We start from the raw sequence: 57,671 nt of genomic DNA, 5'->3' as shown, positions 1-57,671 counted from the left end.
TACACTAAATTATCTAATTTTATTTCAGAATAATAAAATTATATAATAAATTCATTACAACATAGTTGACATATGAATATTTCATTTAGTAACATATTCATGTGATTATATAGTTATAAAGGTAAGGTACCATTATGTTTTATGTAGAAAAAATAGAGATGTTGCCTAATAGAGATGATAGTAACTTGTTTACTGATATTAAGAGTCTTTACATTGATTTTGGAAAAGGTCTTTTTAGTTATAAAAAAGAAATTATTTATGATTATTTAGATAAAGCACCAAATTCAATTAAAGTTCCAATTGGTAAACGACCTTTCTTGATTCCTTTTTTAGACAAAGAGAAAAACAAACATGTTTTAGCTTTTGATTTTGATTCAAAAGATGATATGTTAATTAAACTACCAAGAGTTATGATTAATAATTTACATGAAAATGTATATAATTATGTAAATTAAATAATTATTATAACTGCTAATTTCCTTTTAAAATTCTTATTTAGAAATTAGTTGTTATGAGCTTTTATATTGAACTAATTGTAATAACTTTTAAGAAAAATCCCTAAATTGAATAATATCAAAATAGGGATTTTTTATATTCTTCTTATAAAGTTTCAACAAACCAATCTACAGTTTTGTCTCTTAATTCATAATATTTAGTTAAATCACCAGTAAAGATTAAATAAGTATGATCTGCACCTTCAATTGGAATCAATTTACTCATTTCATTAGTACTTAATTTTTGAACTTTTTCACTATCAGAGAAAGGGACTGTATTATCTTCGGTACCATGGAAAGATCCAATTGGAGCTTTAATCTTTGATGCATATTCTAAAACATCCATATTATCTGCTTGATCAATCCATTCTTTTGATAAAGGTAAAGGATCTCTCCAACCAAACTCCATTTGTGTTTGACCCGTTTTATCAGCTTCAGCTCTCATTTCTTCACTAGCCATATCTCCAATAATTAATGCACCAGCCCAAGTTGCAACACTTTTATAAGTATCATTACCACTTGCAGCTAATAAAACATCAGTACCGCCTTGTGACCAACCTAATAAACCTATTCTTGAAGCATCAATTTCATCCATTTCACCTAAATAGTCAGCAACAGCTTGTGTTTCTCTAATAGCTTCTTCATTAGTATATAATAAATAAGAAGCTTTACTGTCTCCACTACCTGGGAAATCAAAACGGTATGAAGCTATCCCTTCTTCAGCTAACTTAGGAGCTAACATTTTATAACCATCACCTGCTTCATCTTTATTACTACCTGTACCATGTTCCATAATTACTACAGCAACAGGGGATTCACCTTTTGGTAAAGTTAAAATACCTGGAATTTGAATACCATCAGATTCAATTACAACTACTTCTTCAGTAATAGTTTCTCTAGGTTCAATATTAACTTTTGTACTCATACAACCACTCATTAACAATAAAATAATACTTGTTAAAATTAGAATATTCTTTTTCATAAATTACTCTCCTATATTCAACTTAGAATATTTAGAATTAAAATTCAATATGATTTTTTCATACAATTTTATCTTTATTTTTGTATGTTTTCTATCAACATATTATTGTTAACAACCATATTACCTTCATTTTTTTTATAATAAATAATTCTTGCAAAATAACAAACTTGTGATATAATAATTTTTGGGAACGTTCCCAAAACTAAAAAAGGAAATGGTTTTATTTATGTATTCTATTTTAGATGTTGCAAAATTAGCTAATGTATCAAAAAGTACAGTAAGTAGAGTTTTAAGTGGTAACTCTTATGGAGTCAGTGCTAAAACAAAAGAAAAAGTTGAGAAAGCTGCAAAAGAATTAGGATATGTAAAAAACTCAATTGCATCATCTCTTAGAACTAATCAAACAAAAACAATTATATTAATTATTCCTGATATAACAAATAATTTCTGGGCTGAGGTAGCAAGAGGTGCACAAGATTATCTTGAGAAAAAAGGTTACAGCCTTATATTAGTAAATACAGATTGGGAAGAAGACAACTATACTAAATATTTAGATTTAGCATTAACAAAAGGAGTTGATGGTATACTAATCAATACATATTCTTCATCAATAAACAGACTAAAAGATATTAAAATACCAATAGTATTACTTGGAAATGCATATCTTCACTCCCCTTACACAAGAGTTGGTTCCAACACTCTAGAAGGAATAAGAGAAGCTTTAGAATATTTATATGAAAATGGTCACAGAAAAATTGGTATAGTAGCTTCTCACACTGATACAAAACAATCAAAGAAAATAGAAAATAGACTATCAGTATATAATCAATTTTTAGAATCTAAAAACATTGAATTTAATGACAATTATTATTTCTCTGTAGAATACAGCATGAAAGGAGGAATCTCTTTAGCTACCTCCATATCTATAATGGACAATCCACCTACTGCAATACTAGCTGGTAATGATTTAATCGCTATTGGATTAATAAATGAAAGTAGAAAATTAGATATAAAAATACCTGAGGATTTATCAATAATTGGAGTTGATGATATTCCAATTTCATCTATTGTATACCCAAAACTAACTACTATAGCAAAGCCAAAGCGTGAAATTGGAGAAAAAGCTGCAGAAGCTATTATTAACGTAATTAATGGCAAAAATGTAAATAATAACTATAAACTACCCGTTAATCTAATTATTAGAGAAACAGTAGAAAATATAAATAAATAATATTTGGAAGAAACATGAAAAACTCGATTAAAATACTATCCCCTTGTGGAATCCTGGGATATGGCTTTCCAACTGAATCCTTTGAAGAAGGATTAAAAATGGGACCAGATGCAATAATAGTAGACGCAGGGTCAACAGATGCTGGACCACATAAATTAGGTGCAAATGTTGCAATAGTTAGTAAAACTGCATGTAAAAAAGATTTATCAAGACTAATTAATGGTGCTAAAAAACTAAACATACCCTTAATTGTTGGCTCAAGTGGAGGTAGTGGTGCAATTTCTCATGTTAATTGGACACTAAATATTGTTGATGAAATAATTAGAGAAAATAAATTATATAAAATGAAACAAGCTGTTATCTATGCTGATATAGATAAAAATTTAATCAAAGATAATATAAAAAACAATAAAGTTGAGCCTTTAGGAAGTAATATTAAACCTTTAGATAATGATACATTAGTTAATACCAATGGCGTTGTTGCTCAAATGGGTGTAGAACCAATTATTAAAGCTATAGAAACGGGAGCTCAAATAATTATATGTGGTCGAGCCTACGATCCTGCAATATTTGCAGCTTTTGGAATTTCTAAAGGATTTGACCCCGCTCTTTCTTATCATTTAGGTAAAATATTAGAATGTGGCGCACTATGCTGCGACCCTGGAACTACAAAAGATTGTATGATGGGAGAACTACATAAAGATTATTTCGATATTTTTGCCCCCAATAAGAAAAGAAAATGCTCTCCTACAAGCGTAGCCGCTCACACTTTTTATGAAAAAGATCACCCTTACTTATTACATGGACCTGGAATTATACAAGATTTAAGTGAATGTGAATTTATCAAAATAGATGATAACAGAGTTAGAGTAAAAGGTAGCAAATTAACTAAAACAGATATCTATAAAATTAAATTAGAAGGTGCTAGAAAAGTAGCATATAGGACTTTTGTAATAGCCGGAGTAAGAGATCCTTTATTAATTAAACAAATAGAAGAAGTAGAAGAATTAGTAAAAGAAAGTGTTATTACACAATACAGTGAAGTAGATAATGATAGTTATAAAATAGAATTTTACAATTATGGTAAAAACGGTGTTATGGGAGATTTAGAGACTAATAATTCAAATTCTCATGAATTAGGCGTTATGTTTGAAGTAGTTGCAAAAACTCAAGATTTAGCATCTGCTATTTGTGCATCTCTTAGATCAACCTTTATGCACTATGGTTATATAGGAAGAAAATCTACTGCAGGGAATCTAGCTTTTCCTTTTGCACCTAGTGATGTTGAATTTGGTCCAGTATTTGAATTTTCAGTATATCATCTAATGAGTGTAAATGATCCATCTTCCTTATTCCCAATTGAAATAAGGAGAACAAAATAATGAGTATATATCTAAAAGACTTAGCAAAAGTATTAAGAAGTAAGAATAGTGGACCTTTTCAAATTACTATAGATGTTTTATTTGATAATTATAAAAATTATGAAAAAGTTAAAAATACTAATATTTTTACAAAAAGCTATATTTCAAAACTCTATAATTTAGATGAAGAAGAAATTATAGATATTATTTTTTTCGATAGAGCAATGGGAATAAAAATAACAATGAATAGAAAGATTTCAAGTGGGACGTGTTTTGATAGAGATGTATATGGCGCTCAACAACATGCTCCCCTACTCGATATAATAATCCCTTAAGGTTAAAGATATGAAAGATATTAATAAAAAAATTAAGAGAGAAAAATTACTAAAACAGTTAAAAAGTGAAAGAGTATTATATCTAATGCTTTTTCCAACTATATTATTTTTCATTATATTTAGAGTCTTCCCTATATTTAATATGAGGCTTGCCTTTTACAAATACAGTTCAAGATCAGCTTGGACATTTGTAGGACTAAAATATTTTAAAATGATATTTTCATCACCTGATTTTATCCAAATTATAAAAAACACTTTAACAATCAGTTTTATGAAATATATATTGCTATTCCCAGCTTTTCCTATATTTGCAATTCTATTAAATGAATTAAGATCTAGAAGAACAAGAAAAGCAGTTCAAATCATTTCATATTTACCACACTTTCTATCATGGATTGTAATAGCAGGAGTTTGGATTTCAATGCTATCTGTTGATGGTAGCGTTAACCAAATTTTACACAAATTTGGTTTAGGCGAATCAATTGATTTTATGACAAGTAGAGCTTGGATTAAATGGGTATTATATTTCTGTGAAGGATGGAGGTCTCTTGGTTGGGATTCTATAATTTATTTTACAGCAATAATTGCAATTAACCCTTCCCTTTATGAAGCTGCACAAATAGATGGTGCATCAAGATGGCAAATGATTAAATCAATTATTTTACCAGCCCTTGTTGTTCCTATGGTAACAATGTTTATATTAAATCTAGGTTTCTTCTTAAATGCTGGATTTGACCAAGTTCTAAACTTTTCAAATGATGCTGTATTATCATCAATAGATATCTTAGATACTTATATCTATAGAATAGGTATTCAATCAGGACAATATTCAATTGCAACAGCTGTTAGCTTAATTAAAGGTGTAGTCGGAGTATTCTTAGTTCTATTTACTCATTTCACTTCTAAAAAACTAACTGGTAAAGGAGTTTGGTAAGATGAAAGTATACAAAAAGATAACAATCCCACAAATAATATTGACTATTCTTCTAGTATTAGTTGCACTTACTATGATTATTCCTTTATTAAACATATTAGCTATATCTTTATCTTCACCTGAGGCTTCAGCTTCAATGAGTGGACTTAGAATAGTACCTAAAGATTTTGATACAATAAATTATAGAATAGTCTTTAATCACCCTGTTCTAATTAGATCTGTATTTAACTCCATATTTATAACAGTAATAGGTACAATTATAAATATTTCATTAACTAGCTTAGCTGCTTATGCTCTAACTAGAGAACATTTAACATTAAAAAAACCAATAATGGTCTTTTTAATTATTATGATGTTATTTGATCCTGGTCTAGTTCCTGAATACTTAGTTGTTCAGTCCTTAGGACTTATGGGGTCAAGATGGTCCGTAATATTGATAACAAGTGTTAATGTTTATTACTTAGTAATTATGATGAGATATTTTGAAAATGTTCCAAAAGATATAATTGAAGCTGGAAAATTAGATGGCTTAAACCATGTAAATATGCTAACTAAAATAATAGCTCCTTTATCTTCTGCAGGAATTGCAACAATTACTATGTTCTACTCTGTTGTAAGATGGAATGAATACTTCAAAGCTAGTATATATATCCTTAATCAAAAAGATACGGTATTACAAGTTATTTTAAGGCAATTTGTAGTTCTCGGAGATACAGTAACATTAATAGGTCAACAAAATGTCTTTAACTATAATGATTTGGCTAAAGTTGATTATAGTGCACTAAAAGCTGCAACAATAGTTGTTGCAATCATCCCTATATTAGTAATTTATCCAGTAGTGCTTAAATATTACACTAAAGATGCACTTGCTGGTTCAATAAAAGAATAAAACAATAAACGGAGGTAGTTTTATGAAAAAAAGATTAATTATTGCTCTTATGATATCAGCAATAACAATGAATTTTGCTTTTGCAAGTGGTGCAAAAGAAGATACTCAAAGTGAAGCAGAAAACATTTATGGTACTAAAGAGAATCCTGTAACTGTTACTTATTTATGTAAAGATGTAAATCCTGATGATGCTGGTAATGCTGAAATGATTGAAGCAATTGAAGAAGGATTAGCTAAAGAAGGTAAATATATAAACCTTGAAATTTTAAATGCTCCATCAGGTTCATACAAAACTGTAGTACCTATTGCATTTAGAACTGGACAAATTGATCCTGATTTAGTTTATTTCCAAGGTGGTGATTTACCAATTGCACAAGAAGGTCTTTTAGAAGATTTAACACCATATATTGCTTCATCAGAAAATATTAAAGATATTATGGATCCTCATAATACTGAAAGAATGAAAAATTATCCTTATCTATTATGGTTAGCTCCACCTAGAGTTAGTGTACCTGTAGTAAGAGAAGACTGGTTTAATCAATTATCAACTTCTAAATCATTAATTGAAAATCCAACACCTGAAAATTACTACAACTTCCTTAAAGAAATGAAAGATACAGGACTATGTCCTTGGCCACTAACAACAGATGGAACTATTTTAAAACTCAATTCTGTATTTAATCATGCTTTCGGAGTAAATTCAACCATTACTAAAGAAAATGGTGTTTGGGTTTATTCAAAAGCAACTGAATCTGAAAAAAATAAACTAGCTTATTATGCAAAACTTTATAAAGATGGTTTACTAGATAAAAACTATATAACTAAACAATGGGATACTAAAGAAAAAGCTTTCTATGATGGGGACTCAGGCATGATTTGTGGAACATCTGGTGCTGTTATAAATATCTATAATAATAAAATGGTTCAAACAAACGGAGAAAACACAAAACTAGTTGTTCTTCCACCTGCAACTGGTGTAGATCAATCTTATATCAGTGTTGATGTAACAAAGGAAAGTCGCGGCTTTGCAATCAATGTAGATTCTCCTGTTAAAGATGCTGCTTTTGCAGTACTAGACTACATGGCAAGTGAAGAAGGTAGAGCAATTGATAAATTAGGAATTGAAGGTATGCATCATGTAACTAAAGCTGATGGCACTATCGAATTAACTGATAACTTTTCTCAATGGTGGGCTCGTTTCTGGGATACATTAAACGGATTAAATACTTCTGAAGTTAGTGGAGCTGTTATGAGTGAAGCTGGCATTACATCTCTAGATATGATGAGTGATTATTATGCAGCAGATACTAATGTGATTTTACCAGATGAACTATTACCATTAAAAGATGCTATGGATAAATTATATACAGAATATTCAACAGCTATTATCCGTGGTGAAAAGAGTATAGATAGTTTTGATGAATTCGTTGAAAAATGGAATGCAGCAGGTGGAACTAAAATTAGTGAATATCTTGCTACTGTATTAGACTAAAATTTAATAATTATTAATTCTTCTCTATCTTTACTAAAAAAAGATAGAGATAAGAATTATAAGAGGAAATATGAAATTTAATTTAGAAGAATTAATTGATAAAACCTATGCGGGGTTCTTAGCTATGAATATTGGTATTCGTCTTGGTGCCCCAGTAGAGCCAACAGTTTGGACATCAGATAGAATTCAAAGAGCTTATGGGACAATTACTGATTATGTTAAAAACTTTAAGAACTTTGCAGCTGATGATGATGTAAATGGACCAGTTTATTTTCTTAGATCTCTTGATGATAGTGATTATAGAAAGGGACTTACAAAAGAGGCTGTTGGTCAAGCTTGGTTAAACTACGCTAGAGAAGAAATTGGTATGTTTTGGTGGGGTGGATACGGTGTTTCAACAGAACACACTGCATATCTAAACCTAAAAAATGGAATTTCCCCTAATAAAAGTGGAAGTATCGAAGTCAACGGTAAAACAAGAGCTGAGCAAATAGGTGGTCAAATCTTTATAGATACTTGGGGATTTATTTGGCCTGGTAATCCTAAAAAAGCAAGCGAATATGCTAAAATAGCTGCAAGCATTTCTCATGACGGAGAAGGTTTAAATGGTGCTGCTTTTATAGCAGCATGTATTGCTGAAGCTTATAATACTAGTGATATTAAAGAAATTATAAACGAAGGCTTAAAATACATTCCAAAAACTAGTATATATGCAAAGGTTGTTAATTCCGTAATTAAATTTCATAAAACCAAAAGTGATAATTGGAGAGATTGTTTATTATATCTACAAGAGAATTGGGGTTATGATAAATATAAAGGCGTATGCCATATAATACCTAATGCAGGTGTTTGCATAATGGCTATGCTCTATGCAAAAGATGTAAATGAAGCTTTAGAAATTGCTACAATGGCAGGTTGGGATACTGACTGTAATGCCGGAAATGTAGGATCAATCTTAGGTGTAAGTAATGGCCTAGATAAAATAAGAGAAAACTATAGAAAACCTATAAATGATTTTATAGTTTTAAGCGGAATAAGTGGATATTTAAATACTCTCGATATTCCATCTTATGTTAAATACTTAGTAAGTTGGGCTTATAAACTTAATAATGAAGAAGTACCTACCCTTTGTAAAACTGTTGATGGAGAAATAAATTTTGACTTTGAACTACCAGGTTCAACTCATGGATTTAGAGTATCTAATTTAAATCAAACCAAAATTAAACACTCAACTGAATTTGCCCATAGTGGAAAGGGAAGCTTAAGAATAACATACGATAGGATGAAAAGAGGTGAAAAAAGTAGAATTTATTACAAAAACTTCTATAGACGAGAAGATTTTGATGATGAGAGATACTCTCCTGCTTTCTCCCCTACTGCATACAGTGGTCAAACTGTGAGTATGTATATTTTCAGTGATAAATTTTCCGGTGCATCCGATTTTATAGTAGTTCCTTATGTTAGAAACAGTACAACTAAAGAGATAGTCTATGATAAAGGTATCACATTAAGTGAAAAAACTTGGACTAAGATAGAATTTACAATTCCTGATTTAGATGGTGCTGTTTGTGATGAAATAGGTATTAGTTTAGAATCTAACTCTAGAATTAGAGCATACGATTATGGCTTTTTATACTTAGATGATTTCTGTATCAAAGGTAAAGCTAACTACAAAATAGAAATGGATAAACAAACACCTGAATTTAGAACTATTACTCCCTTTACCATTAACCATGGAGCTTGGGACATAGAGGATAACTACCTTAATGTAATGTGTTTAAATCATGGTGAAGCCTTAGTAGGCAATTATTTTACAAAAGAAGTTGAAATATCTAATTCACTTAAAATCGAAAGTGGTAACTGTGGGTTATTAGCTCTTAGAGTACAAGGTGCTCAAAGAGGTTATTACGGCGGTTTTTATAAAGATCAACTAGTAATTGGAAAAACTGTTAATGGTAAATTTGAAATAATAAACAGTAAAGACTTTATTATAACAAAAGATACTAAATATAGTTTGAAATTTAAAATAGAAAATAACAATTTATCTTTATATCTAGATAATAATCTAGAATTAACTTGTGAAGATGATTTATACAAATACGGCATGGTTGGCCTTAGTATGCAAGACGGTGGTAGAACATCATTTAATACTTTATCAATCAAAGAATTATAGGAGAAAGAAATGCTAACACTAAAAGCATTAAGAGAAAATAAAGAACTTAGAGAAAGTCGAGCTTGTGGAGCATTATCTGGGTTAGCAATAGGTGATAGCTTCGGTGATGCAGCCCGCATGCAATCAAATAGAGAAAACTATGGCATTACCATGGATTTCAACTCAGGAGCCGCTTGGAGTACTGATGATACAGAATTTGCCTTACTTACAGCTAAAACGCTTATTAACACAAAAGGTGATTTTACTAGCGATGATGTAGTAAAAGCATGGATGGAAGATGTAGTTGTTCAAGACGAATTTAAACGTGGTGGTAAAAGTGAAATTAGAGCTGCTGAAAATTTAAAAAAAGGATTATTACCACCACTTAGTGGTAAATTTAATACTTTTCATATGAGTGATGGAACTGCAATGAGAATTCCACCTGTTGGAATTGTATGTGCAGGACAAGAGGAAAAGGCTTTAAGACTTGCTAAAACAGATGCTGAAATTAGTCATTTTAGAGATGGAATATGGGGTGCTCAAGCTGTAGCAATAGCCGTATCCCTTGCTATGGTAGATGCTACTTGGGATGAAATATTTGAAAAATCAATTTCAGTTATCCCTAAAGAAAGTTGGTTATATTATTCTATGACAAAAGCTATGGAAATAGTTGAAGGAAAAGATATAATCGATGCTTGGATGCCTCTTCATGATGAGCTAATTACTAGTACCTGGGCTACAACAGCTGAAGCTATACCAGCAGCATTTGCATGCTTAAAAATGGAACATTCTTCCTTCAAAAAAGGAGTAATTCTAGCTGGGAATTATGCACGTGATGCTGATACTATTGGAGCTGTTGCTGGGGCAATACTTGGAGCTAAATATGGTATTGAATCTATCCCTGATAAGTGGGTTCAAAAAACAAGATATCCAAGTGGAACTTGTCTACAATTTACTAAAGGAATTGATGTAATAGAAATGGGTAAACAATTAGCTGAATTGATATAAAACCTAATTTAATTTAATAACATTGTAATATAGAGAGTATGAAATCATACTCTCTAAAAATTAGGTAATAATCAATACTTATAAAGTGAGAAATATAATTATTTAAAATCAAAAGCTTACAATTTATTTAATTCAAGTTATGACTTGATATCAAATTTTTATTACTATCTTCGTTACAATTTTATAATCAAAACATATGATAAATAAGATAAACGCTATTATATAAAAAGTTACATCATAACGAAATTAATTATCCAGACTATATTAAAAAGAATCCAACTTTATCCATTCTTCTAATTAAATATTTATAAAGTTTTACTATTATACTCTATAAAATCTATTTCAATATTTTTTATTTCAACACATTTAAATATAGAAGAATTAAAAATAGCAACATTATATCCATTTTCAAATAAAGTACTTTTATATTTTATTCCTTCAAAATCTCCTTGACTTTTAATCAAATCAGCAATGTATTGAGTTGGTAAATAGTCTAAATTACTATCAGATCTATTATGAGGTTTAGAAATATGGGATTCAATATCCTCTAAATTTAATTTATTTAAAGCTAAATATTTTGTAAACTCTCGAATCTCTTCCGTAAAAAATGGACTAATTCCTTTTATTTTAGTTAAATCAATTATGTTAATATCTTGAAGTAAAATAAATTTTCCAATAGTAATACAATCATATAAATGTGAACGTATTTCATATTTTACAGTCTGTTCAGAATCACTTAAATATAATATTTGAACCCCTTCAGAATTTACTCTACCATTTCTTGTATATTTTTTAGGAGGGGGACCCATTTCTTCTTTATTAAAAGGATTAGGAGTTTCCCAAATTCTTCCTCGATAAAAAGACATCCCTTCTGATAAATTAGTTGATAATGAACTTAATATATTCATAAATGCTTCATTATTAAATTGTTTTGAATGATATCTATTTTCATATTTAATCTCTCTAACAAAATTATTCCATTTACTATCTTTGATAATTTCATTTTTTTCTTTATAAGAAATATCAAATAAATCTTTTATTATATATCTTTTTGATTTATCAAATATATCTTCAGTTTCCCATTCTGGAAAGAATTCTTTTAAAAGTACTCTAAGTTCAACTTTTGTTAAATTAAAAATATTCCAATCGTCTATAAGAATACTTAGTAAATCTTTTGACGGCACCTCAGATTTATTATCATTATCTATATATTCATATGTTTCTATAAAATCTTGAAGATAATTTTTTATTTCACACAACTCAGTTATATCGACAATGTTAACATTTCTTCTTTTACAAATATCACAATCACCTTTATTATTATAACTTTCTATTATCGAAACAATTTGTGAATCTTTAAAACAATGATTACAGCAATTCATTAGTTTTAGTTCTTTCTAATATTTTAGAAATTAGTTCAAGATGATGCATTATAGAATATTTTTTAATAATACCTAAGCCATGATAAGTTTCATTTGCATAAGATTTCATAAAAAATGATAACCCCATAGTTTTATCAATATTTTTTGTTTTTGCCCATATAGTTAATTTTTGTACTGCTTCATAATATTTCCCTGCTGGATTTTCAATCCCATTATTAGAATCAGAAACAAAATGATGTATTCTTAATTCTTTATCACTCAAATATATTATATGAATAGCTATTGCGTAAGGAGCAAAACCTGATGTAGAAAACTCATCTCCAATAATTGAATAATCACCAAAACCTTTATATTTCTCTTCTTTATAATAAAAAATATCATCTGAAAAAAATTCATCCTCTTTTTTTAAGTATTCTGAATTTTTTGTAGCTTTATTAAAATGATCTTCTAGTAGTATTGTTTCTTTAGTAATTTTTCTTCTGATAGAACTTTCATCAGGGATTAATAAATAAGTAAAGTTAATTTTCTCTGTTAATATAAAATATTTTTGTAAATTATCCTTATTTTTCAAAATTGCTATATTATATTCACATTCTTCATCAATATTATTTCCATCTAATAGTACAGTTTTCAAAAGTAAAGAAGAATTTACTAATTTATAAAATCTTTCATTGTCTTGAAATTCTGCAAGATTTCTTGAACAGAGATTACCTACACTTGGATTAAAGACAATTCCTATTCTTTTTTGTTTATTTATAAACGCTTCAATAGTTAACATTAAAGTTGAAGAAATAGATATTGGTTCTATAATTGGTAATATACTTTCACTTAACAACTCATTATTAACTAACTCTCTTAATGCTAATAATTCGTTTTGTCTTCCTCTAAAATATGGAAAATACATTTTACATACTCCTATTATTGGATAAAAAAGATGATAATTGCTGAAAATCGACTTTTTTTCTATCAGAAAAATACACTAAAGATTTTAATTCATAAGGAATTTGATCAAATTTGTCTTGATCAATTTTGTTTCTTTGTTTTAAAATTTTAATAAATTCACTATAAAATATATTCATAGGTATTGCTTTTATAGCTTTCAAACAAGCATCATAATATTTTACTTGAGATGTTTTAGGTAATTTTTGATAATAGTCTTTTATTATTCTTTCATATTCTTTTTTTCGTAAGATGTTAAAGATTGTTCTATAATCTAAATAATTATTATTTTCCACATATTTTTTTCTATATTGCAGAGTATTATTATCTGATAGTACATATATACCAATATCAGTTTCTTTAAGTAAGCTTTCTAGCTTACTATAATTTTGCTCACAAGTTACAACACAAATATTATTGAAAGCTCTTTGATAATCATTAAGTTGTGTTTTTAATCTGTTAAAACTATCTAATTCAGTTTTTATTTCATACACAACAGCTTTACCATTTATCATAATATAATCAGCTATAGATTTATTAATAGGTAGTTGGGAAATTGCAGCGGTAGTATTTAAACTATGCCTTCCTAAAAGAAGTTTATTAAACAACGTATTTTGATAAAAATATTCATTTCTATAGTTCTTAGCCATATATTTATATATAAGGTTTATTGCTTTTTGATTATCAATAAACTCTTGTTTATCTATTTGAACTATATCATTTATAATACAATCATAAATTTTATTAGAATAATTATTATTTAAAAGATTTGAAAAATTATTTTGGGTAAATAATTTATTAATAATATATAGTTCATTCATCTCTCACAAAACCTCTTTCTACTAATATAAATATACTACTTTTATTAGACTTTTGCATTTAAAACCATATAATAATTTCTAAAAATATTAACAAAATAAATCTCTTATTGATATTATCAATAACTTAATAACAGATAATAAGATGAGTTACTCGGCAAAAGGAAAAAATATATTACTTACAGGAAAAATAAACCAGATTAAAAAAAAACAAAATAATAGAATTAGTAAGATTAATTATGAATATATTCTATTCTCTAAATATATAGAAAAAGTGTGCAAATTACGTTCTACAATAACTAACACACTTAACTTTAATCAACAAAAGGAATTTATTTAATCCAATCAACAATTATGCATTATAAGTTGATGAAGCTGTATCACCACCTTCTCCTGTCCAATTAGTATGGAAGAAATTTCCCCTTTCTTCATCTATGCGTTCATATGTATGTGCTCCAAAATAATCCCTTTGAGCTTGTAATAAATTAGCTGGTAATGATTCACTAGTATATCCATCAAAATAACTTAATGCTGATGAGAATGTAGGTACTGCTATTCCATTTTTTATTGCAACTGATACTACTTCTCTCCAATCATTGCTATATTTATTCAATATTGATGAAAAATATGAATCTAAAATTAAATTATGTAATTTAGGATCTTTATCAAAAGCTTCTTTAATTTTCTTTAAAAAAGTAGATCTTATTATACAACCACCTCTCCACATAAGAGCAATAGAACCATAATTTAAATCCCAATTATAAGTATTAGCTGCAGACATCATAAGTGAAAAACCTTGAGCATATGAAATTAATTTAGAAACTAAAAGAGCATTTTTTATTTTTTCTATAAATTCTTTTTTATTTCCATCATAAGAAAATTGAGGTTTATTAAATTTACTAGATGCTATTACACGCTGATCTTTCATAGCTGAAATATATCTTGCAAACACAGCTTCACTTATTAATGTTAGTGGAACGCCTTCATTTAATGATGATATTCCAGTCCACTTACCTGTTCCCTTTTGCCCAGCTGTATCAAGTATACTATCAATAGTATAAGAACCATCTTCTTCCTTATGCGATAATATATCAGCTGTAATTTCAATTAAATAGCTATTTAATTCAGTTTTATTCCAATCAGAAAATATCTTTTGTAATTCATCATTATTCAATTGCAAAACATTTTTCATCAAGCTATAAGCTTCACATATTAATTGCATATCACCGTATTCTATACCATTGTGAACCATTTTTACAAAATGCCCAGCTCCATTATCTCCAACCCAATCACAACAAGGAGAACCATCTTCAACCTTTGCACTAATATTTTGCAATATATCTTTAACTTGTACCCAAGCTTTATAAGATCCACCCGGCATCATGCTAGGTCCTTTTAGAGCACCTTCTTCTCCACCGGATACTCCTGTGCCTATATAGTACAAACCTTTCTCTTCAACAAGCTTAGTTCTTCTAATTGTATCGACAAAGTAACTATTTCCACCATCTATTATAATATCTTCTTTATCTAATAATGGAATTAACTGATTTATTAAATTATCAACTGGATCTCCAGCTTTTACTAAGAACATTATTTTTCTAGGAGATTCAACTTTTGAAACCAATTCTTTTAAACTATAGGTTCCAATTATATTTTTATCTTTGGCTCTATTATTAATAAAATTATCAACTTTTTTAATAGTCCTATTATATACAGCCACTGTATAGCCTTTAGATTCCATATTCATAACTAGATTCTCACCCATCACAGCTAATCCTATTAAACCAATATTTGCTTTATTATTCATTATCATTTTCCCTTATCTTTTTATTCTTGCATTTCCATCGTAAATTGACCAAACTTGATCTTCACTTTCAACTGTTGCATAGTCACTAACCATAGTTGTAGCTAAAGCACCGGTTGCCCAACCAAATTTAATCCAATCTTCATAGTTAAAGTTTTTTAGTGCAGAATATAAAATACCTCCAACAAATCCATCTCCCCCGCCAATACGGTCTAATATTTGGATTTTTCTAGGTTCTTCAAAATACCAATTATCTTCAATATTCATTATTGCACCCCAATAATGTTCATTAGCATTTTCTACTTGGCGAAGAGTTGTTGCAAAAACTTTAACTTTTGGATATTCAATTTTTACTCTATTTATCATCTCTTTAAATTGATTGATATTATCAGATAAATTAGAATCTTTAATTTCAGGACCTTTAATCCCTAAAGCTAATTGAAAATCCTCTTCATTACCTATTAAAAAGTCTGATAATTTAGCTATTTCAATAAAAGCTTCTCTAAGCTCTTTTTCCCTTTTACACCAAAAAGATTCTCTATAATTTAGATCAAAAGAGATAAGAGTCCCATTTTCTTTTGCTTTTCTTACTAATTCTAAACAAAATTTAGTAGTATTTTCACTTAATGCAGCAACTAAGCCTGATAAATGTAAGAGTTTAACACCATCTTCTACAAAAAGTTTCTCTAAATCATAGTTTTCAATCTTTAATTCTCTTCCTATTTCCCCTGCTCTATCATTAGTTACTTTAGGAGCTCTGAGTCCAAAACCACTATCTGCAATATTGATTTGGTGTCTATATCCCCATGGACCATCACTACTTATATCAGGACCTTCAAATTCTATATTTCTCATTCTTAATTGATTTTTAATAAAAGATGCTATTGCATTATCTTTTACAAAAGAAGTTAAAACTTTAACTCTTAAATTCAAGGAAGAAGAAATATTTAAAACATTCGTTTCTGCAGAAGTCGATTGCATTTCGAATTCAGTAGAAGTACTAACTGGTTGTCTATTTTTCGGTACAAGTCTTATACCCATGCTTGATGGACAAATTAAATCATATTTTGCATTTTCTCTAAATTTTATCATTTTACTAAATATCCTCCATCTACAGGTATTATTGCACCTGTAATATAATCACTAGCATTAGAAGCTAAAAATAAGGTTATTCCTTTCATATCGTCGGGAGAACCCCATCTTTTCTTAGGGATTCTATTTGTTATTTGTGAATATCTTTCTTCATTATTTAATAAAGCTGTATTCATCTCAGTTTCCATATATCCAGGAGCAATTGCATTTACATTAATACCTTGACTAGACCAATCATTGCTTAAAGCTTTTGTTAATTGTGCAACACCACCTTTTGCCGCAGCATAAGCACTAACAGTTGTTCCACCAAAAAAAGATAACATTGATGCTACATTTATTATCTTTCCTTGTTTTTCTTTTAACATAACTTTTCCAGCTTCTTGATTAAATATCCAAACTGAATTTAAATTAATTGAAATCACATCATCCCAATCTTCAATTGGAAAATCCTCAGGTTGATGTCTTCTTTGTATACCTGCAACAGTACAAAGAATATTCAATTCATTATCTAATAATTCCATTGCCTCATTAAAAGCACGGTAATTTTCTTCTCTACTAATTAAATTTGCTTTAATGCAATGACAATCATAATTTTTATTTCTAAATTTTTTAGTAGTTTCAAATATTTTATTTGAGGAACCTATAATAATAACTTTAGCTCCTGCTTCAAGTAAGGCTTCTGCCATAGAGGCCCCTAAACCTCTTGAACCACCTGTAACTATAGCTTTTTCCCCTTTTAAATTGAATAAATTATTAGTATTCATTTTCTTATTTCCATTTATTTATCTGCGGATAGTGTGATAAGCCCATTTAAAATAATTAATTTATTTTATTCATCATAAAATTATTTAATTATAATAAAAGACTAAATTTTAGATTTATAAAAAGATAACAAACTTTTTATAAATTATATATTATTTATAATAACTCAAAATCCCAATTAATTAGAGGACGGTAATTCTTTAACGCTATCTCTTTCTATATAATTAACTGGTATTAGTACTTTAACTGGTAAATTTTTATTAAATTTAAGTTGAGTTAATAAATTGTAGAATGCGACATCAGCTAAAAATGTTGCATTTATTTCAACTGTAGATAACTTTGGTGTAGTATATTTTGATAAATCAGAATTATCATATCCAACTACACTAATATCTTGTGGAACTCTCAAACCATGTTTTTGTATTGCTTGAATTGCTCCATTTGCTAAACGATCGTTAAAGGCAATTAATGCAGTAGGTAATTTTTTAGCTGAATCAATATATTTATATACAGCATTATAACCACCTTCAAATTCCCAAGAGTTATCAGTAATTATTTCTACATTATTATCAAGTTTGCGTTCTTTCAAAGCTTCTATAGAACCTCTTAATCTTTCCTTAGCTGTTTGATATTCTTCAATTCCATTTAAAATGCAAAAATCTTTATGACCTAAATCTAATAAATGTTTTGCTACGAAATAACTTCCATTATAATTATCTGAAATTATAGATGTTGTTAAGTTAGAAATACCATTAAGCAAGACATTAGGTATATTCAAATTATTAGCTTCTTCAATATGATGTTCTAATATATTTGATACAAATAAAATCCCACTAAATTTTGTTTTTTGATGATTCATTATCTCAATAATTGAATCATCCTCATTTAAAGTTGAATAAAAAATAGAAAAAGAATTACTTTTACAATTTTTTTCTGAAGCTGAAAATAACTCTGAATAAAAAGGAATAGTTATTCTATCTTTATTTTTATTACTTTTAGGCAAAAAAAAGGCAATTGTACCTAAAGAAGATTTAACTTCTTTTTTATTTTTACTACCTCCAAAAGTAACAAATGATCCTTTACCAGGTTTTTTTTCGATATAACCTTGTTCAACTAATAAATCAAAGGCCTTTCTTATAGTAGTCCTGTCAGCATTATATTTATTCACATAAATACGTTCAGAGGGCAACATTTCATCTAGCAAATATTTACCTTGTTCAATTTCACTTTTTATATCTAAAAAAATCTTTTTATACATAAACATAATTATATCTATTCCTATTTTATTATCTATTATTCAACTAATTTTACTATCTCTTGACGAATTTCACAAACCATTTTTTCATACTCAGATTTCTTTAAATACTTTTTATCTAAAGTATCATCAAAAGGAGCACCCCAATTTAGTTTATCCCTATACTTTGGTACAATATGAATATGAACATGTGGTGCATTATCTCCAAAAGTAGCATAATTTAATTTATCAGGTTCATAAAGATTAAAAATTGCTTTTGCTGCAATAGATAATTCCTTAAAATATCCATTTCTTTCTTCTTCAGTCATATAAAAGTATTCAGTAATATGATTGTTAAATTTAACAACTAAACGTCCTAAATGACTTTGATCTTTATTTAGATATATAGTTGCATAATCTAATTTAATTATTTCAATCATTAAACTCTTTCTTTTGTCACCATCTATACAATAAAAACAATTTTCCATAGTTTCCTTCAATTATCGTGTTCTAAAATCCCACATATCAATGTTTGAGCCAAGTGCAATTTTTAAATTATTAGTAATTTCAGTTAATTTGTTAACTAAATCTTTATCTAAATCCACATCAATTAGTTTCTTCAAACCTAGACTTTGTTCTTTGTTTCTCGTTCCAACGATTATACCACCAACGCCTATTTGCTTTTTTAACCAGCCAACAGATAATTCTTCCATAGAGTATGGAGTTTCTTTCACTACATTCCAAATACCATCTAATGCTATTTGAAGTTCATCTTCACAACCATTTTCACCATGTCTACATTGTAATCTAGTTCTACTATCAAACATTCTAGTTCTAGCTCTATTGTCTGGAAAATCTATTATATTTTTGTACTTACCAGCTAATAAACCTTGCATTAATGATGAGTAACATAAAACAGGAATATTATTATTAATGCTAGTAGGTAATGTTCCATATTCTATAGCTCTAAAAAACAAATTGTAAGCTACTTCATTAACACAAATTGAATCTGATATCTTAGTAATATCTGTAAGATCTTGCTCTCCATAATTAGAAACACCAAAGTTTTTAATTTTTCCAGCCTTCTTCAAGATATTTAAAGCTTCAATAGATTCTTCTAATCTAACATCTCTATTTGGCCAATGCAATAGGTATATATCGATATAATCGGTACCTAAATTTTTAAGACTCCTTTCACAAGCAGCAATTAAATTTTCTTTCCCAACATTTACAGGTAAAGCTTTAGATAAAATAACGATATCCTTTCTATGGTTTTTTAGGGCTTTATTTAATAATTGCTCTGAATAACCATCACCATACCCTTCAGCTGTATCAAAAAAGTTAATACCAAGATCATATGCTGTTTGTAAAGCTTCAATAGAATCTTTTTCTTTTTGTTCTCCAAAAGCTCCTGCTCCGCCCATGCATCCATATACTATTTTACTAGTTTGTAAATCTGTTTTCCCTAATTTATTTAACATATATTTTTTCCTTATTAGTAAATTTCATAACCAATAATTATGAAATTTACTAATCAATTTTATTTCATTAATGATTTAATATAATCTAAATCATATAAGGCTCTTCTTTTAGCTTCATCTCCCATAATTGGATTTTCACCATTTAAATAGTTGTATTCAGCTGGCATACAAATAAAGCCTTTATAATTGTTAGATTTTAATAATTCGATTGCACTCTTCCATGAGTAAAGACTATTTCTAGAAGTAGACCATAGAACAGTATATTCTCCTTCAATTTCATCAGGACCATTTAATTTAGCTTGGTATGCACTTTTAAAATTAACCATTAATAAAGAATCTTTAACGATATCATATGCCATAGTAATAGGTTCACCATCTAATCCACAGTGAGCAAAATCTAATACTGAACCTGCAATATCTAATGGAAGACCTTCCATTATTTGGTGTAGACCTAGAGCACTAGCAATGTTATAACCATGATGGTTTTGAATAGCAATCTTTACATTGTTTTTTACTAAAAGATCTTTATATTCTAAAATTTTATCTTGATGTTCTTTTACACTTGCAAAATAGCCTTTTTCCATATCAACTTTTAAGCAAACTCTTAATAAAGAAATTTTTGATTCACCCATTGCTTCAATAGTATCTTTTTCAATTGAACCAGCAATACTACCAATAATTAAACCTTCTTTTTTAAAAGCTTCTACAGCTTCTTTTAAATTAGCTCGTACATTTTTAGGTGTAACTTGATAACCATCTCTAACAGGTAGTTCTACACCGTCAAAACCCATATTTTTTACAAGAGAAACTAATTCTTCTAAAGATTCATTTTTCCAAGGCTTAGTAAATACTATTATTTTATTGTTCATCTATATATCTCCTATTAATTATAAAAAATCACACCTAGCATTTTATTAGAATTATCTAATAAAGCTGCAATTTCTTTTTCAGCATCAACTAATTTAATTTTATGTGTAGTTAACAAATTTACATCTATTTCTTTATTTTTAACTAACTCAAGACATAATCTAAGATTTCTTTGAGTAGTCCATCTAACAAAAACAGAAGGATAATCTTTTTTAGAAATTTCCCATTCAGCATCATGATATCCACAACCTGTTCTAGAAGATCTTCTTAAATCAATATTATTCATTTTTCCGATTTCACCAAAATAATCAAATTCTGGCCATCCAACTGTTACAATTACACCCTCATGATGTAAATCAGGACTAAGTTTAGTATTATTAACTAAAAGATCCATAGCTGATTGAGCTTGACCACCAAATGCAACAACTGCTCCATCTAAACCTTCTTGATTAGTAAAAGCTTGTATTTTTTCATTAATATTTTCATCACTTGCTAAGAAAGTATTTTTAATACCAAGTTTTTTTGCAATTTCTAATCTTTCTGTATGTTGATCAATACCACAAACTTTACAACCTGATAATTGTAAAAGTTTTGCACTTAATAAACCAACGATACCTAAACCACTTACAGCATAATATTCACCAATACTTGGGTCTGCTCTTCTAACTGCTTGTAATGCTGTAGCTAAAAGCATTGAATAAGCACCTTCTTCATTGCTTACTTCATTTTCTAACTCAATACATAGATTTTGTGGGACTACTGCATAATTAGAATGTATTGCAAATCCAGCACCTATAGCTGCTATTCTTTGTCCGATAGAAAATCTATCTACATCTTCACCAACTTCTTCAACAACTCCAGATAATGAATAACCAAATTTCTTAGGTTTAGGTAATAAATTTGGGCAAGTTCTTTGTTTTGCTAAAGCATCCCAACCTTTTAATTCAGTACCAGGGCTAACTAAAGAACATAATACTTTAATTTTAACATAACCTTTAGTTACCTCTGGGATAGTATCTTTTTGGACTTTAATAGTTCCATTTCCACTTAATACTAATACATCTCTTTCATTTTTATACATATAATATCTCCTAAAATATTAATACAATTATTTATTATCTAACCCTTACTTCCACTAAGGGCAATACCGTTTACTAATTTCTTTTGTCCTAAGAAAAAGACTACTATTGCAGGAACTAAACTTATTAATGATATACACATAATTTTGTTCCAATCTGTAATACTTTGAGTTTTAAAATATTGAATACCAATTGCAAGGGTATATTTTAACTCATCGTTCAAATATATTATTGCGTCTAAAAAATTATTCCAATTTTCCATAAAAGAAAACACTAAAATAGATCCTATCGCAGGTGTCAATAAAGGCAAAATAATTCTTGAATAAATTCTAAAAGGACCACAACCATCAATTTCTGCAGCTTCATCAATATCACTAGGAATAACCATTATAAATTGTCTTATAGTAAATATATAAAAGGCACCTTTAACACTAGCTGAGAATACAGAAGGTAAAATTAAAGGATATAATGTATTAATTAATCCTAATTTTTGGAAATTTAGATAAACTGGAATCATTATTGCTTGCTTTGGTATCATCATACCCATTAATACAATAGAAAAAACAACTTCTCTACCTTTCCATTTTAATCTCCCAAATCCATAACCTGCTAATGTAGAACTTACAACTGCACCAATAACACTAAAAAAAGTTACAATTACACTATTTTTTATAAAACTTAAGACTGGTGACTGAATAAATACATCTCTAAAATTTTGAACAGTCCAAGGTTTTGGAAAAAATAGTTCTGGGTTATTATACGTTTGATATGGAGTCTTAAATGCTGTAATTATCATCCATAAAAATGGTACTAGGAAAAAGCATCCTAAACAAATTAAAATAAAATAGTTTAAAAAAACTGCTAATACAGATGATTTTACTGTCTTTAATTGACCAAGACTATATTTACTTTTTTTTAATTTCATCTCTTACTCGCTCGCATTTGTTACCCATTTTTTGGATAATTTCATTTGAATTAATGTAATTACAAAAATAATTACAAGAAAAATACTTGATATAGCTGATGCATATCCCATTTTCAAATTTGAAAATGCATTTTTATATATATACAAGACTAAAAACATACTTTCATTTAATGGGCCACCCTCAGTAATTGCATAAGAATTAATAAATACTCTAAATGAATCAATTATTGCGGTTATTAAATTTAATAATACGATAGGGCTTATCATTGGTAAGGTTATTTTAGTAAATCTTGTCCAAGATTTAGCTCCCTCAATATATGCTACTTCATATAAATCACTTGGTGTATTTTGTAATGCAGCTAAAAAGATAATCATCCTAGCTCCACCTATCTCAACAATTTTTACTAAAACCATCGTAGGCTTAACCCAAGTAGTACTTTTAAACCATAAGGGCGGATTCACTATTCCAATTAATCGTAAAACCTGATTTACGATACCTGCACTTGGATCGAATATCCACATCCAAAGCATTGCCATTGCTATACCTGAGGTTATACTTGGTATATATAATACAGTCCTAAATATATTCTTACCTGGTAAATTATTATTTAACATAGAAGCTATGAATAAAGAGCCAAAAACACCTAAGGGTACATTTAATGCAGTATAATATAGTGTATTATATAAGGCCTTTCTAAATACATCATCTTCAAAAAATAATCTTTGATAATTAGTGAATCCGATAAACTTAGGGCTTCGAAATACATCATATCTAGTAAAGCCAAGCCAGAAAGTTGATATCATAGGACCACCAATAAAAAAGATAAAACCTATTATCCAAGGAGAAATAAAAACTAGTACTACTAGATAATTTTTTATTGTTTTATTATTTAACATAAAGAATCTTTCCATAATATTGGGTTAATTATAAAATTAACCCAATATTTATTTACTAAATTATGAATTTTATTTCATATCCTCAATTTCTTGTAACCATCTACTTTCAGCAATATCTAAGGTATCTTGAAGATCTTGTCCTTCATATAAAGATTTTTCAATTTCATCACATAGATAATTTCTTGCAGCTCTATAAGCAGCAGTCTTTGCTAAAACTCCACCATATTGTTGTAATTTATATAATTCTTTATATAATGGGTTTTCATCCATATAACTAGAATTTAAATGTTCAGCATAGAAAGGAACACACTTATTAGCCTTTAGATAAACTAATAAATTATCTGGTTGATAGAAATAATTAATAAAATCAATAGCTTCAGCTTTTAATTCTGTAGAACTTGAAAGATAAACCATATCTCCATCAAACATTGCTACATTTTTACCACTAGCATTATTACTTCTCATTGGCATAACAACTTTTGTTTTAGAAATAATATCATCAGCTCCTGTTTGTAAAGCACTTTGGATTGAATCATAAGAAGATAGACATGAAATACCTGCTTTTCCAGCAACAAAAACTCTATTTACAGTTTCATCAATTGCAGCTAAACCAACTGGTTTTTCAATATTATATAATTCAATTAAGAATTTTAATGCGTTCATACCATGTTCATCATTAAATGCAGGATTACCTTCTTCATCTAATAATTGTCCACCATCTTGTTGTACTAATAAGTCAAATGTTCTAGCCATAGAAGCTTTATTATAGAAATTGCTTACACCAACAGTAGTAACCGAACCATTTTCTGCTTTATATATCTTTTTTCCTGCTTCTAATACATCATCCCAAGTTGTTGGTGGATCATTTGGATCCAAACCAGCTTCTTCAAATAATTCAGTATTAATAATAGTTGGGTAAACTTTTAATCTAAAAGGAACTCCATATACACTATCTCCAACTTTTGCTAAATCAACTACACTTGGAGTAAATTCATCCCAGAAATCAAATTTATCAATTTCATCAGTCAAATCTACTATAATATCAGCATTTTTATAAACACCAACCATATTAAAACCGTCAATAAAGATATCTGGTAATGCGTCTCCAGCAGCTGAAGTTAATAATTTTTCACGATACCCAGCATAAGGAATATTCTGCCAATTCACAGTAATATCAGGATTCTGATTTTGGTATTCACTAATAATTTTATCTTGTACCTCTGCTAAAGCGTCAGGGCTTAAATTAAATGACCAAATAGTGATTTCTTTGTTTTCTGATTCTTGTGTACCATTTGCATATAAAAAGAATGGCAACATCATAAAAAATAAAATAAATGAAAGTTTTTTCATTTTTTCTCCTCCTCTTTTTTAAAACATGTTTGTTTTTCATCTGTCATTATATTATAATAAATCAACAAGTCAAGGAAAAAATGCAATAAAATACTTATTTTTTACAACATGTTATAAAAAAAAATACAACATGTTGACTTTTTTAAATATAATATACATACAATAAAAGAATTATTCAATTAATTTAAATTAATTACATTATTTAATACTTTATAACTATTAATATGAACATATATCGAAAATTAAAATTTGATAAATCACCCAAAAAGGCACTAAATAAACTAAGCAGCTCAGCTTTAGTCTATTTTGTAATCATATTGTTAAAATATTAACACAACTCAATAGGTCTTTAGAATTAAAATTAAACTACTCTTCACTAATTTGTAAAGCTAAGCATATAATAAAGAGCGACAATAATAATAAAGATTCATTTGAAAATTTCGACACTATTTTTGTAAATAATCAAATCCGGGGTAACCCCAATATAGTTATACTCTAATGATTACTTTATCAAAGATAGTAACTACTAATTCTTTATTAACATTTTCACTATATAAATAATATTGTTGATTCTTAAATAAAATAACAAGTTCATAAAATTCATAAAAGATTCTCAATAAAAAAAAAATTACCTTCCTATAAGAAAGGCAGTATTATTTGAGTTTTTATATCTACATATAAACATATCTAAGATAAAAACTGTTGCAACATAAAACATGAGAACTGTTAAATAATTAACAACACTAATTATACTAATTATTTAATTATCCATCATTATTAATTTAAAATAATAAATAATAAAAGGCTTGTGCTTTATTTTCTTTACACTAGTTTAGTTTTTCAAACAGATATTTATCTAATTTTATTTTGAAGAACAAGATTCTCTTTCTATAATTACAGGATCTAATTTAATTATTTCTTTACTATTATTTTGCTTATTTATTTTTTTTAATAATAAGTTAGTAGCAGTTTCTGCTAGTTTATCAAGAGGTTGAGCAACCGTAGTTAGTTTAGGGCTCATAAATTGAGCTAATTGGATATTATCATATCCAATAACAGATATATCTTTTGGAACAGAAAGGCCTACATTACGTAATGTGTCTATAAAACCTAAGGCCATCATATCATTTGTTGCAAAAACAGCTTCTAATTTTTCACTTAGTTTTAAAAAATTATCAGCAGCTGTTATACCACCTGCAAAATGAAAATCTCCAACTGAAATATATTCTTCTTTTAAAGTAATATTAGCTTCTTTTAATGCTCTCTTATATCCTAAAACCCTTTGAGAACTAGAAGAGATAGAAGATGGGCCACTAATACATCCAATTTTAGTAAAGCCTCTATTAATTAAATACTTTGTTGCCTCATATCCACCTTTCTCATTATCTACAACAATACTATCAACATTATTATACTTCCCTATTCTATCAGCTATTACTATTGGAATAGAATGCTTTTGAAATTTCTCAACTTCATCATCAGAATTATCGGAAGAAATAAAAATAACACCATCGATATGTTTAGAAATAAGCATATTAGTATAAGAGGCTTGCTGTTCTAAATTATTATCTGTATTACAAAGAATTATATTATAACCTTTACTAAAACAATACCTATCTATTGCTCTAGATATTTCAGCAAAGAAAGGATTAGTACAATCAGGAACTATAACTCCAATAGTTTTTTGAAACCCCATTTTTAATGCTCTTGCCATCATATTAGGTTGATAATCAAGATCTTTCATAGCATCATTAACTTTTTTTTGTAACTCTTCACTCACGTACCTAGTCCCATTAATTACATGTGATACGGTTGCTGTAGAAACCCCAGCTAATTTTGCTACATCTTTTAATGTGTTCATGATTCTATAAAGCTCCAATATTATACTTAAAATAAATTATTTTTTTGATAATATATAATATAGATAAAATATTCTAGTACATATAAATAATTATTTTTTTCTCTCAATATTATATTATAATCACTTAAAAAACAAACTATTTTAGTTTTTATTTAGATTTGAATTTAACACTTCATTTAAAGAAGGAATAGAAAGAGCTGCACCATTTTTTGTAACAGATATAGAAGATGCGATTGATGCTAGTTCTAATGTTTTTTCGATATCAAGTCCTTTAGAAATAGATGCTATAAAATATCCTGTAAATGTATCACCAGCTGCAGTTGTATCTACAACCTCTACATCATAGATTCCATGGCTATATATAGATTCACTATCAAAATATATAACCCCATCTTTCCCAAGAGTTAAAACAAATTTTGCATTAGGATATTTTTTTCTTAACTTATTAATTAATATATTGATATCATCACTATTTTCATTACACATTAAAGAAGCTTCTATTTCATTTAATAAAAAATAATCAATATGATTTAAATTCAACGTTTCTATTTTTTCATTAAATGGTGAAGGATTTAAGAATATCTTCATATTCTTTTCATGAGCTTTTTCTACTATTAAATCCATATTGTTTATTTCATTTTGTAAAACTAAATAATCATTTGATCCAAAATTGTCAAAAACTTCATTAACAAATTCAACATCTTGTAAATCATTAGCACCTGGATAAAGTAATATACAATTATTTCCTTCTTTATTTACTTGAATTATAGTATGACCTGAAGGAGATTCAACATCTTTTACATAATAAGCATTCACATTAGACTCAATCAATAATTCTTTTAAAAACTGTCCATCATGTTTACCAATCTTTCCAGCATGATATACTTTTACATCTGCTTTTGATAAAGCAATCGACTGATTTAAACCTTTCCCTCCTGGAAAGACTTCTCTTTTATATGTACTTTGAGTTTCCCCAGCTTGTACAAAATGATCAACGCTATAAACATAATCTATATTAATAGATCCAAAATTCAAAATCTTCATATTATATCTCTTAAATAGTTCAAGGAGCTATAATATTAAACTCCTTGAACATTAATTTTATTATTCAGTTACTAAAGCTACTTCTACAGGTAGACTAAGTGGAACTGATTTACCATTAATTAAATCTAATGCAACATCAACTGCTTGCTTACCCATTAAGCCAGGTTGTTGTGCAACTGTACCAGCCATAGAACCATTTTTAACAGCAGCTAAACCATCGTCTGTAGCATCAAAACCAACAATTATAATATCTTTACCACTGTCAGCTACAGCTTTTGCAGCACCTAATGCCATTTCATCATTATGTGCAAAGATACCTTTAATCTCTGGATGTGCTTGTAAGATATTTTCAGTTACATTTAAACCTTCAGCACGGTTGAAGTTTGCTGTTTGACTTGCAACAATATCAAAATTCGCAGCATCAGCAGCTTGGTGGAATCCTTCCCCTCTATCAATAGTAGCAGATGCACCTAATACACCTTGAAGTTCAGCAACCATAGCACCATTACCTAATAGTTCTACCATGTACTCACCGCCTAATCTTGCACCCATAACATTATCTGATGCAATTTGACAACTAACTGATTCACCATTTACAGCTCTATCAACAGCAATAATCTTAATACCAGCAGCTTTTGCAGCTTTAATAGCTGGAGCTACAGCATCTGAATCTACAGGATTTACAATAATTACTTTAACATTCTTTGATACTAAGTCATCAATATCATTAATTTGTTTTACAACATCATCACCAGCATCAACAACAGTTAGATCTAAATCTAGTGCTTTTGCTTGATCCTCTGCACCTTCTACTAATGTTACAAAGAATGGATTGTTTTGAGTTGAGATTGATAATCCAATTGAACCTTTTGAACTACTTGATGTTTCACTTGCACCACTTGCCATTAATAATGCTACTGATGTGAACAATACCATTAAAGATACACTTAATTTTTTTTTCATAAAAAAATCCTCCATTTTTTTTATCTTTTTCTATCTGACAATACAGCAAGAAGTATAACTAAAGCTTTTACTACTTGTTGATAGTAAGATGAAATTCCAATTATATTCATTCCGTTATTTAAAGCGGCTATAATAATTACACCTGTTAATGTTCCAACAATTTTTCCTCTACCTCCGGCCATGCTAGTACCACCTACTGCAACAGCAGCAATTGCGTCTAATTCATAACCAGAACCTAAAGTTGGTTGGGCACTTCCTAATCTAGAAACTAAAATTAAACCAGCTAAAGAAGCTGCAAATCCTGATGCCATATATACTAAATATTTAACTTTACTAATACTAATTCCAGCTAATGATGCAGCATTGCTATTACTACCTGTTGCATAAATTCCTCTTCCAACAGTAGTTTTTTGTAAGAAAAATAAGAAAATTGCAAATATTACCATCATTATCCAAACAGGATAAGGTATTCCTAGTAGTTTTCCATTTCCTATTGCATTAAATAAGGCACTGTCTCCTAGGGAAGAAATGGGTCTACCTTTACAATAAATCATTGCAAGACCACGATAAGCAGTCATGGAAACTAAAGTTGCAATAAAGGGTTGAATATTCCCATTTACTACCATTAATCCATTCATAAAACCAAGAACAATACCCAAAACTAATACTATAAGTAATACAACTATTGTAGGCATCCCACCCTTTAACATTCCAGCTCCAAGAAGAGCTGTTAATGCAAGAGTTGATCCAACTGATAAATCAATTCCTCCGGTTAATATAACTACAGTCATTCCAAATGCTATAAGTCCATTTACAGATGACTGACGCAACAGAGAAAGTATATTCTGCAAAGTTCTAAAATCAGGGCTAATTATACTAAGTACTATTAAAAGCAATACTAGTGCTATCTGTGAGCCATAATTATGAATTATATGATTTTTATTTATTTCCTTATTCATTAACCGAGCCTCCTGTTGCTAAGGTCATTATATTTTCTTGAGAAATTTTTTCTTTATTTAAAATTCCACCGACTTTACCTTGGTGAATAACCATTACCCTATCACTCATTCCAATAACTTCAGGTAAATCAGATGAAACCATAATTATTGCTGTACCTTTTTTAGCTAATGCTGTAATAAGTGAATAAATTTCTTGCTTTGCACCAACATCAACTCCACGAGTTGGTTCATCAAGCAATAACACTTTTGGCTCTGTATATAACCATTTTGCAAATACAACCTTTTGTTGATTACCACCTGATAAACTATTTACTGTTTGCTTAAAACTTGTACATTTGATTTTTAGTTCATCTATAGCTTTATTTGCTAAATCGAGTTCTTTGTTAGGATTAATAACTAGACTATTACTAAGAATTTTAGGAAAATTCGTTAAAGCTATATTAGTTTTAATATTTTCACTCAACATTAACCCTTCTTCTTTTCTATCCTCTGTAATAAAACCAAAACCATATTTCATGGCAATATTAGAATTATAATGGTGAATATCTATTACTTTCTCATCAATAACAATTTCACCGCTATCTGCTTTTAAATTACCAAACAAAGTTTTCATAATTTCAGTTCTTCCGGCTCCCATCAAACCTGCTACACCTAGAACTTCACCACTATGTACTTCAAAACTTACATTATTAAATAATTTAGAATTTGATAAATTAGAAACTTTTAATAGAGTGCTCCCTATTTCAACGGCTTCTTTTCTAAACATATTTCCAAGATCTCGGCCAATCATCATTTTTATAATTTCATCATTATTGGTTTTACTTATTTCTCTATCCCCTATATATTTTCCATCTCTTAAAATTGTGATCCTATCACAAATTTTAAAGATTTCTTCTAGTCGGTGAGAAATATAGATAAATGAAACACCTTCATCTTTTAATTTTCTAACAACAGAGAAAAGCTTATCAACTTCTTTATCCGTTAATGCAGCTGTTGGTTCATCTAAAATAATGACTTTTGAATTAACTAATAAAGCTTTTGCAATTTCAATTAATTGTTGTTGTCCAACAGATAGTGAAGAAACTAAAGTATTAGGATTTATATTTAAACCTAGTCTATCAAGAACCTCTTTTGATTTTTCATTCATTAGTTTATTATCGACAACATGAAAAGCACCTTTTTTTATTTCTTTACCTAAAAAAAGATTTTCTTGAACACTCATATCTAAAACAGTATTCAATTCTTGATATACAAAAACAATACCATCCTTTTCTGCTTCTTTAGGATGAGTATATGAAACTTCTTGTTTATCTACAAAAATTTGTCCACTGTTTTTTGTATAAACACCAGTCAATATTTTCATCATAGTAGATTTTCCAGCACCATTTTCACCCATTAAGGCATGTATTTCGCCATCTTTAAGTGTGAAATTAGCTTTATCTAAAACCTGATTGGTACCAAAGAACTTATCAATACCTCTCATTTTGATATTCATATCTTACTATCTCCTTAAAAAATACAATCAGATTGAAGAATAATATTAGAGTATGGAGTCATCTCTCCTGTTCTAATTACGACTTTACATTTATTAACTTTTTCTTTGAAATCTTCATGTGATAAAAAAGCAACAGGTATTTGAGTTAAACGTTTACTTATTTGGGAAAAAACAAGTTCATTCTCACTTTTTATTTCATTTGCTAAAAAATATTTTTCACATTTCATATCATCTAAAATAACATCTAATACTTGTATAAAACTTGGTATATCTTTTTTTAAAGCCAAATCAATAACTTCAACATCTTCATCAACAGGCAACCCACAATCACTTATACAAATTAAATCAGTGTGTCTTAAATATGATAAAACACGAGATATATCGCTATTTAAAATACCAGATTTTTTCATATACTAAATCTCCTATTTACGTTTAAACGTTTACGTAAACGTTTAAATCAATTTAATTCTAGCACTTCTTTTTATTTTGTCAAGATTTTATTTTTATCTTATTTTGTGAGACAATTATTTTTGGATACTACTTTTCATAAAATAAGTTGTTTTGATAAAAAAACTGATGATTTAGTATTTAAGTCACTACTTTAAATATTATTAATTTACAATAATAAGCATTATTTTTTTATTATAGTTCCCGATAAATCAATTCCAAAAGAGATGCTAAAAGCATTAGCACGACTACCTATAATATAATACCTTAATTCTATAAAAGATTTTTTCTCTCTTCTTGTCTTTTGTTCATATATAGGAGTTTGTTGCATTCTATGCTCTAACTTGGACAGTATTCCACTTTGATGTGGACAGTATTTAAATTTCTCAAATTAAGGATTAATTATAAATAAAAACATTTAAAGGAGATCCCAATATAGGAGTACTCAAATTAGTATGATTAAAGAAATTATTCGTTTAAAATTTGAATTTAATCTATCAACTCGTTTAATAGCTAGAAGTGTCGGCTGTACTAAAAGTTCTATTGCTATTATTTTAAGAATTTGTAGAATTCATGAATTTAATTATGATTCAATTGCAAAATACAATGATAATGAATTACAACAACTATTTTTTCCTAAAGAAATAAATTCATCAGAAATAATTCTTCCTAATTAGAAAGATATTGATGAAGAAATCAATGCTAGAGGTAGTAGGAAAAATATCCACTCCCACGGCCCAAAAAATCAATAATAATAACAACAATCTTTTAAAATTTAATTATGAAGTCTTTACCTAAAATTATTAAATAATTGTTACTATCCACAATAAAAGTACAAACATCTACATTTTTAGCATTATTAACTTGACGTTTACAAGTAGCATTCAAACTCTATAATAAAACGAAGTTTTTGTATAACTTTTGCAACCCACCTGCATAGCAAGTGGTGTATTTATTTTCAAAGATCTTACTCATCGCTTCGTGAACAGGCTCAAGCCCAAAATTAAAATCTATTTATTAGTTTTCCATAAAGCCATAGGATGAGTCATTATTCTATCTAATATAGGCTGATCCATGAATAATAATTCAGGAATATAAGAACCTGAATAAAATTCCCTTAAAAATAGTTTTTCATCTTCTGATAATATCAATAAATTATCTAAATACCTTTTTACAATAGCTTTAGTTTCATCTAAATTAAATTGTTCATTTGATTTAATTACTGGATAAAGCTCTGTTTTAATATTTCTAAAAGTTATTGAATCAATTCGTTTAGTATTTATATCTAGATTATTTTCTTTTGATGAGATAGCTGCATAAAATATAATTACTTTTTTTAATAATTGTGTTTCGACATCATTAAATGTTTTTGAAACAATCATATTTCGCACATCATATAAATCTCTAGCTTTTGCTCTATTTAAAAGTGCATTAATTTAACTTGCATAGATTTCAAGTGGATCTAATATCTTAATCGTTAATTTCTCAGAAAAATAATCATTAACTATTAAAGAATCTTTTGATTCTAAAACATGAGACCTTAATGAGTAATTAATCTCTATTTTTATAGAATCTTTATTACCACTAGTATTTTTAAAATTATAAACCCAAGAATCTAAACTATAAGGGCTTTTTGACTTTGGATTATAATAATATCCTTCTGAAAGCAAATAATTATGAATGGTTTTATTAATTATTTCTCTATCAAGAAGCATTTGTTCTCGATTATTAGAAATTAAATAATCTAAATCTATATCAACCGAAAGACGAGGTAAATTAAAATTAGTTAGATTAATTGCAGTCCCACCTTTTAAAGCTAGCTTTCCTTTCAAATTTATATTTGTATTAATAAATTTTACTATTTAAATTAATCTAGAGACTTTTTCAAAAGTATCTTTTACAAAATGTAATTCAGTTGACTTTCTTTTAATAAAAATTGGGTCATATCTAAACAATTATATCTCCTCCGTAATTATTTATTTCAAATAATCCCTTGGGAACCATTAAATTCCATTCATTATTATAATAATTATCTATTTGTAAATTACTTACTAAATATTTTCTACTTTTTTTTACTTTTGCTTTACAATATTGTATAAATTCATCAGAAAGATTCATTTTTTCTTGATAATGCTCAAGCAAAAAGCCAGCTTTTTGATAAAGTCCTTGAATTTCATACAATTTTAAATATTTTAGTAATTTTGATTCTTCTAAAAAGGTGATTTCATCAAGGGCATTGATTAATTCTTCAATCCCACCAATTTTATTTAAATATTGTATACTATCTATAACTGTTCTCTCTAAATCTGTTAATCTAACACCTATAGTATTTTGAGCAAAAACAACCCCTTCACTAATTTTTGAAGCTACATATTTATAATGTATATTATTATAAGTAAAATTATTGAATCGATTTTCTGAAGACACATATATTTCATAATACACTTGATTTGTTAAACCATAATATTCAAATGCGCTATGATAAGAAATATATGCTGAAGAAGAAATTGCACATGCTATTTGATAAGGATTTGCAATTATATCACCTGTTGCTGGATTTACAACTGAATAAATATTATTTCTAATTTTCTTTACTAAATCTTTTTTCATTAAACGATATATAATTGAATATGATGTTTTTTCATTACCAACCATATTAATTACATCATTTATGTTAAAAACGGGGATTTTTGCTAATTCATTATATAAAACCATTTAAACTTTCCTTTTTTTTAACTTTAACATATTATTCTTTATTTTTAAAGTATAATAAACAATTTTTAAAATTAAATATAGAAAAATAAATGGTGTTGAAACTACTCTTAGTGATATTTAACTGTTTATAAATCAAGTGGTAATTTAAGTGGATATTAATAGTAGTTTAACGGGAGAATATTCATTCTCACCCCCATTTTATTATCATATAAAGATGATAATGCATCATTCTCTTTTACGTTATTGGAAGTACATAAAAAGGAGAACAACAACTTTTATTCTTTAAATGAGATATTAATAGCTGAAAAATATAACTAATTCCCAATTAATGGAAAGAGCCATTTACTGTTGACAAAACACATCCTATTCTCCGTCAAGAATAAGATAACATAATTAACTTACCAACTATAGACATACTTCTTTTCAACTGATAATGTTTATATCTTTAAATTTATACTCATTAGCCTTTATAGCTTAAACATTTTATAAATCAGAAAATTGTAAACCTTCTATATGATAATGTTTATCAAATATTACTATATAAAGATTAATATATTAACTACTACTGACACAATAGATTAAAAGACTAAAATATTAACCATGATAGATTTAGATAACATTATATTAACAGCACCCAAAAATTAAAGAAGAAATAGCTCTAAATTTCAAAAAAAAGGAAATAGAATAAAGCAACTAAAAAACAATTATCAACAGAAACTTATATTTCTTTAGGATCAATTAAAAGATTTAAACAAAATGATGAAATATATTTACCTTTTTTAATTCTTTTTTCTAAAAAGTTAAATCTTGAGAGAGAATTATATAATTTATTTTCACCCCTGGCTCGAATTTAAATTTTTCAAATTACCCAATAAAATAAATACAAATTACCCAATAAAATAAGTACAAATTACCCAATAAATAAAGTACAAATTACCCAATAAAATAAAGTACAAATTACCCAATAAAATCGGTACAAATTAACGAAATAACTTGATTTTATATATAAAAGTGATTGATAATTTAATCAAGAGAGGCACTAAATGAAAAAATATTTACCACGAATATATGATGATATATTAAATTTTAAGCTCCAATCAACAGGCGCTGTTTGTATAAAAGGTCCAAAAGGGTGTGGTAAATCTACAACAGCTTTACAATTTGCAAAAAGCTCAGTATTAATGCAAGACCAACAAAACTTAGACCAAAATATTAATTTAGCTAAAGCAAATCCTACTCTATTTTTAAAAGGAGAAACACCAAAATTAATAGATGAATGGCAAGTAATCCCATTTATATGGGATGCTATACGTTTTGAAGTTGATAAAAGAAATAAATTTAATCAATTCATTTTAACAGGCTCTTCTACTCCACCAAATCAAGATCAGTGGTCTCATTCAGGTGCAGGGCGTATTACAAATTTAATGATGAGACCGATGTCGCTATTTGAATCTAACGATTCAACAGGAGAAATTTCCCTAGAACAATTATTTTTAAATCCTTTTATGATTGAAGGAACTACAAACAAGAAATTAGAAGAATTATTTTTTCTAATATGTAGAGGAGGATGGCCTAAAGCTGTAAATCAAGCGCCTAATATAGCATTAGCTCAATCAGAAAATTTCTATGATATGCTTGTGCATTCAGACATGTCTAAAGTTGATAATATAAAAAGAAGAGAAGATAGAGTAATATCTTTAATGCGTTCTTTATCAAGGAATATTGGTACAAATATTTCGATTCAGGGTATAAGAAAAGATATGATACAAAACAACGAACCTGAATCATTAAATAGCGATACTGTTTCATCATATATTGAAGCTTTACGAAAATTATATATAGTTGAAGATTTAAATGCGTGGAATCCTAATCTACGTTCAGCTACAGCTATAAGGAAAAAACCAACTAGATATTTTGTTGATCCTTCTATAGCTACTGCAGCATTAAGCATTAGTCCATCCGATTTAATGTATGATCTGAAAACAGCAGGATTCTTATTTGAATCAATGTGTATCAGAGATTTACGAATTTATGCAGAAAGTTTAAAAGGTAAGGTATATCATTTCAGAGATAATAAAGGTTTTGAAGTTGATGCAATAGTTCATTTAAATAATGGTGATTATGGATTGATTGAAATTAAATTATTTGACCAAGAACGCATTGAAGAAGGAGCTAAAAACTTATTAAAACTATCATCTCTGATTAATACTAAAGTAATGAAAAAACCTTCTTTTTTAATGGTTTTAACTGGAACTAATTACGCATATAAAAGAGAAGATGGTGTATTTGTTGTACCAATAACCTGTTTAAAAAATTAGAAAAACTTTTCATGTATTTATAACATATAATAATTTTTAGCTTCAGATAAATAATGTTGAAAGAATCAATCTTATCTAATAAGAGTACATAAAAATCTAGAAACTGAATTATCCTTATTATAAGAATAATCGATTCATTGAAGCAAAAGATTCAGATGTAGTTCAAGCTAGATATAGAGGATATTGTAGAGCTGTTTTAGATAATTCTATCTTAATCAAGCCAGAATTTATAGTTACATAATTCTCAAATGAACAATTAAATGAACAAACTGTATTAACACTTGAAGAAACTAAAAAAATTATCTCAAATATGAAAAATAATATTGTTACAGCTATATTCTGCGTTAATGAACTAACAGCTTCCATTATTATACAAGCTGCTAAATTATTGAAAAGATCTATCCCGAATGATATTTCAATTATGGGCTTTGACCATATACAATTCGAAGATATTCAGAATCCTAATCTCTCTTCTATAGCACAAAATTTTGATCAAATAGCTAAAAAAGCTGTCGAATTACTAATTAAAAGAATAAAAAACCCTAAAAATAAAATATCTGATAATATCATAGTTCCAACAAAATTATATAAGGGAAAAACAGTAAAAACAATTTAAGAAAAGTACTTAATTACTACGTAGTTAAAAAAAATAATATGATAGATGGCCCTTTACCTATTTTATAATTATGTATAAAACAATAAATAACAATCAATAAACTCGACAATGCTCTCCTAAGCATAACACGAAGGAAAGTATGCTATTCATCCAATACTTTTTCAGATTCAATACAATATGCATATGCTTCTAGATTTATTTTTTTTAAATATTTCAATGGTGCATATTTCTTATCCCTAAATGTAACATTTCTATATAATTGAAAATCTTCTATTTTTTTATATTCTTTTTGCTTTAAAATACATGATGTTAAGTAAAAAATTTTTGTTACATTAATTGCAGCAATATTTGGTGAATAGTTATTATCAAAAAGGTGAGATTTTAAACTTCTTATCCCAGATTTATATATTTCGTACTCATCTTTATCATACTTACCTCTTGATATAATATTTTTTGAAACTTCAATAGTATCTAATAAAATATCCTCTTTTTCAATTGAAATACCACAATAACTAATTTCTTGATTTGCTATTGTTTTATAAGATTCAACAATATCTTCATAATTAGAGAAATAATCAACCAAAGTACATGTATCAAACATTTGTTTCATTATTTCCATGTATTTTCCACTCTCAATAGTAATACCTGTCGTATGAGGTGCAAATGCTATTAATTTATCCGCTAAAAGACAATCTATACTTGGGACTTGTACAATGTAATTTTTACCTTCAGTTATTAATAAATCATTAATTATTTCTTTCTCTACTACCTTATAATAATTATCATCTTCTATTAAAATATCCAATAAAATATATATTTCTTTTTTAGAAACAGGAGAGTCATAAGTAAATTTAAAATGTCTTTTCTCAATATTATTTTTTCCAATTCTTATTTGTTCTTCAATATTTTTAAACGGATAAATATCTGATATTTTGTTAATATAAGAATTAATATTTACATTAGGAGAAACAATAATATCAATATCAGTCGATAACCTCATTGGTTTTTCTAATAATAACATTAAACAAGTTCCCCCTTTAAAAATGAAAGGTAAATCTATTTTTTTAAGTGCTTCTAATAATCCAAAAGCATAAACTACTCTTTCTAGAAGAGATGGATCCAATCGATATTTGTTCTTTAATGATTGGATATGATTATATGAAAATGAATCAGATTTAATCATAATATTATCCTATTTAATTATATTTTTATTGTCTTATCAAAACTCTGTATTTATTTATTTATCAATTTTAACAAATCTTTTTCCACTGTTCTTCTTCTTGCATAACGAAACATTTTACTTTTATCTATTACATACATTTTTGTAATCAAATTAATTACATCAGGAATTTCATTAACATTAATAACAGCTCTAACGTATTTATTACTAAAAAGATCAACGATTATTTGCTCTATACAAACTAATGTATTCTTATTTTTATGATTAGGAGCTTCAGTTGTTAAATTATCAATTATAATTAAATTATCAACTAAATAGTTATCAATATCTTTTAGAGATGGTTTAATTAATATTTTATGAATATATTCTTTTTTTAACAAATCAAAAACAAAGTCCCCTAATACTTCTTCAACATAAATAAAAATTACATTTTGTGCTATTTGGTGATTAATAAACTCATTTAATTGAATTAGTTCAAAAATTTTGAATTTTAAGTCAGGGAAGTTATTTTTTATTTTTTCTTCTATTTCTTCTGCGGCTTTAGATAATTTATAAGAATAGATATTTAAAATATTATCATCTAAAAATATATACTTGTTTCTACCAATTCTAGCGATTTGATTATTTTTAATATGTTTATATAAAGTTTTTTTCGCATAAGATTCACTAAATCTTGGATAAGTCTTCTTAAATTCACAGATAAAATCATTAGTTGAAAAACTAGTATATTCCTTTAATACTTTTTTATAATTTATTTTATTCATAATAACCTTTACAGTATCTTTTCGGCACTAAAAAGCTTTTGCTGCCGATAAGATACAATTATAATAATAGATTTTTACCAATATGTCAATTTTCAAATAGTTTAATCATGACCACCCTTCAAAAGGGTGGTTTGCTCTGAGGCTAAAAGTCTCTCATATACCGACAGCGTCTTAAGACGCTTTTCGTGTACTCCATGTAAGTGGTAAGATTTTATGCGAAAAATTAGATATAAGGTTCGAAAATCAAGAACCCCCTGCTAAAATAGATGACGTCAAATCGTTAAATGGAAAAAAATATAAACTAAACTGTTAAAAGTATAATGCAGTGAAATAATTTTTTTGTTGCATTAATTCTTTTACTATTAATATTCTATTATAAAAAAAACAATAAAACCTATAAAATTTATGGTATTACCATAAAAAAAACTATAAAATTTATGATAGCATCATAAAAAAACAAATTATTTATTTCTTTAATGATAAAATATGTATATTAACAGAGCTATTGATTTATCAAAAATACTAAAAAACAAATCTTTATTTTTATTTGGCCCGAAACAAACTGGAAAAACTACATATATAAAAAAGCAATTAACAATAAAATCAGTTTTAGAATATAATTTATTTGATTCAAATATTTTTTTTAATCTATCAAATGATCCAGGACTAATTAGAAAGACAGTAGAGGCTTATGATTATAAAAATTGTCTTATAGTTATTGATCAAATTCAAGAATTGCCAATTCTCCTTAATGAAGTTCAATTGATGATAGATGAAAGGAATATTAAATTCCTTTTAACAGGGTCAAGTGCAAGGAAATTAAAACGAAATTCATGTAACCTTCTTGGAGGTAGAGCTCGTTGGCGAAACTTTAATGCCCTATCTTATTATGAATTATTAAAAAATGAAGAAAATTTTGATTTGAATTTAATTCTAAATAATAGTTTATTACCCAGTATATATTTTTCAGATGAACCTGAAGAAGACTTAGATTCTTATACATCTTTATATGTTATTCAAGAAATAAAAGCTGAAGGCTTAACAAGAAAATTATTAGATTTCTCAAGATTTTTAAAAGTTGCTTCATTATCAAACTCTCAAGAAATAAATTATTCTAAAATTGCAAATGATGCCCAAACAAATAATCAAGCTGTAATGCAGTGGGTTCAAGTTTTAGAAGATACATTATTAGGCTTTTTCTTAGAGCCCTTTAAAAAATTAGAAACTCGAAAATCAATTACTAGAAAAAAATTCTATTTTTTTGATACAGGTGTTGCTAGAGCTCTTAAAGCTGGTAAAAAAGTTACCTCATCTTTAGATACAGATTTTGATGAATACTTTGAACAATTAATTATTTTAGAAATAAAAAAATATCTTGATTATAACAAGCCAAGAACAAAAATAAATTATATTAGAACAACTACCGGATTTGAAATAGATTGCCTATTAAATGAAGAAATTGCGATTGAAATAAAATCATCAAATAATATAACTGCACGACATTATAAAAATTTAAAGTTATTGAAAGCAAGTTATGTAAAAAGAAAAATTATTGTTTGTACAACTGAAAACTATTATAAAGAAAAAGATATAGAAATTATGCCCTATAAAATTTTCATTAATCAATTATGGAATAATGAAATAGTATTAAATTTATATTATTATCATATTTTAAAGACTTATTTATTAACTGGAGAATATTCAACTGGTTCGCCTTTTATAGACAAACTTAATTTGGTACAGTTAAATATAGTAATTTATTAAATAATTTAAAAAATTATTAGCAGCCTCCTGATAAAGATTTGTTTAATACACAAATATTTTAATCTTGTGGGTTGCTATTTTTTAAGGTTAATACAAAGAGCGATACTTTCTCTTACAAATAAAACCATTGTTTTTGTTATCTACAAGGTAAAATCAAAGATGTAAAAATCGAAAATTGCTATTTGCACAAATAAAAACGAAAAACTGCTTACTTTTTTTATTTCAATACTGCTTACCTATTAATATTATGATATAAAATAACAAATACAATATAAAAAAAATACAGCTTCTATCATATTTAAAGCTACAATTATAGGCTAAAACAACATCTTTCTATTTTAATAAAATACTCTATTTAGTAAATAAAAAGTGCGCTATGGTGTAAAATATCTAATTTAAAAAGTGCGCTAGGGTGTAAAATATCTAATTAAAAATATGCGCTATGGTGTAATACAACTTGTTTTTTTTAGAATAACACTTTAAACTATTAGTAAATAGAGGAAATTTATGATTATAAAAAGAAAGATATATAATAATCTTTTATTATGGAAAAGAAATAATGGTAAAACCGCTTTACTAATTGAAGGAGCTAGACGAACTGGGAAAAGCTATATTTCTACACTATTTGCTAAAAAAGAATATAAATCCTTCATTGTAATAGATTTTAGTCTTGAAAACCCTTCTATAATTGACTTATTTAATTCCGGATTAAATGATTTAGATGAATTTTTTATTAAACTACAATTTATTTATAATACTAAACTTTATGATAGGAATTCCATTATTATTTTTGATGAAGTCCAATTGTTTCCAAAAGCAAGACAAGCTATAAAACATTTTGTTGCTGATGGACGATTTGATTTTATTGAAACAGGTTCATTAATTTCTTTGAAACAAAATGTTCAAGATATATTAATCCCCTCTGAAGAAGAATCAATTACTTTGTATCCATTAGATTTTGAAGAATTTTTGTGGGCTATTGGAGACGAGATTTCTATTCCTTTCTTAAAAAATAAATTTGATAATTTTATTGCTTTGGATGAAGTAACTCATAAAACCATGTTAAAAAAATTTAGAACATATATGCTCGTTGGAGGAATGCCACAAGCGGTTATAGAATATGTAAAAACTAATGATTTAGAATTAGTGGATAATGTTAAGAAGAATATTTTAACTCTTTATAGAAATGATGTAGGTAAATTTGCTGGTAAAAATTTATCAAAGGTTTTAAATATTTTTGATAAAATACCTGCTAATTTATCAAGACATGATAAAAAATTTTCTTTAGCATCTTTAAAAAAAGGTGCTAAATTCAGAGATTATGAAGCTTCTTTTATCTGGCTAAAAGAAGCTATGATAACTAATTGTTGTTTTAGAGTTTCTGATCCTAGTATAGGAATGGGATTAACTATAGAATCATCATATATGAAAAACTATATGATGGATACTGGGCTACTTATTACTTTAGCTTTCTTTAATAATAAATTTTTAGATAACAAATTATATAAAGCTCTTTTAGATGATAAATTAAATATAAATGAAGGAATGATTATAGAAAATGCAATAGCTCAAGTTTTTAGAACAAAAGGACATGATTTATTTTTTTATTCAACTGTTAATAAATCAAAACATAGGATGGAAGTTGATTTTATTTTACGAAAGAATAATAAAATTATACCTGTTGAAGTAAAATCCTCTAATTATACAAAACATAAACCTTTAGATTATTTAAGAGAAAAAAATAAAAAAAAGATAGGAAACTCTTATATTATATATACTAAAAATTTGAAAAAAATCGGCGATATATATTGTATTCCACTGTACATGAGTATCTTTTTGTAAATAAAAAGCAATCTAATACTTAACCTAGTTTTCTAAGAAATACCAATTCTATCTCTTATTTAAATAAAAATAACCAATAAATTGTACATTACCATACTTATTAAACATAAAGTAAAATTCTATATCCAATCACTTTTTAATTTGCTATTCTTCCAATCATTTAAAAATTTTGTTTCACCCTCAGAAATAATGGGATTATAAAAAACTTCATCTAAAATTGAAAAAGGAACAGTAACTATTTTTGCTCCATATTTAAAAGAATTAAATACTTGTGATACATTTTTAAAAGAGGCCGCTAAAATATCACAATTAAAATTATTTCTCGATAAATAATCACTTACCATATTAAAAGAATCATTAACATTAATTGAATTATTTTCCATTCTATTATAATAAAATGCCAAATATCTAGCACCAGACATTGCTGCAATTATACCTTGCAGAGGAGTATAAATTAATGTTGCTGTTATATTTACTCTACCTTCAAGTGAACGAATTGCTTTTATACCTTCTCTTGTTGAAGGTATTTTTACAAAAGTATTTTCACCAAAGGCCTCATTTATTTTGATAGCTTGTTTAATTATTTTATCAGATTCAGTTTGAGTAGTTTGAATGTGTAATTGCTGGTCTTTATTTAAACATTTTTTTATCTCATATAAATGTTTCATTAAATTCTTATTCTCAATTTCTTTAGATAATAATGATGGATTAGTTGTAATCCCTAGTAAAGGATAATAATTTAAACCCATTTTTATTTCTTTCAAATTAGCACTATCCAAAATTAAGTTAGTCATCATTACACTTCAACTCCCCATTCTTTTGTAATTGCATCTTTAAATAATTTAAAATATTTTTCATATAATTTAACATTCATTTTTATTGGAAATGTAGTTTTTCTATCATCATATTCAATATTTGATTTAATGATTTCAAATAGATTAATATTTTCTTCATTCAAATATTTATATAAATAACAAGCTTGAATCGCAGCTCCTAAAGCTCCTCCTTCATTTTCTTTTAAACAATATATTTTTTTATCGAAAATATCAGCTAAAATCTGTCGCCAAGGAGAACTGTTACTCCCTCCTCCTGTAATAATGAATTCACTAGGAGCTTCAAAAGATTTTATCATATGATCATACCCATTCTTTAATATAAATATAATAGATTCAGCTGATGCTCTAATAATATTTCCTTTTGATAGATTTGAAGCACTTATATTTTTAATTAAACCTTCTCCTGATGGTATTGGAGGAATTCTCTCCCCATCATAAAAAGGAAGAGATAATAAACCATTAGCCCCTATAGGCGCTTCTTCCATCAACTGATCAAATTCCTTTATTGATAACGAAAATAATTCTTGGATTTTTGTTGTAGAACTTGTTGCGCCTAAAATACAAGAAGTACATAAATATTTTTCATTTAATAAATCATAAATTTGTATCAATTTATGAATATCTTCATTTTTTTTCTTTGATGCAAAACAACAAGTACCACTAGTACCTAAACTTATAGTACAATAACCTGGAATAATAGAGCCAGTGCCTATAGCTCCCATAGTATTGTCACCACCACCTGCGGATACTATAACATTTTCACTCATATTAAATTTTAGAGCTAAACTTTTTCTTAATTTACCAACTGGAGTCTCCCAATTAATAACTTTAGGAAGTTTTGCCTTTAATAAACCACTAGGATCTATTATATTTAACATTTTTTGACTATACATGTGATTTTTTATATCATAATAACCTGTACCACTAACTTCGCTTGGATCAGTATAATAATTCCCTGTTAAATAATAATTAATATAATCATGTGGTAATAAAATGTGGCTTGTTTTTCTATATACATCGGGTTCTTTATCTATTAAATATTTTACTTTACTTGCAGTATATCCAATAGGTAAAGTTCCACCTATCGTATTCCAAACTTCATCCATACCTCCTAAAGAATTGACTATAAAATCGTTTTCTTCTTTTGTAGAAGTATCATTCCAAAGCTTAACAGTTCTAATAACATTACCATCTTTATCTAAAGGAACTAATCCATGCTGCTGACCACTAACTCCAATTGATTTAATTTTTTTTGGATCTATATTTGAAGAATTAATAGCTTCAAAAATGGCATTTTCAATTGCCTCAATCCACCATTGGGCTTTTTGCTCCCTAACCCCATTCTCTTTTATAATTAAGTCATGTTTAAAATAGCCTTTACCAATAATAGTATTAGCTTTTCCATCTAAAATTACAGCTTTAGAACCTTGAGTCCCACAATCAATACCTAAAAAATACATTATTATTTATTCTTACCTTTTCTCATATAATCTATTACAACAGCAATAATAATTACTATTCCTTTAGCAACATATTGCCAAGAAGAATCAACACCAACTAAATTTAATCCATTTGATAATACAGCAATTAAAATTACTCCAATTACAGTACCAAAAACATTTCCAGAGCCCCCACTCATACTTGCTCCACCAAGGACAACAGCGGCAATTGCATCCATTTCAGCACTTTGACCAGCAGTACTAGTTCCTGCAAACATTCTTGATGCAGTGATTATACCAGCAAAACTTGATAAAATTGCACTATACAAAAATACAAAAAATATAGTTCTCTTAGTATTAATACCACTAAATCTAGCAGCAGTAGGATTTCCACCAGTAGCATAAATATTTCGCCCCATAACTGTTCTATTTAAAATAATCCATGTGATTATACTTACTAAAATAATGTAAATAACTTGAATAGGAACAGGTCCAATATATGCTGTACCTAAAGTAGCAAATAAATCATTATCTATTGTTATTGTTTTACTATGAGTATAAATACGCGCAACACCTCTTCCAACATTCATCATTGCTAATGTTATAATAAAAGCTGGGATGTTGGTAGAAGAGATAATTAATGCACTAATTGCACCTATACCAACACCAATCATTGTAGCTAATATTAAAGCTAATACTGGATTCATTCCAAGATTTGTTATAAAACCTGCAACCAAACACCCTGAAACTGCAATAATTGACCCTACAGATAAATCAATCCCCCCAACTAATATAACTAACAACATACCACATGAAAGAAACATGTTTATTGACATCTGTCTAAGAACATTAAATAAATTTCTTGTTGATAAAAAAACGGGGCTAATTATAGATAATAATATACATAATGCTAATAGCCCCATTAACAAACCTAGTTGTTCCTTTAAGGCACTTTTTAAGGAGCTGTTATTATTTAGTAATTTGTTTTTCATTTATGCTTTTCTCCTTTATAATGTTGCATAATTCATTATATTTTCTTGAGTAAAATTATTTTCTAATATTTTAGTGATTACACCATGATTCATCACTGCAACTCTATCACTCATATTAATTATCTCAGGTAATTCTGAAGATATAAAAATAATACTAATTCCATTTTTTGCTAATTCATTAATTAAATTATAAATCTCTGCTTTAGCACCAACATCTATACCTCTTGTAGGTTCATCTAAAATCAATACTTTAGGTTTCGTTGCTAACCATCTTCCTATTATTACTTTTTGTTGATTTCCTCCTGATAATTTTGAAATCAACTGAAATAAAGATGGAGTTTTTACATTCATAGAATCACAATATTTATTAACAATTTCTAGTTCTTTTTTACTATTTACTTTTATACCTTTTATGAATTGATCTAAAACTTCTATTGACGTATTAAAAGTAATATCTTTTTCTAAATATAAACCCTCTTTTTTCCTATCTTCGGGGACTAAAGCAAAACCTAATTTAATAGCTTTTTGAGGATTATTTATTTCTATTTTTTGATTTTCAAATATAATTTCACCACTTGTTGTTTCTGACAATCCAAATATTGCTTTCATAGTTTCACTTCTCCCAGCACCTACTAATCCAGCAAACCCTAATATCTCACCTTTATATAAATCAAAGCTTACATCAGTTACCAATTTTCCATCACTCAAATTATGGACTTCAAGAATTTTTTCATCACTCGGTATTGAATTTTTAGTATAAAAATTTTCTAACTCTCTTCCTACCATCATATTTATTAATTGTTCACGTGATGTCTCTTTTACATTAACTGTGTCAATATATTGACCATCTCGTAATATAGTAACTCTATCAGCAATCTCATTTAATTCATTCATTCTATGAGAGATATAAATAATACCAATATTTTGTTCTTTTAAAGACTTAATAGTTTTAAATAATATTTCTACTTCTTTATCAGTTAATGATGATGTAGGCTCATCCATAACAATTATTTTAGCTCCAAAAGATACAGCTCTAATTATTTCTACCATTTGCTGGTTTGCTATATTTAAATTACCTAATTTATCTGTACTTTTTATATTTACTGAAAATGAATCTAACATCTTTTGAGCTTCTATAAACATTTTATTATCATCAATAAGCTTATTCTTTTTGATATATTTTCCAAGAAAAATATTTGATGCAACAGTCATTTCTGGCACAATCATTAATTCTTGGTGGATTATACTAATCCCTAATTCTTTTGCTTGATGAATAGAATTTATTTTTACATTTTTCCCTGCAATTTCAATAGTTCCTTTCTCAGCTTTATATATTCCACCTAATATTTTTATTAACGTTGATTTTCCAGCACCATTTTCACCTAATAAAGCATGAACTTCACCTTGGTTTAAATCAAAATTAATATTATTTAAAGCATGAACACCAGGAAAAATTTTATCTATCTTGTTCATCTTTAGTAATTGCTTATTCATAAATACCCTTTTTTAAATCAATAAGTTATAGGCGTAGACTTCTATCTACGCCTAAATTTAGCATTATTTTAATAATTATTGCCAAAAACCTAAATAATCTTTTGCATTATCTTTATCAATTAAGAAAGTAGAAACATAAAATTCTTCATCAAATGATTTTCCTTCTAAAATATTGTAAGCAACTTCAGCACATTTTACACCAATTTGTTTAGGACTTTGTGCAGCTGTACCAACATATTGAGTATCTTTAGCAATAACCTCTTTGGCTTCAGGAGCACCATCTACACCAATAACAATAACATCAGAATTTGCTTCAACTACTGCTGAATAAGCACCCATACCACTTTGGTCATTAATACAGAATATTGCTTTTAATTCTGGATGAGCTGTTAAAATATCAGTTGCTTTTTCAAGACCTGGGCCTGGTTTACCTTGAGCATCAAATTGAGCTACAACTTCAAAGTTATCATTAATTGTTGCTAAAAAACCTTCAGTTCTATCTAAACATGCACTATTAGCAGGGTAGTCTAAAATTGCGATTTCACCACCTTCTGGTAATGCTTCATTTAATGCTTCAGCACAAATAACCCCTGCACCGATATTATCGCTAGCAATATATGAATCTACTAGGTCTAAATCTGCTACAGAAGTGTCAAAGTTTACAACAGGAATACCTGCTTCTTTTAATGCTAATAAAGCAGGTTTAATGGCATTTCTATCTACAGGGTTCATAAATACAACATCAACACCTTTTACAATAAAGTCATCTACAATGTTTAATTGTTTAGAATTATCTTGCTGAGCTTCAATAATAATAACTTCATCACCATTCTCTTCTGCAATCTCAGCTATTGATTGTCCAATAGTTTCAAAGAAATCACTTGCAGCCCAATAAGTAAAACCAAAAGTATAATGGTCTTTTTCTTCATTTGCTCCTTGAGCAAAAATAGTTGCAACAGATAATGTAATTACTGTAGCTAATGTTAAAAATTTTTTCATTCTCATCCTCCAAAAAAATATGTTAAATATAAAACATTTTATTTTTATTATGTGGTCATTCTACATCAATAATCAGATAAGTCAAGTAAAAAATATAAAAAATGTTAAACTTTAATCATATAACTGTTAATTTTATTGACATGTCATTTTTTTGATGTTAAAGTTACAACATAAATTATACTTAATATAAAAGGAGTATTACAATTGATCAAAGAAAATATTCAAGTATATAAAGATAACATATTTAATGAAATTATTAATTCAATTGATAATATAGACATTGATTCTTATATAATATTAGTAGAAGCAATAAAAAAGAAAAAAAGAATATTCTTATCTGCTTCAGGTAGATGTAGATTAATTATGGAAGCTTTTTGTATGAGACTCAATCATTTAGGCATTAATTCTTTTGTTGTGGGGAATATTCCTTGTCCTTCTTCTAATGAAGGGGATTTATTAATTAGTTTATCTGGATCTGGAACAACAGAAACTATAGTTAATATAGAAAATAGAGCATTAGAATTGGATTTAGAAACTATAATAATCACAACTAATAAAAATATGGAATATAAAAAGAACAGACATATTATAAATATAAATGCACCAAGTAGAATCTCAGACATAAATAATAATTTATCATTTCAATTAATGGGATCACTATTTGAACAAAGTAGTTTTATTCTTTTAGAAATAGTAATAGCTATCCTAAGTGAAGGTATATCTAGAGAGTTTATTATTAATAATCATGAAAATTTAGAATAATTAAAGGAAAGGAAATAAATATATGAATAAATTAAATTTTTTAAATTTATCAGTCGGTCAATTAGGCTTTGTTGTAGAAGATTTAGATAAAGCAATGAAAAACTATTATGACAAGTTTGGAATAGAGGATTGGAAAATTTATACTTATGGACCACCATTATTAAAATATATGAATTATAAAGGTAACCCAATAACTTATAAAGTTCGTATAGGATTAAGTTATTTAGGGAATTCTAGAATCGAATTAATTCAACCTGTTGAAGGCCATACTATTTATACAGATTTTATAAACAAAAATGGTTTTGGTTTGCAACATTTAGGTGTTTATGTGAAAGATATTAAAAAAGAAATTAAATTAGCTGAAGAATCTGGAATTTCTGTTATAATGGAAGGAGGTGGTTTTGGACCTGATGGTGATGGCCATTTTGCATATCTTGATACAGAGGATAAATTTGGGATATGCTATGAATTAATTGAAAGACCAAAAAGACGCTTTCCCCCTGAAAGTGTTTACCCTACTTTATAGAGGCAAAAATGAGTAAAAACGAAGATCGTAGAGAATTAGAAATGTCACTGATAATTGATAAAGGTTTCGTATCTATTAGAGAACTAGCTGAAACTTTAGATGTATCAGAAATGACCATTAGAAGAGATATTAACATTATTAGTAAAAATAGTACTATTAGACAAGTTTACGGAGGAGTAGCATCTTCAGTACCTTCTAATGTCCCTTCATACTCATTAAACAATGAATTAGATAAAAATATTATTAGAAAAAAAGCAATCGCAAAGATGGCATACAGTTTAATAAAACCTAATGATTTCATTTTCTTAGATTCAGGAACAACTACACAATTTATTACTGAATTTATCTCCCCTGATTATTCACTAAAAGTCTTATCGACAGCCTTTAATTCTATAGCTTCATTAGTTGATAAAAATAATTGTCAAATAATATGCCCGGGTGGAGTATATTCAAATGATTCTAGAAATTTCTTTTGTAGTGATACTCCAAAATTTATTGAAAAATACAGGGCTAATAAATGTTTTATTGGGGCTACAGGATTTGATTTAAAATTTGGATTAACATGTGCTTACCCGTCAGATGTTCAAATAAAAAAAACTTTAATGGATTCTAGTCTTGAAAAATACCTTTTATTAGACTCAAGTAAATTTAATTTAGTAAGTTCCTGCGTTTTTGACAATATTAAACAATTTAATTCTATTATTACTGACAACAATATTCCAACAGAATATAAAAATTATTTTGAAGAAAATAAGATACCATTAATAATTACTAATGAATAAATTTGTTTCATACCCATCTAAGTTATCTTAGCAAAGTTAACTTAGATGGAAAACATATATTATAATTCATAAAATACAAAACCCTATCAATAACTTTCAGTAGTTTTAAAACTAATCAAGTATAAAAAGCTAATATTTAAATAATTTAAATAAAACCATAACATTCGTTGTAGAAAATAGAATAATAGTACAACGAATATTGATATTCGTTGCACTATACCCGTTTATAATAGTATTATTCTTCTAACCAAGGTAAAACTCTATCTCTTGAATAATTAAGATATTTAAGAAGTTCAAAGTTAATGTAATCAATTTCTAATTCGTCAGGATCATAATCATAATCAATCCACATTAACATATCTTCATGTTCATCATCATCTTCATTTTCTATACATTCAATAAAATGTTGATAACCATATGCACCACCTACATCTTCAGGAGGACAAGCTCTTTCACCATCAACACACACTAAATCATATGCTGAATGTGAGTTATAATTACTATTTAATAAAGTAATTTCATGTTGCCAACCATCTCCAAAATCATATTCATAGATTATCTTTTGGTTTTTTCTAGTCATAAACTGATTAAGTCTAACATTTTTAGAATCAAAGACATCATCAAAATCTAAAATATACTCTTCAAATTCACTATACTTTTTATCTTTGATAACAAACTGATAAAGATGAGAGCTCATCCATCCCATTACTATTTGAACAACATCATGAAATCTATCTAAGGTAATATCACAGGGCACAGCAAATTCACGCCATATCGTAGGTTCAACCTCTAGCAATTCAATTCTAAGTAAATAACACTTTTCTTGATTCATCTTCTCACTCTCCTTTATCTTTTTTAATAAAATTCTTCATCTAATAAAGTATCTAGGTGCTCTTTATTATCTTCAACAATTTTTTTTGCTTCATCTTTTATTAATTTTGTAAACAATTCAGTAAGTTCTTCTTTATCAAATTCATCGTCATACCAAGAGAGATCCCTATCTCTTGCCCACTCAGAAAATCTACTTAAAAGAAAATTGTAAGTGCCTATATTAAATAAAGTTTTATCAAAATCTTCACCAAATAATTCTCTAGATCTTTGATGTAAATCATCTTCAGGATTCTCATAAGCTTCAAGCAATCTATAATAATGAGATATATCATCTATATAAGATGGTGGTGGATAATTTGCACCACTTAAACAATAAATCTCTTCAATTTCAACATTGTAGACTTTAGTTTTTTCAACTAATATTCCAATCTCCCAATTTTCAAAATACATTTTAAATTTAGACCTTTGTTTTGTAACTTGGTTTAACCTAAAAAGATTAATATTCTCTGTTGTTTCATCTTCAGCCCTGTGAAAAAGTGGATTAACATAGTAAGTATTTTTGATTTTAAATGAACATGATTCATAGTCTTTCCAGTTAAACAAAACTAAAATAACATCACTTAATCTATCTAAAGAAATATCTTCAGGAACAACTACCCTTCTATAGACTGAAGGTTCTAAATTATTAATTTTAACATTTAATATAGTAAAATCATAATCTTCATTTAATTCTTCAACTTCTTCATTAAACTCATCCATTTTTATATTCACTCCAAAATTTTCTTCTAGCACTATATTTTAATTTAAGATCTTCTAAAAAAATAGTATGAGGAGAATAAGATTTCCAATCTATTATTTTTTTAGATAGATTATCTAATATAATTAAGTAATTAGCAGCTAATGTATATTTACTATTTCTTCTAAACTCTAAAATATCCAATATCTTTTTTCTATAAATAAATATTACAGGTAAATAAGCTTTATTAGTTAATAAAAGTTCAATTAGTAGTACAATTTCTTTATCACCTAATATAGATATTATATCATAGTTTGAAGCAATATAGTTTTCTGTTTTCTCTTTATCAATAGAAATCAGAAATTTAACTCTATCTATAATATTTAAGCTACTTTTTCCACTTAATATTTCACTTATACTAATATTAATTAACTCATCTCTTATATCTTTATCAACATATTTTGATATCTTATTAAGACTTTCAATAGAAGAAGAAAATGTGAAAATGTGTTTAGCTACAATTTTTAGTGATGCTCTATCATTAAGGTTTTTAAAAACTTCTAAGAGTTGATAATTTTTTACTGTATCATTAGTTAATAAATTAAAATCTAAAAGGCTAAGTGCTTCATTATACTTTTTTTCAGCTATATATACACTTACTACATCTTCAGTAGATATATTTAAATAGTTAGAGGCTATAGCATTCTTTTTAAATAATGCACCATCTGGTATATGCTTTGAAAGAGAGAGAAGAGCTTTATAATCAAATCTATCGTTTTTATCTATTTTATTTTCTATTATATTGTACAAAGACCTAATTTCTTTTGAATTGAAATATTTATTTGATTCTGAAATAATATCACTTGCCCTTAATCTGTCTAGTTCCCAAAGCTCTAAAATTCTATTAATTATAAAAGTACTATCATTACTTTTAATTGCATATTCAACAAATAAATTACTTGCAATATATGAATAATGGGCCCAATCTAAAACTTCTACATTATAAAAATCGTTTATTGGATCAATATAATAATCATCAGCACATGGCAATAGCTGAAATAGTGCATCTTCATGAAGAAAGAACTTCATTATTAAATCTATTGCAATATAAGGATCTGTTACAAATGTTTTTATATCTTCAAAATAACTTGTGAGAATATCAGTAATAATTTCATCATTAAAAATATCTATATCATCAAAAAAAGCATATAATTCATCTATTCTTGTATCATCATTACTAAAATGAGTTTTAACAAATTCTTTAAATCTACTATCACTCTCACCATAATCCAAAATAATATATTTCAATGTATCATAAGATAATTCATTAAGTTTTTTATTATAATTATTCATTACGCTTAAACCTTTTTCTACTTATTTTTCAAAAACTTTTTACCATTTTTATAATAATTTGTTTATAACAATATAATGTACCATATTCTATTGTATTTGCAATTAAATTAAAAAACTAAAATAGATAAAAAGAAGAACAAATTTATCTAAATTCAAACAATTGGTGTAAACCCTAAATTTTTTCTATAATTAGAGAATAGTATCTTCTTATATAGCCCATCTCTTATAACTTTATTACAATTAAGTGCTTCACCTAAATTAGTTTTATATCATTTAATAAGCGGCCCCTTTTTCAATTGATAATTTTTTAACTTTCAGTTTATATTCATCAACCTAATTACTTAATCATTTTATAAGCTATGATAGTATAAATCTACTATAATTTATTTTATCAAATATTACTAATTTAAGATTAATATATTAGCTATTATTGACTTATCAAGCTAAAAGGACTAAAATATTAATCATGATAGATTTTGATAATATATTATTAACGGCACCCAAAATTAAAGAAGAAATAGCACTAAATTTCAAAAGAAGAAGAAAAGAGAATAAAGTAACTCAAAAACAATTAGCTAAAGAAACTGGTGTCTCTTTAGGATCAATTAAAAGGTTTGAACAAACTGGTGAAATATCATTATCTTTTTTAATTCTTTTATCTCAAAGGTTAAATCTTGAGAAAGAATTATACAATTTATTTACAACACCACATTATGAAAATATAGAGGATATGTTAAAATGAACAACCATTTAAAATTAAAAGTTATGTATCATAAAAGAATAGTTGGGACTCTAATATATATAAACAAATTAACAAGCTTTCAGTATGATAAAGAATGGTTAAATACAGGTTTTTCTATCTCCCCTATTTCTCTTCCTTTAACAAATAAAATATACACACCAACGTTTCAACCCTTTGAAGGGTTGTATGGAATTTTTAATGACAGTTTACCTGATGGTTGGGGAAGACTGCTAGCAGATAGAATGCTTAATAAAAACAAAATTGATAAAGAAATTATTACTCCATTATATAGACTATCTATTATAGGAAGTTCTACTATGGGAGCTTTAGAATATTTACCAACACAAAATATAGTTAGTGATAATATCTCTGAATTAGATTTAGATAAAATAAATAAACAATGTAAATTATTGTTAAATAATAGTGAAGTTGATGATTTAGATTATTTATTCAAAAATGGGGGCTCTTCTGGCGGTGCTAGACCTAAAATCTTTAAAAAAATAGATAATGAAGATTGGATTGTAAAATTCCCATCATCCTTTGATAATAAAAATATAGGAATAGAAGAATATGAATATAGTTTATGTGCAAAAAAATGTGGTATTGAAATACCAGAAGTTAAATTATTAGATTCTAAAATTACTAATGGTTATTTTTCAATTAAAAGATTTGATAGAGTTAATAATAAAAAAATCCATATGGCATCCGCCTCTGCCCTACTTGAAACATCTCATCGATTACCAAATTTAGATTATTTAGATCTTTTAAAACTAACATTCTATCTTAGTAAAGATATCTCTCAAGTTAAAAAGCTATACACCCTAATGTGCTTTAATGTATTTTCGCACAATAGAGATGACCATAGTAAGAATTTCACCTTTTTATTTGCTGGTAAATGGAAACTATCTCCTGCATATGATTTAACATATAGTAATTCTATAAATGGTGAACATGCTACAACAATCAATGGAGAAGGCATTAATCCTACAATAAAAGATCTTTTAACAGTTGGATTAGATTTTGGACTAAATAGAACTTTCTGCAAAGAAACAATCGATAAAGTTAATGAAATAGTAAATACAGATTTAGCAAAATATTTATTATTCTAACATTTTGTATTATTTAGATAAAAACATAAATTTTAAGCTATAGATTATAGTATATATAATATAATTAACTCTAATATTTACATTATTATATTAGTTATAATATAATTTTAATATTTTTATTGATATTATATGCTATATACTATAAAATTCAATTATGAAAAAAACAATAATTGGTGAATTTATAAAGAAAGAGAGAAAAAGCAAAAACTTAACCCAAAAGGAATTTGCTCAGATATCTGGACTAGGTTTACAATTTGTAAGAGATTTAGAACAAGGGAAACCTACCGTTAGATTAGATAAAGTCAATCAAGCTTTATATATGTTTGGTTATACTGCAGCTCCAATAAAACTTAAGGATATAGAAAATGATTAAGGCAAAAGTCTTTGTTGAAGATAAAGAAGCAGGAGTACTTATAGAAAATGATAATGGAGAATATCTTTTTAACTATAATGACGGTTATAAAGGCGATATTGTTTCATTAACATTTTCAGATAAAAACAAAAGCTATAAATCTGATATCTTATTCCCCTTTTTTGATGGATTAATTCCAGAAGGTTGGCTACTAGATAAACTTGTTAAAAACTGGAAACTCGATATTAAAGATAGGATGAGCTTATTGATTAATTGCTGTAGTGATTGTATAGGTAATGTAAGGATTGAAAAATATGAATAGATGTTTATGTTGTAACAAAGACCTTAATGACAACAATATAATTTGGCACGAAAGTTGTATTAAAAAATTCTTTAACACTACTGATTTACCTAAAGTTGATTTAAAAGATTATAATTATACTTTTCTAAATAAAGGTGATAAAAAATCAATAATTACAGGAGTTCAAAAAAAACTATCACTAGCATTAGAAAAAAAAGGTACTTATCCTCGATTAACTTTAATCAATTTTCCTAGTGGATATATTTTAAAACCTAATACATTAGAATACCCTTTTCTTTGTGAAAATGAATTCTTAACAATGCATTTAGCTAATCTTTGTAATATAGAAACAGTTCCATTTGGGTTAATAGAATTAGAGGATAAATCTCTTGCTTTCATAACAAAGAGAATTGATAGAAATCATAATAAGAAAATACCTATGGAAGACTTTTGCCAACTTGGAAATAAATTAACAGAACAAAAGTATAAATCATCATATGAACAAGTTGGAAAAATCGTATCAACTTATTCTGATAATATAGGTCTTGATTATTACAAATTGTTTAATTTGATTTTATTTTCTTTTATAGTTGGAAATTCTGATATGCATTTAAAAAATTTCTCTCTAATTAAATTAAAAGGTAATTATGTTTTAGCTCCTGCATATGATTTACTTAATACAATTATAGTAACAAATGACAGTGAAGAATTAGCACTAACTATTTGTGGGAAAAAGAATAAGTTAAAAAAAGATAATTTTATTAAATTAGCTAAAAGCTATAATTTATTAGATAAGCAAATAGAAAGGATTTTCAATAATTACAAGAAAAATAAACCTTTAATCATAGATACAATCACTTCTTCATTATTGAGTGAAGATTTAAAAGAAAAATATATAAGTATTGTTGAAAACAGATACAATAGATTATTTAACTAAGGTA

Annotated in this window: 57 protein-coding genes; 22 read left to right on the top strand and 35 right to left on the bottom strand. The window is 27.2% G+C overall.

Going from position 1 to position 57,671, the window contains the following annotated elements:
* Positions 1–134: 134 nt before the first annotated feature.
* Positions 135–455 carry a hypothetical protein gene (locus ACPKM0_RS12740; protein ID WP_472476509.1) on the top strand — a complete coding sequence of 107 codons (321 nt, stop codon included), beginning with the start codon at positions 135–137 and terminating at the stop codon, positions 453–455.
* Positions 456–600: 145 nt separating this feature from the next.
* On the opposite strand, the gene ACPKM0_RS12735 is transcribed toward ACPKM0_RS12740, so the two are convergent.
* Positions 601–1,476, bottom strand: a complete 876-nt coding sequence (locus ACPKM0_RS12735; RefSeq protein WP_472476507.1) for an alpha/beta hydrolase family protein — start codon at positions 1,474–1,476, stop codon at positions 601–603.
* Positions 1,477–1,702: 226 nt separating this feature from the next.
* Here ACPKM0_RS12735 and ACPKM0_RS12730 point away from each other — a divergent pair, with 226 nt between their 5' ends.
* The 8 genes from ACPKM0_RS12730 (at position 1,703) to ACPKM0_RS12695 (ending at position 10,878) form a co-directional block, all read left to right on the top strand.
* Positions 1,703–2,707: a LacI family DNA-binding transcriptional regulator gene (locus ACPKM0_RS12730; protein ID WP_472476505.1), complete on the top strand. Its 1,005-nt coding sequence runs from the start codon at positions 1,703–1,705 to the stop codon at positions 2,705–2,707.
* A 14-nt stretch (positions 2,708–2,721) separates the two neighbouring features.
* The gene (locus ACPKM0_RS12725) at positions 2,722–4,089 is read left to right on the top strand and encodes an acyclic terpene utilization AtuA family protein (protein WP_472476504.1); all 1,368 of its coding nucleotides are present in this window, start codon (positions 2,722–2,724) and stop codon (positions 4,087–4,089) included.
* Positions 4,089–4,403, top strand: a complete 315-nt coding sequence (locus ACPKM0_RS12720) for a DUF4387 domain-containing protein (RefSeq protein WP_472476502.1) — start codon at positions 4,089–4,091, stop codon at positions 4,401–4,403. Before ACPKM0_RS12725 ends, ACPKM0_RS12720 begins: the two co-directional genes overlap by 1 nt.
* 10 nt (positions 4,404–4,413) lie before the next feature.
* Positions 4,414–5,337, top strand: a complete 924-nt coding sequence (locus tag ACPKM0_RS12715) for an ABC transporter permease (RefSeq protein WP_472476500.1) — start codon at positions 4,414–4,416, stop codon at positions 5,335–5,337.
* 1 nt (position 5,338) lies between these two features.
* Positions 5,339–6,226, top strand: a complete 888-nt coding sequence (locus ACPKM0_RS12710; protein WP_472476499.1) for a carbohydrate ABC transporter permease — start codon at positions 5,339–5,341, stop codon at positions 6,224–6,226.
* Between the two features lie 22 nt (positions 6,227–6,248).
* Positions 6,249–7,718 carry an extracellular solute-binding protein gene (locus ACPKM0_RS12705; protein ID WP_472476497.1) on the top strand — a complete coding sequence of 490 codons (1,470 nt, stop codon included), beginning with the start codon at positions 6,249–6,251 and terminating at the stop codon, positions 7,716–7,718.
* 70 nt (positions 7,719–7,788) lie between these two features.
* The gene (locus tag ACPKM0_RS12700) at positions 7,789–9,891 is read left to right on the top strand and encodes an ADP-ribosylglycohydrolase family protein (RefSeq protein ID WP_472476495.1); all 2,103 of its coding nucleotides are present in this window, start codon (positions 7,789–7,791) and stop codon (positions 9,889–9,891) included.
* Positions 9,892–9,900: 9 nt separating this feature from the next.
* Positions 9,901–10,878 carry an ADP-ribosylglycohydrolase family protein gene (locus ACPKM0_RS12695; RefSeq protein ID WP_472476493.1) on the top strand — a complete coding sequence of 326 codons (978 nt, stop codon included), beginning with the start codon at positions 9,901–9,903 and terminating at the stop codon, positions 10,876–10,878.
* Positions 10,879–11,183: 305 nt separating this feature from the next.
* On the opposite strand, the gene ACPKM0_RS12690 is transcribed toward ACPKM0_RS12695, so the two are convergent.
* The 21 genes from ACPKM0_RS12690 to ACPKM0_RS12590 all read right to left on the bottom strand — a co-directional run bounded on the left by ACPKM0_RS12690 (position 11,184) and on the right by ACPKM0_RS12590 (position 32,608).
* Positions 11,184–12,260 carry an RES family NAD+ phosphorylase gene (locus ACPKM0_RS12690; protein ID WP_472476491.1) on the bottom strand — a complete coding sequence of 359 codons (1,077 nt, stop codon included), beginning with the start codon at positions 12,258–12,260 and terminating at the stop codon, positions 11,184–11,186.
* A complete protein-coding gene (locus tag ACPKM0_RS12685) occupies positions 12,247–13,164 on the bottom strand; it encodes a sce7725 family protein (RefSeq protein WP_472476489.1) in 918 nt (305 codons plus the stop codon). The genes ACPKM0_RS12690 and ACPKM0_RS12685 overlap by 14 nt, the downstream gene beginning before the upstream one ends.
* Before the next feature lies 1 nt (position 13,165).
* A complete protein-coding gene (locus ACPKM0_RS12680) occupies positions 13,166–14,020 on the bottom strand; it encodes a sce7726 family protein (RefSeq protein ID WP_472476488.1) in 855 nt (284 codons plus the stop codon).
* 349 nt (positions 14,021–14,369) lie between these two features.
* A complete protein-coding gene (gene gnd, locus ACPKM0_RS12675; RefSeq protein ID WP_472476486.1) occupies positions 14,370–15,824 on the bottom strand; it encodes a decarboxylating NADP(+)-dependent phosphogluconate dehydrogenase in 1,455 nt (484 codons plus the stop codon).
* Positions 15,825–15,836: 12 nt separating this feature from the next.
* Positions 15,837–16,913 (bottom strand): PfkB family carbohydrate kinase, encoded by a 1,077-nt coding sequence (locus ACPKM0_RS12670; protein ID WP_472476485.1) that lies wholly within the window; start codon positions 16,911–16,913, stop codon positions 15,837–15,839.
* On the bottom strand, positions 16,910–17,677 hold the full coding sequence (locus ACPKM0_RS12665) for an SDR family oxidoreductase (protein WP_472476483.1): 768 nt from the start codon (positions 17,675–17,677) through the stop codon (positions 16,910–16,912). The genes ACPKM0_RS12670 and ACPKM0_RS12665 overlap by 4 nt, the downstream gene beginning before the upstream one ends.
* A gap of 176 nt (positions 17,678–17,853) precedes the next feature.
* On the bottom strand, positions 17,854–18,933 hold the full coding sequence (locus ACPKM0_RS12660) for a GntR family transcriptional regulator (protein WP_472476482.1): 1,080 nt from the start codon (positions 18,931–18,933) through the stop codon (positions 17,854–17,856).
* Positions 18,934–18,968: 35 nt separating this feature from the next.
* Positions 18,969–19,397, bottom strand: a complete 429-nt coding sequence (locus ACPKM0_RS12655) for an HIT family protein (protein ID WP_472476480.1) — start codon at positions 19,395–19,397, stop codon at positions 18,969–18,971.
* A gap of 12 nt (positions 19,398–19,409) precedes the next feature.
* The gene (locus tag ACPKM0_RS12650; protein ID WP_472476478.1) at positions 19,410–20,390 is read right to left on the bottom strand and encodes an aldo/keto reductase; all 981 of its coding nucleotides are present in this window, start codon (positions 20,388–20,390) and stop codon (positions 19,410–19,412) included.
* A gap of 59 nt (positions 20,391–20,449) precedes the next feature.
* Entirely contained in the window at positions 20,450–21,259 is an 810-nt protein-coding gene (locus tag ACPKM0_RS12645) for a sugar phosphate isomerase/epimerase family protein (RefSeq protein ID WP_472476476.1), read from the bottom strand.
* A 14-nt stretch (positions 21,260–21,273) separates the two neighbouring features.
* Positions 21,274–22,338: a zinc-dependent alcohol dehydrogenase gene (locus ACPKM0_RS12640; protein ID WP_472476474.1), complete on the bottom strand. Its 1,065-nt coding sequence runs from the start codon at positions 22,336–22,338 to the stop codon at positions 21,274–21,276.
* Between the two features lie 38 nt (positions 22,339–22,376).
* Positions 22,377–23,261 (bottom strand): carbohydrate ABC transporter permease, encoded by an 885-nt coding sequence (locus tag ACPKM0_RS12635; protein ID WP_472476472.1) that lies wholly within the window; start codon positions 23,259–23,261, stop codon positions 22,377–22,379.
* 3 nt (positions 23,262–23,264) lie between these two features.
* On the bottom strand, positions 23,265–24,158 hold the full coding sequence (locus tag ACPKM0_RS12630) for a carbohydrate ABC transporter permease (RefSeq protein ID WP_472476470.1): 894 nt from the start codon (positions 24,156–24,158) through the stop codon (positions 23,265–23,267).
* 69 nt (positions 24,159–24,227) lie between these two features.
* Positions 24,228–25,508: an extracellular solute-binding protein gene (locus ACPKM0_RS12625; protein ID WP_472476468.1), complete on the bottom strand. Its 1,281-nt coding sequence runs from the start codon at positions 25,506–25,508 to the stop codon at positions 24,228–24,230.
* Positions 25,509–26,370: 862 nt separating this feature from the next.
* The gene (locus ACPKM0_RS12620) at positions 26,371–27,369 is read right to left on the bottom strand and encodes a LacI family DNA-binding transcriptional regulator (RefSeq protein WP_472476466.1); all 999 of its coding nucleotides are present in this window, start codon (positions 27,367–27,369) and stop codon (positions 26,371–26,373) included.
* Positions 27,370–27,510: 141 nt separating this feature from the next.
* Positions 27,511–28,413 (bottom strand): ribokinase, encoded by a 903-nt coding sequence (locus ACPKM0_RS12615; RefSeq protein WP_472476465.1) that lies wholly within the window; start codon positions 28,411–28,413, stop codon positions 27,511–27,513.
* A gap of 60 nt (positions 28,414–28,473) precedes the next feature.
* Positions 28,474–29,376 (bottom strand): substrate-binding domain-containing protein, encoded by a 903-nt coding sequence (locus ACPKM0_RS12610; protein WP_472476463.1) that lies wholly within the window; start codon positions 29,374–29,376, stop codon positions 28,474–28,476.
* 20 nt (positions 29,377–29,396) lie between these two features.
* Entirely contained in the window at positions 29,397–30,335 is a 939-nt protein-coding gene (locus ACPKM0_RS12605; protein ID WP_472476461.1) for an ABC transporter permease subunit, read from the bottom strand.
* A complete protein-coding gene (locus ACPKM0_RS12600) occupies positions 30,328–31,830 on the bottom strand; it encodes a sugar ABC transporter ATP-binding protein (protein WP_472476460.1) in 1,503 nt (500 codons plus the stop codon). The genes ACPKM0_RS12605 and ACPKM0_RS12600 overlap by 8 nt, the downstream gene beginning before the upstream one ends.
* A gap of 14 nt (positions 31,831–31,844) precedes the next feature.
* A complete protein-coding gene (gene rbsD, locus ACPKM0_RS12595; protein WP_472476459.1) occupies positions 31,845–32,240 on the bottom strand; it encodes a D-ribose pyranase in 396 nt (131 codons plus the stop codon).
* Between the two features lie 221 nt (positions 32,241–32,461).
* A complete protein-coding gene (locus ACPKM0_RS12590) occupies positions 32,462–32,608 on the bottom strand; it encodes a hypothetical protein (RefSeq protein ID WP_472476457.1) in 147 nt (48 codons plus the stop codon).
* Positions 32,609–32,732: 124 nt separating this feature from the next.
* On the opposite strand from ACPKM0_RS12590, the gene ACPKM0_RS12585 reads away from it, so the two are divergent.
* A complete protein-coding gene (locus tag ACPKM0_RS12585) occupies positions 32,733–32,954 on the top strand; it encodes a hypothetical protein (protein WP_472476456.1) in 222 nt (73 codons plus the stop codon).
* 333 nt (positions 32,955–33,287) lie between these two features.
* Here ACPKM0_RS12585 and ACPKM0_RS12580 read toward each other — a convergent pair whose 3' ends face one another.
* The 3 genes from ACPKM0_RS12580 to ACPKM0_RS12570 form a co-directional block, all read right to left on the bottom strand.
* Positions 33,288–33,659: a hypothetical protein gene (locus tag ACPKM0_RS12580; RefSeq protein ID WP_472476455.1), complete on the bottom strand. Its 372-nt coding sequence runs from the start codon at positions 33,657–33,659 to the stop codon at positions 33,288–33,290.
* Positions 33,660–33,713: 54 nt separating this feature from the next.
* Positions 33,714–34,109, bottom strand: coding sequence for a nucleotidyl transferase AbiEii/AbiGii toxin family protein (locus ACPKM0_RS12575; protein ID WP_472476453.1), 396 nt, complete (start codon positions 34,107–34,109; stop codon positions 33,714–33,716).
* A 115-nt stretch (positions 34,110–34,224) separates the two neighbouring features.
* A complete protein-coding gene (locus tag ACPKM0_RS12570; protein WP_472476451.1) occupies positions 34,225–34,992 on the bottom strand; it encodes a type IV toxin-antitoxin system AbiEi family antitoxin domain-containing protein in 768 nt (255 codons plus the stop codon).
* 1,043 nt (positions 34,993–36,035) lie between these two features.
* On the opposite strand from ACPKM0_RS12570, the gene ACPKM0_RS12565 reads away from it, so the two are divergent.
* Both ACPKM0_RS12565 and ACPKM0_RS12560 read left to right on the top strand, forming a co-directional pair.
* The gene (locus ACPKM0_RS12565) at positions 36,036–37,310 is read left to right on the top strand and encodes an ATP-binding protein (RefSeq protein WP_472476449.1); all 1,275 of its coding nucleotides are present in this window, start codon (positions 36,036–36,038) and stop codon (positions 37,308–37,310) included.
* A 310-nt stretch (positions 37,311–37,620) separates the two neighbouring features.
* A complete protein-coding gene (locus ACPKM0_RS12560) occupies positions 37,621–37,926 on the top strand; it encodes a substrate-binding domain-containing protein (RefSeq protein ID WP_472476448.1) in 306 nt (101 codons plus the stop codon).
* A 142-nt stretch (positions 37,927–38,068) separates the two neighbouring features.
* Here ACPKM0_RS12560 and ACPKM0_RS12555 read toward each other — a convergent pair whose 3' ends face one another.
* Entirely contained in the window at positions 38,069–39,109 is a 1,041-nt protein-coding gene (locus tag ACPKM0_RS12555) for a nucleotidyl transferase AbiEii/AbiGii toxin family protein (protein ID WP_472476447.1), read from the bottom strand.
* Between the two features lie 50 nt (positions 39,110–39,159).
* On the bottom strand, positions 39,160–39,870 hold the full coding sequence (locus tag ACPKM0_RS12550) for a DUF6577 family protein (RefSeq protein WP_472476446.1): 711 nt from the start codon (positions 39,868–39,870) through the stop codon (positions 39,160–39,162).
* Between the two features lie 486 nt (positions 39,871–40,356).
* Here ACPKM0_RS12550 and ACPKM0_RS12545 point away from each other — a divergent pair, with 486 nt between their 5' ends.
* Entirely contained in the window at positions 40,357–41,634 is a 1,278-nt protein-coding gene (locus ACPKM0_RS12545; protein WP_472476444.1) for an ATP-binding protein, read from the top strand.
* 507 nt (positions 41,635–42,141) lie between these two features.
* On the top strand, positions 42,142–43,476 hold the full coding sequence (locus ACPKM0_RS12540; RefSeq protein ID WP_472476443.1) for an ATP-binding protein: 1,335 nt from the start codon (positions 42,142–42,144) through the stop codon (positions 43,474–43,476).
* A 119-nt stretch (positions 43,477–43,595) separates the two neighbouring features.
* Here ACPKM0_RS12540 and ACPKM0_RS12535 read toward each other — a convergent pair whose 3' ends face one another.
* The 5 genes from ACPKM0_RS12535 to ACPKM0_RS12515 all read right to left on the bottom strand — a co-directional run bounded on the left by ACPKM0_RS12535 (position 43,596) and on the right by ACPKM0_RS12515 (position 49,236).
* Positions 43,596–44,273, bottom strand: coding sequence for a transaldolase family protein (locus tag ACPKM0_RS12535; protein WP_472476442.1), 678 nt, complete (start codon positions 44,271–44,273; stop codon positions 43,596–43,598).
* A complete protein-coding gene (gene xylB, locus ACPKM0_RS12530) occupies positions 44,273–45,772 on the bottom strand; it encodes a xylulokinase (protein WP_472476441.1) in 1,500 nt (499 codons plus the stop codon). Before xylB ends, ACPKM0_RS12535 begins: the two co-directional genes overlap by 1 nt.
* Before the next feature lie 2 nt (positions 45,773–45,774).
* A complete protein-coding gene (locus ACPKM0_RS12525) occupies positions 45,775–46,743 on the bottom strand; it encodes an ABC transporter permease (protein WP_472476439.1) in 969 nt (322 codons plus the stop codon).
* Between the two features lie 15 nt (positions 46,744–46,758).
* Positions 46,759–48,237: a sugar ABC transporter ATP-binding protein gene (locus ACPKM0_RS12520; protein WP_472476438.1), complete on the bottom strand. Its 1,479-nt coding sequence runs from the start codon at positions 48,235–48,237 to the stop codon at positions 46,759–46,761.
* 75 nt (positions 48,238–48,312) lie between these two features.
* Positions 48,313–49,236, bottom strand: coding sequence for a substrate-binding domain-containing protein (locus ACPKM0_RS12515; RefSeq protein ID WP_472476437.1), 924 nt, complete (start codon positions 49,234–49,236; stop codon positions 48,313–48,315).
* Between the two features lie 204 nt (positions 49,237–49,440).
* Here ACPKM0_RS12515 and ACPKM0_RS12510 point away from each other — a divergent pair, with 204 nt between their 5' ends.
* The 3 genes from ACPKM0_RS12510 to ACPKM0_RS12500 are packed head-to-tail and all read left to right on the top strand — an operon-like array spanning position 49,441 to position 51,306.
* Entirely contained in the window at positions 49,441–49,998 is a 558-nt protein-coding gene (locus tag ACPKM0_RS12510) for an SIS domain-containing protein (protein ID WP_472476435.1), read from the top strand.
* Positions 49,999–50,020: 22 nt separating this feature from the next.
* On the top strand, positions 50,021–50,524 hold the full coding sequence (locus ACPKM0_RS12505) for a VOC family protein (protein WP_472476433.1): 504 nt from the start codon (positions 50,021–50,023) through the stop codon (positions 50,522–50,524).
* Positions 50,525–50,532: 8 nt separating this feature from the next.
* Positions 50,533–51,306 (top strand): DeoR/GlpR family DNA-binding transcription regulator, encoded by a 774-nt coding sequence (locus tag ACPKM0_RS12500; RefSeq protein ID WP_472476431.1) that lies wholly within the window; start codon positions 50,533–50,535, stop codon positions 51,304–51,306.
* A 235-nt stretch (positions 51,307–51,541) separates the two neighbouring features.
* Here ACPKM0_RS12500 and ACPKM0_RS12495 read toward each other — a convergent pair whose 3' ends face one another.
* From ACPKM0_RS12495 to ACPKM0_RS12485, 3 genes are read right to left on the bottom strand one after another with little or no spacing between them, the layout of a single operon-like run.
* The gene (locus ACPKM0_RS12495) at positions 51,542–52,138 is read right to left on the bottom strand and encodes a plasmid pRiA4b ORF-3 family protein (RefSeq protein ID WP_472476429.1); all 597 of its coding nucleotides are present in this window, start codon (positions 52,136–52,138) and stop codon (positions 51,542–51,544) included.
* A 23-nt stretch (positions 52,139–52,161) separates the two neighbouring features.
* Complete coding sequence (locus ACPKM0_RS12490; protein ID WP_472476427.1) at positions 52,162–52,896, bottom strand: plasmid pRiA4b ORF-3 family protein; 735 nt, start codon at positions 52,894–52,896, stop codon at positions 52,162–52,164.
* Entirely contained in the window at positions 52,889–54,226 is a 1,338-nt protein-coding gene (locus tag ACPKM0_RS12485; RefSeq protein ID WP_472476425.1) for a hypothetical protein, read from the bottom strand. Before ACPKM0_RS12485 ends, ACPKM0_RS12490 begins: the two co-directional genes overlap by 8 nt.
* Before the next feature lie 466 nt (positions 54,227–54,692).
* On the opposite strand from ACPKM0_RS12485, the gene ACPKM0_RS12480 reads away from it, so the two are divergent.
* The 5 genes from ACPKM0_RS12480 (at position 54,693) to ACPKM0_RS12460 (ending at position 57,667) form a co-directional block, all read left to right on the top strand.
* Positions 54,693–54,968, top strand: a complete 276-nt coding sequence (locus tag ACPKM0_RS12480) for a helix-turn-helix domain-containing protein (RefSeq protein ID WP_472476423.1) — start codon at positions 54,693–54,695, stop codon at positions 54,966–54,968.
* Positions 54,965–56,077, top strand: a complete 1,113-nt coding sequence (locus tag ACPKM0_RS12475) for a type II toxin-antitoxin system HipA family toxin (RefSeq protein ID WP_472476421.1) — start codon at positions 54,965–54,967, stop codon at positions 56,075–56,077. The genes ACPKM0_RS12480 and ACPKM0_RS12475 overlap by 4 nt, the downstream gene beginning before the upstream one ends.
* A 154-nt stretch (positions 56,078–56,231) precedes the next feature.
* Positions 56,232–56,450: a helix-turn-helix transcriptional regulator gene (locus tag ACPKM0_RS12470; protein ID WP_472476419.1), complete on the top strand. Its 219-nt coding sequence runs from the start codon at positions 56,232–56,234 to the stop codon at positions 56,448–56,450.
* Positions 56,443–56,751, top strand: coding sequence for a HipA N-terminal domain-containing protein (locus ACPKM0_RS12465; protein WP_472476417.1), 309 nt, complete (start codon positions 56,443–56,445; stop codon positions 56,749–56,751). The genes ACPKM0_RS12470 and ACPKM0_RS12465 overlap by 8 nt, the downstream gene beginning before the upstream one ends.
* Complete coding sequence (locus ACPKM0_RS12460; protein ID WP_472476415.1) at positions 56,744–57,667, top strand: HipA domain-containing protein; 924 nt, start codon at positions 56,744–56,746, stop codon at positions 57,665–57,667. The genes ACPKM0_RS12465 and ACPKM0_RS12460 overlap by 8 nt, the downstream gene beginning before the upstream one ends.
* Positions 57,668–57,671: the final 4 nt, after the last annotated feature.

It is taken from the genome of Pleomorphochaeta sp. (assembly GCF_050031695.1).
Classification (GTDB): Bacteria; Spirochaetota; Spirochaetia; order Sphaerochaetales; family Sphaerochaetaceae; genus Pleomorphochaeta.
This window is presented reverse-complemented; position numbering and strand designations above follow the sequence as displayed.

Excerpts from the sequence above, each read along its gene's own strand:
- ACPKM0_RS12740 (WP_472476509.1), top strand. The coding sequence starts at position 135 with ATGTTTTATGTAGAAAAAATAGAGATGTTGCCTAATAGAGATGATAGT.
- ACPKM0_RS12735 (WP_472476507.1), bottom strand. The coding sequence starts at position 1,476 with ATGAAAAAGAATATTCTAATTTTAACAAGTATTATTTTATTGTTAATG.
- ACPKM0_RS12730 (WP_472476505.1), top strand. The coding sequence starts at position 1,703 with ATGTATTCTATTTTAGATGTTGCAAAATTAGCTAATGTATCAAAAAGT.
- ACPKM0_RS12725 (WP_472476504.1), top strand. The coding sequence starts at position 2,722 with ATGAAAAACTCGATTAAAATACTATCCCCTTGTGGAATCCTGGGATAT.
- ACPKM0_RS12720 (WP_472476502.1), top strand. The coding sequence starts at position 4,089 with ATGAGTATATATCTAAAAGACTTAGCAAAAGTATTAAGAAGTAAGAAT.
- ACPKM0_RS12715 (WP_472476500.1), top strand. The coding sequence starts at position 4,414 with ATGAAAGATATTAATAAAAAAATTAAGAGAGAAAAATTACTAAAACAG.
- ACPKM0_RS12710 (WP_472476499.1), top strand. The coding sequence starts at position 5,339 with ATGAAAGTATACAAAAAGATAACAATCCCACAAATAATATTGACTATT.
- ACPKM0_RS12705 (WP_472476497.1), top strand. The coding sequence starts at position 6,249 with ATGAAAAAAAGATTAATTATTGCTCTTATGATATCAGCAATAACAATG.
- ACPKM0_RS12700 (WP_472476495.1), top strand. The coding sequence starts at position 7,789 with ATGAAATTTAATTTAGAAGAATTAATTGATAAAACCTATGCGGGGTTC.
- ACPKM0_RS12695 (WP_472476493.1), top strand. The coding sequence starts at position 9,901 with ATGCTAACACTAAAAGCATTAAGAGAAAATAAAGAACTTAGAGAAAGT.
- ACPKM0_RS12690 (WP_472476491.1), bottom strand. The coding sequence starts at position 12,260 with ATGAATTGCTGTAATCATTGTTTTAAAGATTCACAAATTGTTTCGATA.
- ACPKM0_RS12685 (WP_472476489.1), bottom strand. The coding sequence starts at position 13,164 with ATGTATTTTCCATATTTTAGAGGAAGACAAAACGAATTATTAGCATTA.
- ACPKM0_RS12680 (WP_472476488.1), bottom strand. The coding sequence starts at position 14,020 with ATGAATGAACTATATATTATTAATAAATTATTTACCCAAAATAATTTT.
- gnd (WP_472476486.1), bottom strand. The coding sequence starts at position 15,824 with ATGAATAATAAAGCAAATATTGGTTTAATAGGATTAGCTGTGATGGGT.
- ACPKM0_RS12670 (WP_472476485.1), bottom strand. The coding sequence starts at position 16,913 with ATGATAAAATTTAGAGAAAATGCAAAATATGATTTAATTTGTCCATCA.
- ACPKM0_RS12665 (WP_472476483.1), bottom strand. The coding sequence starts at position 17,677 with ATGAATACTAATAATTTATTCAATTTAAAAGGGGAAAAAGCTATAGTT.
- ACPKM0_RS12660 (WP_472476482.1), bottom strand. The coding sequence starts at position 18,933 with ATGTATAAAAAGATTTTTTTAGATATAAAAAGTGAAATTGAACAAGGT.
- ACPKM0_RS12655 (WP_472476480.1), bottom strand. The coding sequence starts at position 19,397 with ATGGAAAATTGTTTTTATTGTATAGATGGTGACAAAAGAAAGAGTTTA.
- ACPKM0_RS12650 (WP_472476478.1), bottom strand. The coding sequence starts at position 20,390 with ATGTTAAATAAATTAGGGAAAACAGATTTACAAACTAGTAAAATAGTA.
- ACPKM0_RS12645 (WP_472476476.1), bottom strand. The coding sequence starts at position 21,259 with ATGAACAATAAAATAATAGTATTTACTAAGCCTTGGAAAAATGAATCT.
- ACPKM0_RS12640 (WP_472476474.1), bottom strand. The coding sequence starts at position 22,338 with ATGTATAAAAATGAAAGAGATGTATTAGTATTAAGTGGAAATGGAACT.
- ACPKM0_RS12635 (WP_472476472.1), bottom strand. The coding sequence starts at position 23,261 with ATGAAATTAAAAAAAAGTAAATATAGTCTTGGTCAATTAAAGACAGTA.
- ACPKM0_RS12630 (WP_472476470.1), bottom strand. The coding sequence starts at position 24,158 with ATGTTAAATAATAAAACAATAAAAAATTATCTAGTAGTACTAGTTTTT.
- ACPKM0_RS12625 (WP_472476468.1), bottom strand. The coding sequence starts at position 25,508 with ATGAAAAAACTTTCATTTATTTTATTTTTTATGATGTTGCCATTCTTT.
- ACPKM0_RS12620 (WP_472476466.1), bottom strand. The coding sequence starts at position 27,369 with ATGAACACATTAAAAGATGTAGCAAAATTAGCTGGGGTTTCTACAGCA.
- ACPKM0_RS12615 (WP_472476465.1), bottom strand. The coding sequence starts at position 28,413 with ATGAAGATTTTGAATTTTGGATCTATTAATATAGATTATGTTTATAGC.
- ACPKM0_RS12610 (WP_472476463.1), bottom strand. The coding sequence starts at position 29,376 with ATGAAAAAAAAATTAAGTGTATCTTTAATGGTATTGTTCACATCAGTA.
- ACPKM0_RS12605 (WP_472476461.1), bottom strand. The coding sequence starts at position 30,335 with ATGAATAAGGAAATAAATAAAAATCATATAATTCATAATTATGGCTCA.
- ACPKM0_RS12600 (WP_472476460.1), bottom strand. The coding sequence starts at position 31,830 with ATGAATATCAAAATGAGAGGTATTGATAAGTTCTTTGGTACCAATCAG.
- rbsD (WP_472476459.1), bottom strand. The coding sequence starts at position 32,240 with ATGAAAAAATCTGGTATTTTAAATAGCGATATATCTCGTGTTTTATCA.
- ACPKM0_RS12590 (WP_472476457.1), bottom strand. The coding sequence starts at position 32,608 with ATGCAACAAACTCCTATATATGAACAAAAGACAAGAAGAGAGAAAAAA.
- ACPKM0_RS12585 (WP_472476456.1), top strand. The coding sequence starts at position 32,733 with ATGATTAAAGAAATTATTCGTTTAAAATTTGAATTTAATCTATCAACT.
- ACPKM0_RS12580 (WP_472476455.1), bottom strand. The coding sequence starts at position 33,659 with ATGATTGTTTCAAAAACATTTAATGATGTCGAAACACAATTATTAAAA.
- ACPKM0_RS12570 (WP_472476451.1), bottom strand. The coding sequence starts at position 34,992 with ATGGTTTTATATAATGAATTAGCAAAAATCCCCGTTTTTAACATAAAT.
- ACPKM0_RS12565 (WP_472476449.1), top strand. The coding sequence starts at position 36,036 with ATGAAAAAATATTTACCACGAATATATGATGATATATTAAATTTTAAG.
- ACPKM0_RS12560 (WP_472476448.1), top strand. The coding sequence starts at position 37,621 with ATGAAAAATAATATTGTTACAGCTATATTCTGCGTTAATGAACTAACA.
- ACPKM0_RS12555 (WP_472476447.1), bottom strand. The coding sequence starts at position 39,109 with ATGATTAAATCTGATTCATTTTCATATAATCATATCCAATCATTAAAG.
- ACPKM0_RS12550 (WP_472476446.1), bottom strand. The coding sequence starts at position 39,870 with ATGAATAAAATAAATTATAAAAAAGTATTAAAGGAATATACTAGTTTT.
- ACPKM0_RS12545 (WP_472476444.1), top strand. The coding sequence starts at position 40,357 with ATGTATATTAACAGAGCTATTGATTTATCAAAAATACTAAAAAACAAA.
- ACPKM0_RS12540 (WP_472476443.1), top strand. The coding sequence starts at position 42,142 with ATGATTATAAAAAGAAAGATATATAATAATCTTTTATTATGGAAAAGA.
- ACPKM0_RS12535 (WP_472476442.1), bottom strand. The coding sequence starts at position 44,273 with ATGATGACTAACTTAATTTTGGATAGTGCTAATTTGAAAGAAATAAAA.
- xylB (WP_472476441.1), bottom strand. The coding sequence starts at position 45,772 with ATGTATTTTTTAGGTATTGATTGTGGGACTCAAGGTTCTAAAGCTGTA.
- ACPKM0_RS12525 (WP_472476439.1), bottom strand. The coding sequence starts at position 46,743 with ATGAAAAACAAATTACTAAATAATAACAGCTCCTTAAAAAGTGCCTTA.
- ACPKM0_RS12520 (WP_472476438.1), bottom strand. The coding sequence starts at position 48,237 with ATGAATAAGCAATTACTAAAGATGAACAAGATAGATAAAATTTTTCCT.
- ACPKM0_RS12515 (WP_472476437.1), bottom strand. The coding sequence starts at position 49,236 with ATGAAAAAATTTTTAACATTAGCTACAGTAATTACATTATCTGTTGCA.
- ACPKM0_RS12505 (WP_472476433.1), top strand. The coding sequence starts at position 50,021 with ATGAATAAATTAAATTTTTTAAATTTATCAGTCGGTCAATTAGGCTTT.
- ACPKM0_RS12500 (WP_472476431.1), top strand. The coding sequence starts at position 50,533 with ATGAGTAAAAACGAAGATCGTAGAGAATTAGAAATGTCACTGATAATT.
- ACPKM0_RS12495 (WP_472476429.1), bottom strand. The coding sequence starts at position 52,138 with ATGAATCAAGAAAAGTGTTATTTACTTAGAATTGAATTGCTAGAGGTT.
- ACPKM0_RS12490 (WP_472476427.1), bottom strand. The coding sequence starts at position 52,896 with ATGGATGAGTTTAATGAAGAAGTTGAAGAATTAAATGAAGATTATGAT.
- ACPKM0_RS12485 (WP_472476425.1), bottom strand. The coding sequence starts at position 54,226 with ATGAATAATTATAATAAAAAACTTAATGAATTATCTTATGATACATTG.
- ACPKM0_RS12480 (WP_472476423.1), top strand. The coding sequence starts at position 54,693 with ATGATAGATTTTGATAATATATTATTAACGGCACCCAAAATTAAAGAA.
- ACPKM0_RS12475 (WP_472476421.1), top strand. The coding sequence starts at position 54,965 with ATGAACAACCATTTAAAATTAAAAGTTATGTATCATAAAAGAATAGTT.
- ACPKM0_RS12470 (WP_472476419.1), top strand. The coding sequence starts at position 56,232 with ATGAAAAAAACAATAATTGGTGAATTTATAAAGAAAGAGAGAAAAAGC.
- ACPKM0_RS12465 (WP_472476417.1), top strand. The coding sequence starts at position 56,443 with ATGATTAAGGCAAAAGTCTTTGTTGAAGATAAAGAAGCAGGAGTACTT.
- ACPKM0_RS12460 (WP_472476415.1), top strand. The coding sequence starts at position 56,744 with ATGAATAGATGTTTATGTTGTAACAAAGACCTTAATGACAACAATATA.